General features: G+C 51.2%; 44 protein-coding genes (2 of these 44 cut by a window edge). 12 read left to right on the plus strand and 32 right to left on the minus strand.

Features of this window, described 5'->3' with window-relative positions:
* A protein-coding gene (locus tag ACFQ2T_RS13795) for a pseudouridine synthase (protein ID WP_379035407.1) crosses the window boundary here: on the minus strand, positions 1 to 563 show its 5' portion. Its footprint begins 151 nt before the window's first position; the window shows 563 of its 714 coding nt (coding positions 1–563); the start codon lies at positions 561 to 563; the stop codon falls past the left edge of the window.
* A 91-nt stretch (positions 564 to 654) separates the two neighbouring features.
* Between ACFQ2T_RS13795 and ACFQ2T_RS13800 the strand changes: the two genes are divergently transcribed.
* Positions 655 to 1,446, plus strand: a complete 792-nt coding sequence (locus ACFQ2T_RS13800) for a TrmH family RNA methyltransferase (protein WP_379035409.1) — start codon at positions 655 to 657, stop codon at positions 1,444 to 1,446.
* Positions 1,447 to 1,466: 20 nt separating this feature from the next.
* Here ACFQ2T_RS13800 and hslO read toward each other — a convergent pair whose 3' ends face one another.
* The 3 genes from hslO to ACFQ2T_RS13815 are packed head-to-tail and all read right to left on the minus strand — an operon-like array spanning position 1,467 to position 3,545.
* Positions 1,467 to 2,327: an Hsp33 family molecular chaperone HslO gene (gene hslO / locus ACFQ2T_RS13805; protein WP_379035411.1), complete on the minus strand. Its 861-nt coding sequence runs from the start codon at positions 2,325 to 2,327 to the stop codon at positions 1,467 to 1,469.
* A 9-nt stretch (positions 2,328 to 2,336) separates the two neighbouring features.
* Complete coding sequence (gluQRS, locus tag ACFQ2T_RS13810) at positions 2,337 to 3,236, minus strand: tRNA glutamyl-Q(34) synthetase GluQRS (RefSeq protein WP_379035412.1); 900 nt, start codon at positions 3,234 to 3,236, stop codon at positions 2,337 to 2,339.
* Complete coding sequence (locus ACFQ2T_RS13815; RefSeq protein WP_379035414.1) at positions 3,237 to 3,545, minus strand: DUF3301 domain-containing protein; 309 nt, start codon at positions 3,543 to 3,545, stop codon at positions 3,237 to 3,239.
* Between the two features lie 99 nt (positions 3,546 to 3,644).
* Here ACFQ2T_RS13815 and ACFQ2T_RS13820 point away from each other — a divergent pair, with 99 nt between their 5' ends.
* From ACFQ2T_RS13820 to pdxR, 3 genes are all read left to right on the plus strand, one after another.
* Positions 3,645 to 4,319 (plus strand): hypothetical protein, encoded by a 675-nt coding sequence (locus tag ACFQ2T_RS13820; protein ID WP_379035416.1) that lies wholly within the window; start codon positions 3,645 to 3,647, stop codon positions 4,317 to 4,319.
* Between the two features lie 220 nt (positions 4,320 to 4,539).
* Positions 4,540 to 5,730 carry an ammonium transporter gene (locus tag ACFQ2T_RS13825; RefSeq protein ID WP_379035418.1) on the plus strand — a complete coding sequence of 397 codons (1,191 nt, stop codon included), beginning with the start codon at positions 4,540 to 4,542 and terminating at the stop codon, positions 5,728 to 5,730.
* A gap of 139 nt (positions 5,731 to 5,869) precedes the next feature.
* Positions 5,870 to 7,309, plus strand: a complete 1,440-nt coding sequence (pdxR, locus tag ACFQ2T_RS13830; RefSeq protein ID WP_379035420.1) for a MocR-like pyridoxine biosynthesis transcription factor PdxR — start codon at positions 5,870 to 5,872, stop codon at positions 7,307 to 7,309.
* On the opposite strand, the gene ACFQ2T_RS13835 is transcribed toward pdxR, so the two are convergent.
* The 7 genes from ACFQ2T_RS13835 to ACFQ2T_RS13865 form a co-directional block, all read right to left on the minus strand.
* Positions 7,306 to 7,941 carry an FMN-dependent NADH-azoreductase gene (locus ACFQ2T_RS13835; protein WP_379035423.1) on the minus strand — a complete coding sequence of 212 codons (636 nt, stop codon included), beginning with the start codon at positions 7,939 to 7,941 and terminating at the stop codon, positions 7,306 to 7,308. The genes pdxR and ACFQ2T_RS13835 overlap by 4 nt on opposite strands.
* A 72-nt stretch (positions 7,942 to 8,013) precedes the next feature.
* A complete protein-coding gene (locus ACFQ2T_RS13840; RefSeq protein ID WP_379035425.1) occupies positions 8,014 to 8,421 on the minus strand; it encodes a cupin domain-containing protein in 408 nt (135 codons plus the stop codon).
* A gap of 39 nt (positions 8,422 to 8,460) precedes the next feature.
* The gene (locus tag ACFQ2T_RS13845; RefSeq protein ID WP_379035427.1) at positions 8,461 to 9,222 is read right to left on the minus strand and encodes an SDR family oxidoreductase; all 762 of its coding nucleotides are present in this window, start codon (positions 9,220 to 9,222) and stop codon (positions 8,461 to 8,463) included.
* Positions 9,223 to 9,415: 193 nt separating this feature from the next.
* Positions 9,416 to 10,288, minus strand: coding sequence for an alpha/beta fold hydrolase (locus ACFQ2T_RS13850; RefSeq protein ID WP_379035429.1), 873 nt, complete (start codon positions 10,286 to 10,288; stop codon positions 9,416 to 9,418).
* Between the two features lie 62 nt (positions 10,289 to 10,350).
* Positions 10,351 to 11,619, minus strand: a complete 1,269-nt coding sequence (fabF, locus tag ACFQ2T_RS13855) for a beta-ketoacyl-ACP synthase II (protein ID WP_379035431.1) — start codon at positions 11,617 to 11,619, stop codon at positions 10,351 to 10,353.
* 37 nt (positions 11,620 to 11,656) lie between these two features.
* Positions 11,657 to 13,081 (minus strand): DHA2 family efflux MFS transporter permease subunit, encoded by a 1,425-nt coding sequence (locus tag ACFQ2T_RS13860; protein WP_379035433.1) that lies wholly within the window; start codon positions 13,079 to 13,081, stop codon positions 11,657 to 11,659.
* A 56-nt stretch (positions 13,082 to 13,137) separates the two neighbouring features.
* The gene (locus ACFQ2T_RS13865) at positions 13,138 to 14,043 is read right to left on the minus strand and encodes an alpha/beta fold hydrolase (protein WP_379035435.1); all 906 of its coding nucleotides are present in this window, start codon (positions 14,041 to 14,043) and stop codon (positions 13,138 to 13,140) included.
* 140 nt (positions 14,044 to 14,183) lie between these two features.
* Between ACFQ2T_RS13865 and ACFQ2T_RS13870 the strand changes: the two genes are divergently transcribed.
* Positions 14,184 to 14,792, plus strand: coding sequence for a TetR/AcrR family transcriptional regulator (locus tag ACFQ2T_RS13870; RefSeq protein WP_379035438.1), 609 nt, complete (start codon positions 14,184 to 14,186; stop codon positions 14,790 to 14,792).
* 221 nt (positions 14,793 to 15,013) lie between these two features.
* Here the strand turns inward: ACFQ2T_RS13870 and ACFQ2T_RS13875 are convergent, their stop codons facing one another.
* Both ACFQ2T_RS13875 and ACFQ2T_RS13880 read right to left on the minus strand, forming a co-directional pair.
* Positions 15,014 to 17,170 (minus strand): ATP-binding protein, encoded by a 2,157-nt coding sequence (locus tag ACFQ2T_RS13875; RefSeq protein ID WP_379035440.1) that lies wholly within the window; start codon positions 17,168 to 17,170, stop codon positions 15,014 to 15,016.
* Positions 17,167 to 17,742 carry a biliverdin-producing heme oxygenase gene (locus tag ACFQ2T_RS13880; RefSeq protein WP_379035442.1) on the minus strand — a complete coding sequence of 192 codons (576 nt, stop codon included), beginning with the start codon at positions 17,740 to 17,742 and terminating at the stop codon, positions 17,167 to 17,169. The genes ACFQ2T_RS13875 and ACFQ2T_RS13880 overlap by 4 nt, the downstream gene beginning before the upstream one ends.
* Before the next feature lie 355 nt (positions 17,743 to 18,097).
* On the opposite strand from ACFQ2T_RS13880, the gene ACFQ2T_RS13885 reads away from it, so the two are divergent.
* The 4 genes from ACFQ2T_RS13885 to ACFQ2T_RS13900 all read left to right on the plus strand — a co-directional run bounded on the left by ACFQ2T_RS13885 (position 18,098) and on the right by ACFQ2T_RS13900 (position 24,113).
* A complete protein-coding gene (locus ACFQ2T_RS13885; RefSeq protein WP_379035444.1) occupies positions 18,098 to 19,465 on the plus strand; it encodes a PAS domain-containing sensor histidine kinase in 1,368 nt (455 codons plus the stop codon).
* Between the two features lie 97 nt (positions 19,466 to 19,562).
* Positions 19,563 to 21,212 carry a histidine kinase famiy protein gene (locus tag ACFQ2T_RS13890; RefSeq protein WP_379035446.1) on the plus strand — a complete coding sequence of 550 codons (1,650 nt, stop codon included), beginning with the start codon at positions 19,563 to 19,565 and terminating at the stop codon, positions 21,210 to 21,212.
* Between the two features lie 311 nt (positions 21,213 to 21,523).
* Positions 21,524 to 22,756 carry an MFS transporter gene (locus ACFQ2T_RS13895; protein ID WP_379035448.1) on the plus strand — a complete coding sequence of 411 codons (1,233 nt, stop codon included), beginning with the start codon at positions 21,524 to 21,526 and terminating at the stop codon, positions 22,754 to 22,756.
* Positions 22,757 to 23,012: 256 nt separating this feature from the next.
* The gene (locus tag ACFQ2T_RS13900; RefSeq protein ID WP_379035450.1) at positions 23,013 to 24,113 is read left to right on the plus strand and encodes a mechanosensitive ion channel family protein; all 1,101 of its coding nucleotides are present in this window, start codon (positions 23,013 to 23,015) and stop codon (positions 24,111 to 24,113) included.
* 58 nt (positions 24,114 to 24,171) lie between these two features.
* Here the strand turns inward: ACFQ2T_RS13900 and ACFQ2T_RS13905 are convergent, their stop codons facing one another.
* From ACFQ2T_RS13905 to ACFQ2T_RS13920, 4 genes are all read right to left on the minus strand, one after another.
* Positions 24,172 to 24,516, minus strand: a complete 345-nt coding sequence (locus ACFQ2T_RS13905; RefSeq protein WP_379035452.1) for a hypothetical protein — start codon at positions 24,514 to 24,516, stop codon at positions 24,172 to 24,174.
* A gap of 196 nt (positions 24,517 to 24,712) precedes the next feature.
* A complete protein-coding gene (locus ACFQ2T_RS13910; protein WP_379035455.1) occupies positions 24,713 to 25,933 on the minus strand; it encodes a diguanylate phosphodiesterase in 1,221 nt (406 codons plus the stop codon).
* A 342-nt stretch (positions 25,934 to 26,275) separates the two neighbouring features.
* Complete coding sequence (locus tag ACFQ2T_RS13915) at positions 26,276 to 27,382, minus strand: NADH:flavin oxidoreductase/NADH oxidase (protein WP_379035457.1); 1,107 nt, start codon at positions 27,380 to 27,382, stop codon at positions 26,276 to 26,278.
* 31 nt (positions 27,383 to 27,413) lie between these two features.
* Entirely contained in the window at positions 27,414 to 28,604 is a 1,191-nt protein-coding gene (locus ACFQ2T_RS13920; RefSeq protein ID WP_379035459.1) for an MFS transporter, read from the minus strand.
* Between the two features lie 92 nt (positions 28,605 to 28,696).
* Between ACFQ2T_RS13920 and ACFQ2T_RS13925 the strand changes: the two genes are divergently transcribed.
* The 3 genes from ACFQ2T_RS13925 to ACFQ2T_RS13935 all read left to right on the plus strand — a co-directional run bounded on the left by ACFQ2T_RS13925 (position 28,697) and on the right by ACFQ2T_RS13935 (position 32,394).
* Entirely contained in the window at positions 28,697 to 29,011 is a 315-nt protein-coding gene (locus ACFQ2T_RS13925) for an ArsR/SmtB family transcription factor (RefSeq protein WP_379035461.1), read from the plus strand.
* Positions 29,012 to 29,129: 118 nt separating this feature from the next.
* Positions 29,130 to 29,996, plus strand: coding sequence for a DMT family transporter (locus ACFQ2T_RS13930; RefSeq protein WP_379035463.1), 867 nt, complete (start codon positions 29,130 to 29,132; stop codon positions 29,994 to 29,996).
* Positions 29,997 to 30,153: 157 nt separating this feature from the next.
* Positions 30,154 to 32,394, plus strand: a complete 2,241-nt coding sequence (locus ACFQ2T_RS13935; RefSeq protein WP_379035465.1) for a hypothetical protein — start codon at positions 30,154 to 30,156, stop codon at positions 32,392 to 32,394.
* Positions 32,395 to 32,418: 24 nt separating this feature from the next.
* Here the strand turns inward: ACFQ2T_RS13935 and ACFQ2T_RS13940 are convergent, their stop codons facing one another.
* The 15 genes from ACFQ2T_RS13940 to ybaL form a co-directional block, all read right to left on the minus strand.
* Entirely contained in the window at positions 32,419 to 36,546 is a 4,128-nt protein-coding gene (locus ACFQ2T_RS13940) for a molybdopterin-dependent oxidoreductase (RefSeq protein WP_379035467.1), read from the minus strand.
* An 87-nt stretch (positions 36,547 to 36,633) separates the two neighbouring features.
* Positions 36,634 to 37,026 (minus strand): nitrite reductase small subunit NirD, encoded by a 393-nt coding sequence (gene nirD, locus ACFQ2T_RS13945; RefSeq protein WP_379035469.1) that lies wholly within the window; start codon positions 37,024 to 37,026, stop codon positions 36,634 to 36,636.
* Positions 37,027 to 37,042: 16 nt separating this feature from the next.
* Positions 37,043 to 39,607, minus strand: a complete 2,565-nt coding sequence (gene nirB, locus ACFQ2T_RS13950) for a nitrite reductase large subunit NirB (RefSeq protein ID WP_379035471.1) — start codon at positions 39,605 to 39,607, stop codon at positions 37,043 to 37,045.
* A gap of 476 nt (positions 39,608 to 40,083) precedes the next feature.
* Complete coding sequence (locus tag ACFQ2T_RS13955) at positions 40,084 to 41,772, minus strand: protein kinase domain-containing protein (protein ID WP_379035473.1); 1,689 nt, start codon at positions 41,770 to 41,772, stop codon at positions 40,084 to 40,086.
* 62 nt (positions 41,773 to 41,834) lie between these two features.
* Positions 41,835 to 43,046: a nitrate/nitrite transporter gene (locus tag ACFQ2T_RS13960; protein WP_379035475.1), complete on the minus strand. Its 1,212-nt coding sequence runs from the start codon at positions 43,044 to 43,046 to the stop codon at positions 41,835 to 41,837.
* A gap of 95 nt (positions 43,047 to 43,141) precedes the next feature.
* Positions 43,142 to 43,921: a uroporphyrinogen-III C-methyltransferase gene (gene cobA / locus ACFQ2T_RS13965; protein ID WP_379035477.1), complete on the minus strand. Its 780-nt coding sequence runs from the start codon at positions 43,919 to 43,921 to the stop codon at positions 43,142 to 43,144.
* 24 nt (positions 43,922 to 43,945) lie between these two features.
* Positions 43,946 to 45,382, minus strand: a complete 1,437-nt coding sequence (locus tag ACFQ2T_RS13970; RefSeq protein ID WP_379035479.1) for an alginate export family protein — start codon at positions 45,380 to 45,382, stop codon at positions 43,946 to 43,948.
* A gap of 87 nt (positions 45,383 to 45,469) precedes the next feature.
* Positions 45,470 to 46,276 (minus strand): ABC transporter ATP-binding protein, encoded by an 807-nt coding sequence (locus ACFQ2T_RS13975; protein WP_379035758.1) that lies wholly within the window; start codon positions 46,274 to 46,276, stop codon positions 45,470 to 45,472.
* A 32-nt stretch (positions 46,277 to 46,308) separates the two neighbouring features.
* Positions 46,309 to 47,235, minus strand: coding sequence for a nitrate ABC transporter permease (gene ntrB / locus ACFQ2T_RS13980; RefSeq protein ID WP_379035481.1), 927 nt, complete (start codon positions 47,233 to 47,235; stop codon positions 46,309 to 46,311).
* A gap of 18 nt (positions 47,236 to 47,253) precedes the next feature.
* Entirely contained in the window at positions 47,254 to 48,558 is a 1,305-nt protein-coding gene (locus ACFQ2T_RS13985; protein ID WP_379035483.1) for a CmpA/NrtA family ABC transporter substrate-binding protein, read from the minus strand.
* A 335-nt stretch (positions 48,559 to 48,893) separates the two neighbouring features.
* Positions 48,894 to 50,168: a nitrate- and nitrite sensing domain-containing protein gene (locus ACFQ2T_RS13990; protein WP_379035485.1), complete on the minus strand. Its 1,275-nt coding sequence runs from the start codon at positions 50,166 to 50,168 to the stop codon at positions 48,894 to 48,896.
* Between the two features lie 147 nt (positions 50,169 to 50,315).
* On the minus strand, positions 50,316 to 51,764 hold the full coding sequence (locus ACFQ2T_RS13995; protein ID WP_379035487.1) for an efflux transporter outer membrane subunit: 1,449 nt from the start codon (positions 51,762 to 51,764) through the stop codon (positions 50,316 to 50,318).
* Positions 51,757 to 54,921: an efflux RND transporter permease subunit gene (locus ACFQ2T_RS14000; protein WP_379035489.1), complete on the minus strand. Its 3,165-nt coding sequence runs from the start codon at positions 54,919 to 54,921 to the stop codon at positions 51,757 to 51,759. The genes ACFQ2T_RS13995 and ACFQ2T_RS14000 overlap by 8 nt, the downstream gene beginning before the upstream one ends.
* Before the next feature lie 56 nt (positions 54,922 to 54,977).
* Entirely contained in the window at positions 54,978 to 56,144 is a 1,167-nt protein-coding gene (locus ACFQ2T_RS14005) for an efflux RND transporter periplasmic adaptor subunit (protein WP_379035491.1), read from the minus strand.
* 238 nt (positions 56,145 to 56,382) lie between these two features.
* A protein-coding gene (ybaL, locus tag ACFQ2T_RS14010) for a YbaL family putative K(+) efflux transporter (RefSeq protein ID WP_379035493.1) crosses the window boundary here: on the minus strand, positions 56,383 to 57,671 show its 3' portion. The gene runs 409 nt beyond the window's last position; the window shows 1,289 of its 1,698 coding nt (coding positions 410–1,698); its start codon lies beyond the right edge, outside the window; the stop codon is at positions 56,383 to 56,385.

Below are 57,671 nucleotides of genomic sequence, written 5' to 3' on the forward strand. Positions count from 1 at the left end.
TACTTACCTTCTGCCAGAGTCATCTGAATAATCGATTCTGTCACGCGTGTGATTTCGAGTGCGGCAATCGTTTGATCTTCGTCTATCAACTTTACGCCTGCCAGCAAGCCTTGCAGATCAGCGTCGCTAATCGGATGTTTGCAAGTCACTTCATAGATTTTTGGTACATGATGCTTAGGTGAACTGATCTTGTGAATAAACTGGCCGTCATCCGACAGTAAAATCAAGCCGGTGGTATCTTCGTCCAGCCGGCCTATACATTGAATGCCACGTTCAACCAGTGGAGGTGGTAGCAAAGAATAGATGGTGGGGTGAAATTGCGTTTTGTGCGAGCACTCGTGATGTGCCGGTTTGTGCATCATCAGGTAGCTGTGCTCGCGGTATTCCCACCGTTCGCCCTCGATAGTGAATTGCAGGTTTTCAAGTGCGAAAGTGGCATCCGGGTCACTACACAGTTCCCCATTCACGGTCACTTCTTCATTAATAATCAGGATGCGACACATTTTACGTGTGCCAAAGCCTTGTCGTTGCAGAATACGTTCTAAATCAAGTTTCTTAGCCATAACCTGAATTATACGCGAATCCTGAGGCGACTTTGCCGGTAGTCAGTAGCTGCGTCTGTCACTCCATGCGTGACTGACGTACAATGCCGGCATGGCCTTTAAACACATCACCTCCCGCGATAATCCCGTCTATAAACACCTGCGCAAGCTGGCTGATAATGCACGCGAACGTAAAAGCAGTGGCTTAACATTACTGGAAGGTGTGCATTTGATCGAAGGCTACCTGCAAACACAAGGCGAGCCTCAGCTGATGATTATTCCTGAAGGGAAAAGCAGCCTGGAAGCATCCAACCTGATGCAGCACCTGGTAGATGTAGATACCATCATGCTGCCGACGCTGATGTTTGCCGATCTGACGCCGGTTTCCAGCAGCAGCGGCATTATGGCATTAGTCCCTGTGCCTGAGATCGCGTTGCCGGAAATAGTCAACTTTGCCCTGTTAATCGAAAATATTCAGGATCCAGGTAATCTCGGCAGCATACTGCGTACTGCCGCTGCGGCGGGCGTGCAGGCTGCTTATCTGACAAAAGGCTGCACGGATGCCTGGTCACCAAAAGCACTGCGTGGCGGCCAAGGTGCGCAATTGGTATTACCTTTAGTCGAAAACGTGGATGCCGTTGAAGTTGCTGAGCAGTTTGCCGGTAAAACCCTGGCGCTGACTATGCATGGACAAAGCCTCTATGATCAAGCGTTAAGCGGGCCAGTCTTGTTTGCAGTAGGCAATGAAGGCGCCGGTATTTCGGAGGCATTGCAGCATGCGGTGAATCACTGTGTCAGTATCCCGATGGCGCATCAAGGCGTTCTGGCGTTGGAATCACTGAATGCCGCCGCAGCGACGGCAGTTGCGTTGTTCGAGTGCCAGCGTCAGCGATTGCAAGGCTGAACCAATCCCCCTGCGCTGATTTAATGCGTCACTGCATGGTCATCGTTGTCATCAAATAAAGCCAGCGCTTCCTGCTCATCAACCACATAATGCTTATTGCAGAAATCGCATTGAATCTGAATGCTGCCTTGCTCTTCCAGGACGCTACGTACTTCCGCCAGGCCCAGTAACTGCAACATATTGGCCACGTTGGCTTGTGAGCAACTACAAAAAGCACGGATATCACGCGCTTCAAACAAGCGGATATCCTCTTCAACAAAAAGGCGTTGCAACAACGTTTCGGTATCTAAATCCAGCAACTCCTGATTGGTGACCGTATTAGCCAGATGCTGCACCCGGTTCCAGTGATCGAGGTCATGCTCTTGTTGTTGCGGCAGTTTTTGCACCAGTAAACCAGCGGCTCTGTCACCTTCGGACGTCAGCCATAATTTGGTGTCGATTTGCTGGGAGCGCAGCATGTAGTTTTCAAGCATACTGGCAATGCTGTCCCCTTCAATTGGCACAATACCCTGATAAGGTTCGCCTTCCTCCGGCATCAGCGTAATCACTAAATGCCCTTGTTCAAGCCAGTCGCTCAGTGTGTCGCCGTGTAACTCTTCGCGCACTTTAGCCGTGGCACGTATATCAAGTTCAGAAGTACATTCAACTACCAGTAATTGCAATGTACCCTGGCTTTGCAGTTGCAAAATTAACTTGCCTTGCATTTTCAATGTGGACGTTAACAGCACACTGGCCGCCATGAATTCGCCGATCACTTTTTTCAAGGCGGGTGGTAATGGTTGGTGTTCTAGTGCGTTAAACAGGCTTTGATCAAGGTGCACACAGTTGCCGCGCACTGCGGAGTGATCAAAAATAAAGGGATGCAATAGGTCTTGTTTCATGTGTCTATTTTACCATCTCTGGTCACCTTGGCTGTAATTTGCAGGCGGGATAAGTGGTAGTTGCCAGTGTGTGTGCGCCCATTGCCAAATATCTTTTAGCGGATAAGTATGAAGATGCTCGGGTATTGGTTGCCTTAAAAAACCCAAGGCCGCGATTAAAGTGTCTTTAATATTATCGTCCGGTAAGGGTTCAGCCAGTGTCTGCTTACTCAATTTTTGCCCTTGGATATTAATCACTAATGGAATATGTGCATATACCGGAGTTGTATAGCCTAGTATGTGTTGCAGAAAAATCTGACGGGTAGTGGAGTTCAGTAAATCCGCGCCGCGCACAATATGTGTGACGCCTTGTAACGCGTCATCTACCACCACGGCTAACTGGTAGCTGAATAATCCGTCGGCACGTTTAATGACAAAATCGCCAATATCCGTGGCGATGTTGTGCTGTTGCCGGCCTTGAATCAAATCTTCAAAGCTTATCGCTATATCGTGTGTTTTTAATCGCCAGGCGGCAGCCGTATCTTTTTTCGCCGGATGCAATCTACAGGTACCTGGATAAATAGCACCTTCAATGCCTTGCAGGATGCTTGAGTCAGAGATTTCCTTGCGAGAGCAAGTACAAGGATAAGCCAGAGCCTGCTTCAACAATTGTTCTAATACCTGTTGGTAGATATCACTACGCTGGCTTTGGTAAACAATCTCGCCATCCCACACGAAACCATAACGCTGCAAGGTATGAATAATGTGTTCACTGGCACCTTTTATCGAGCGTGTTGTATCTACATCTTCAATCCTTAGTAGCCATTGCCCGCTACGCTGCCTTGCATCGCAATAACTGGCAACCGCTGCGACCAGCGAGCCGAAATGCAAAGGCCCGGTGGGCGAGGGGGCAAAGCGGCCTACACTCATTTATTGCGTAGCGTAAGGCGGAATATGCCAGGACAACAGCTGCCCGCCACGCAATTGCAAATGACAGGCCATCCGTTCCAGGCCTTGGCTGGATACATCAAAAGTGTAGGTGCGCAGTAACTGCATGCGGCCATTGCCATCCCTGGCAAAACCTACGCGCGAGCAGGCGACTGACTCATCCAGGAATTGCAATTGCCAGCGCTCGGCCAGCTGCCGCCCCAGTTTGAGCGCGATTTCACGCTTGGCAACAGAGTCTATCCAGAACCATGCGCCAGCCACCATCAGTGCCAGCAATGTCCATTCAGCCATTCGATTTCTCCTGTAAACCGGAGCCGCATTTCGGTGTATGATGCAAGTGAGTCAGTGCCAAAATCTACATTCCTTATTATCAATCCAGTACAGTGTGCCATGAGTTCATCACGCGAAACAGACGCAATCCAGGCTTATTATAATTTATTGCATGGCAAGGGTGCGGATGCCGCCATCATGGCGCAACGCGATGCCCTACTAAATGAATTGTGCCCAATGCTGAAAAATCAAGACTCTACCAGTGCGGTATATCGCAAAGCAGTGGATGATTGTCTCGAAGATAAACCTGCACAGCGCTGGCCGGAACTCCTCACCATTATCCGCGAGTTTTACCCTTTCTGGCGCGGCGATGTCAAAGCGGTCATGCAATATGCAGATACGGTGGGCTTTGAGTTGCACCTGATAGGCTGGCAACCGGCAGTGATCGATTTGCAGTCAGTCTGGCCCGCCTTGCAAGCCGAGAAATTCGCCACTTCTGAATTGTGGGCGCTGAATGGCTATGTCAAAGCGCTAAAGTCCATGGATCAGAAAGTGGAAATGGATATAGAAGTGCGTACGCGCATGGCCAAGCTGATGCTGTTACGTTTGCGCGATGCGCCCTTGTCCGAAAAAAACGCCTACCGTATTACTGCCGATGCGACACTGCCTCTGTTCAATTTAAAACATACCCGGCATATCTTCCTGAATGCAGTGCGTGAATTCTATTATTTCTGGGCGGCACACCCGGATGCCGAAGAAATGTTCAAACAATTGCAGCCTTCTGAAATCATGTAATCACTAGTAGAAAAATCTGGCACCTTATTTGCACCAAAAAAGTGCAATGCACTTTCTATGGTTCAATATTGGTGCATTTTCAGGGCATATTAAAAACTAATTCCTTTAAAATCAACCATGTAATAATGGTCTGATAATTGCTTATCCACTGCGAATTTTATAAAAAGGCGTGCTTAAATAAAAACGCCATATCATTTAAAAATATTATTCGGAGAGCGAAATGGAAGCATTAGTGTCAGCTAATGATGTCTTGTTTGTATTGCTTGGGGCCATTATGGTGCTGGCAATGCATGCCGGTTTTGCATTTTTGGAAGTCGGTACCGTACGTCAAAAAAACCAGGTCAACGCCCTGGTCAAGATCATGGTGGATTTTTGTGTGTCTACCATTGCCTATTTTTTCATTGGTTACAGCATTGCCTACGGCATCAACTTTTTCAGTGGTGCGGATGTGCTGGCGGCAAAAAGTGGCTACGACCTGGTCAAGTTCTTTTTCCTGCTGACCTTTGCTGCTGCCATTCCGGCCATCGTGTCCGGCGGCATAGCCGAACGCGCCAAGTTCAATCCGCAAATGGCCGCTACCTTCCTTATTGTCGGCTTCGTCTATCCCTTTTTTGAGGGCATTGCCTGGAACAACCACTTCGGTTTCCAGGATTGGTTAAAAGCCAGCTTTGGCGCCGGTTTCCATGACTTTGCCGGTTCCATAGTCGTGCACGCCATGGGCGGCTGGATCGCCCTCGCCGCAGTGATGCTGTTAGGTGCGCGTAATGGCCGCTATACCAAAGAAGGTAAATTGCATGCATACCCGCCTTCCAATATCCCGTTCCTGGCGCTAGGTGCATGGATACTCACCGTAGGCTGGTTCGGCTTCAACGTCATGTCTGCCCAGTCCATACAGAATATCTCGGGCCTGGTAGCGGTCAACTCATTGATGGCATTGGCTGGAGGCACCCTGGCCGCCTTGGTTCTTGGTAAGAATGACCCTGGCTTTGTACACAACGGCCCTTTGGCGGGCCTGGTCGCCGTCTGTGCCGGTTCAGATGTGATGCATCCACTAGGCGCACTGGTTACGGGTGGCGTGGCAGGTGTCATTTTTGTCTGGGCATTCACTGTGACGCAAAATCGCCTGAAAATCGATGACGTATTAGGGGTATGGCCACTGCACGGTTTATGCGGCGCCTGGGGCGGAATCGCGGCCGGTATCTTTGGTAGCGCCAGTTTGGGCGGTATGGGTGGCGTCAGCTTCGTCAGTCAATTAATAGGCACATTGGCCGGTATCGTCATTGCATTAGCAGGCGGCGGTATTGTGTATGGATTGCTGAAAGCTTTGGTTGGTATCCGCCTGGATAAAGAGTCAGAGTTTGATGGTGCGGATCTGAGCATACATAAAATCCCTTCTGTGTCCGTAGATTAGTTGTATTGCATCGCTACAGAAGACCTGCCTGATGGCAGGTCTTTTTTTATGAAATATCCTGTAGCCGAAAAAGTATCTCCTGCAGGATTCACCGCTCAGGTATCATCAGGTCATCGTAAATGGCGCATACGGCTGATTGATGGCACCCTCCACTAAAGAACTCATACAACTGGATACATCGGCGACGCAGCCTATTCATCTGCAAATTTACAACCGCTTTAAAGCCGCCATTGAGAGCAACCTGCTTAAAGATGGGGACCGCATTCCTTCAACCCGTACGTTGGCGAGTGAGCTGGCTGTGGCCAGGGGGACAGTGGAAAGTGCTTATGCCATGTTGCTGGGTGACGGCATCTTTGAATCCAGGGGCCAGTCCGGAACTTATGTTTCCAGTCTGCTGCGCAAGACATCTACAAAGAAACTGAGGACGGTGTCTCCACCGACCTCGTCCCGCGCCACACAGACTGCTAATCTTGAGCTGGCGCCTTCGATTTCGCATGTCTACCTGCCAGGCTGCCCGGCGTTTGATGCCTTCCCCAGGAAAGTATGGGCCCGATTAAGCGGCCACCGCATGCGCAGTTTGTCAGCCGAAGAAATGCGCCTGAAAGAACCGCAAGGTTATGCGCCGCTCAGGCAGTCGATTGCTGCTTATTTGCGGCTTGCACGCGGAGTGGTGTGTGAGCCGGATCAGATATTCATCACTAACGGCTATCAGGGCGCGCTGGATTTTTTAAGCAAAGTACTTAAATTCCAGGGTGAAAGTATCTGGATGGAGGATCCCGGTTTCCTGCTGGCGGCCATGTTACTCAAAGACCTGGGCGCGAATATTGTGCATGTGCCGATTGATGACGAGGGCCTGATCGTCAGTGCAGGTATTGCGCAGTGCCCGGATGCCAGGCTGGCGATTGTGACACCTTCACATCACAGTCCGCTGGGCCTGACGTTATCGGCAGAGCGACGCATGAAATTACTGGAATGGGCGAGCCAGAAAAACGCCTGGATTATTGAAGACGACTACGATGGTGAGTTCCGTTATTCCGGTTACCCGCTGCCTTCCCTGAAAAGCCTGGATCAATACGACAGGGTGATTTATGCGGGCAGTTTCAGCAAAACTATTTTCCCTTCCCTGAAGATCGGTTATATCGTGGTGCCACCCGGCCTGGTCGATGCCTGCCAGGAGAAAGCCTTCATCTACCAGCGCGGGTTTTCGATCACCTCGCAAATGGTGGTGAATGATTTCATCACTGAGGGGCATTTCTCCCGCCACCTGAAAAAGATGCGTGATTTATACGCCCACCGGCGGGAGCTCACCAGCAAGGCGCTGGTGGATGTAATGGAAGACCATATCCAGGTCAGCTCGCACAAGAATGGCATGCACTTCGTGGCCGCGCTGGATAAACAATATGCCGATACGGCAGTCTGTACTAACTTCAACCAGCTTGGTTATGGCATACACCCCATTTCAACATGGACAGTAGGTGCGACGCACAATGGTCTGATCATAGGCTTCACCAATGTGCCTAACAAGAGAGTGGCTGAAGAAACCGCAATCAAGCTCAGGAACAGTTTTATCGCCGGCTAAATCCCTGTCACCCAGCGCTGGGCGATGGCATTTAACGTTTGGTAGGCCTGGTCTAGCACTTCTTTTTCGGAAACCACGTCGTGATTATCCAGTGGTTGCACATCTACAAAAACAGGGTCATCAGCGCCCATAAACGAAAAGGCGGATGACAGCGCCGGACGCAGTGCATCCATCTTTTCCCAGGGGCTGCCCGGACCCAAATCTGCTCCTCTTGTCGTGATGAATAATACTTTCTGTCGCGATAAATTGCCGGTGCTTGTGCCGTCGGCGTTCACGGTATAGGTAAGGCTGGATCGCACCAGGTGGTCAATCAAAGCCTTGAAACCCGAAGGCATGGAAAAGTTGTGCATCGGCATGGCACATACCAGCATATCTGCCATCAGGGCGCGTGCGCATAAATTGTCAGAGTACGATAATGCCTGTTTCATGACGAGGCTGCGATCTGCAGCCGGGGTATACAGGGCTTCTATAAAGGCATGGTCAATGTGTGGCGGCGGATTGAGGGAAGTATCAATGTAATCAATTTCTATATCTGTAATGCGTTGCCTGAGTTGCTGAATAAAGTGAGCAGATAGCATTTTTGAACTGGAATGCGTACGTTTCGGGCTGGCATCTACCTGCATCACTCGCATTCCGTCATCCTTTTATAAAGTGTAGGCAAGTTGCCGGATGACTTTTCAATATCATCCGGCATCAATAGGCGATCAGTCGACAGGCATCACAGCTGGCTTGTTTTTATCTTTCAGCAGTAACACCACGAATTTTGCCGGTTTGGTCTTGCTTGCGTTGCGGCCTACGGTATGTATATCTTGCGGGCCTTCATAAAAGCTTTGGCCGGGGCTCAAGGCGATTTCTTTGCCGCCTTTGACCGCCATCACGATATTGCCTTCCAGCACATACACAAAACAGTGTGCCTCGTGTTTATGCGGCGTTTCCACTTCGCCGGGTTTGTAGTTCACGGTGAGCATGATCACTTCCTTGCCCGGCAGATCACTGAGGTCTTTGTTCATGACCATAGTGAGGTCGGGCTGGTCATGACTGCCCTCATGGGCAATCACAGCAGTGGTGGGGAGTAAAGCCAGTGAAACCAATAGTGCTTTAAGCATTTTCATGATGAGTATCCTTTTCAAATGGGTAATAGATCAGCGCGATTACTTGAATGTTCTGGCTGGATCGGCCAGCCAGGTATCCAGGCGGGTAGTACCAGTCAATGTGTGATATTCAGGCGTGAGTGTGGTGTCATCAATCTTGAAGGTTTGCACATACAATGCGCTTTCATCGGTCACCACTTCACGGCTATCCTTCTGCGCGACCAGTGCTCTGCGGGCAAATTCACTGAGTGCGATTTTTTCAGGTCCGGCAATATCGACTATCCCGTTGTAAGGCTTGCCGCCGGCGATCCCGGCGATGGCGGTTGCCACATCAATCGCAGCAATCGGTTGCAGTTTTGCCGAAGGCAGGCGCACGATATTGTCAGCAGTGGCGGCTTGAGCAATCAACAACACAAATTCATAAAACTGCGTCGCACGCGCAATCGTGTAAGGAATACCAGATGCTTTAATCAGGCCTTCCTGTTTCAGTTTGCCCTGGAAATAACCCGAGTTCTGCAGCTTGTGGGTGCCGACCACCGACAGCGCGATGTAATGCTTGATGTCTTTGTCTTTTGCCGCGGCAATGATATTGCCGGTTGCTGTTTCAAAGAAGGTACGCGCGACATCATCTTCGAAGCTTGGTGCATCCGTGGTATCGATCACAATATCGGCATTGTGCAGGATAGCGTCCAAGCCCTCACCTGTGACAACGTCTATACCCAGATTGCGCGAAGCTGTGATGGCCTCGTGCCCTTGTGCTTTCAGCACTTCGACGACCTTGCTGCCGATTAACCCTGACCCGCCAAATACAACTGCTTTCATGTCTCTCTCCTAAATATTATTTAAATGAATAAAACTGCACGACAAGAGGCATGGTAAAGAAGAGCAGGGCGTGGCTACAGAGCCATCATTTGCAGAAATGCATAGGCCATGATGCGGTGTGAAAGTCTAAGCGTTAATCGCAGGCAAAAAAAAACCTGCCGTCAGGCAGGTAAATTAGTCGGGGATATGCACATCAGGAAGGGACAGTTTTTTTAAAAACCAGCTTGAGTGCCTCTGGATTATCCAGGCTGAGAAAATGGCCGGCACCGGCAATGGTTTGCAATGTGGCTGTAGGTAATTGATTCAATGTGCGCGATCTTTCCTGTTGGGTTGACCAGTCGAACTCGCCATATACCAAGATCACAGGGCATTTCACCTGCCGATAAAACTCATGGGATTTAGACCAGCTCCGCCAGTTTTTCAGGATATTCCTGCCAAGATATGTGTAGCCGGGGCGGTGACCCGTCTGGTCAAACAGCTTCATAAGCCAGCCTGGTATTTTCCTGATATTCGTTACGCCGCCATTCATCACCAGGCTGAGGAAGAAGCGGTTTTCCAGGGCGGCAAAAATCGCCCCATGGACAGGAATGGAATAATTCCACAACATGAAGTTGGCAATAAGGTTGCCGCGACGGATGCCATCGGCATAGCGGGTTTCATAGTCGTAAGTGTTTACGGCAAACACCTGCTTGATTTTCTCCGGCAGGGTGGCTGCGATGGTGAGTGCGAGCGTCGCACCGATGGACTCACCGACCAGCGTCAGGTTGTCAAGCCCTAACTGGTTGATGACTTCAATCAATGCATTCCTCAGATATGGTTCGTCATAATTCATCGCTTTGTGGATGGATGACAGGCCATGCCCAGGCAAGTCAACTGCGTAAACCGTGTAGTTTTCTGCATAGAATGGAATCACTTCGCTAAAAAACTCGATCTGCGTCCTGATAGTATGCATCAGTAAAAGCGGCGCGCCTTGGCCGGTTTTTATGACACGTATGGTTTCTCCATTGGTCAGTTTGATGAAGTGTTCTTCGCCATTGAATTTCAAGTCTTTTGGTGCATCATTCATTTAGTTTCCCCTCTTGAATACTGGTTGGTTTAATTGCCACGTTGTTGGTAAAGCTGCCGCCATCAAAAATAGTAGCGTTTGAAAATAACTGATGCATTGACGCCGCCGAAGCCAAAGCCATTGGATAAGGCATACTCAATCTTCTTAACCAGCGGCTGTTTGCCGACGATGGTGAGACCGCTGGCGCGTTCGTCAGCGTGTTCAAGATTAATGGTTGGCGGGCAGTATTGGGTTTGAATCGCTTTAATAGTGAATATAGCCTCCAGCCCGCCCGCTGCGCCTAGCAAATGGCCGGTGGAAGATTTGGTGGCACTGATAGCGGGGGTAAGCTGCATTCCAAATACACGCTTGATCGCCGCCAGTTCACCGGCATCACCGACAGGGGTGGAAGTGGCATGCGCATTGATATGATCTATCGCAGCTGGCTCTAGTCCTGCCTGATTTAATGCTATCGACATTGCCCGTGCTGCGCCGGCACCATCTTCCGGGCTGGAGGTGATGTGGTAGGCATCGGAGGTGGTGCCGTAGCCGACCAGCTCAGCGATGGGCATTGCGCCCCTTGCAATAGCATGTTCATAAGATTCAATCACCAGAATGCCGGCACCTTCACCCATGACAAATCCGTCACGCTGCTGATCAAATGGCCTGGATGCCCGTTCCGGGGCATCTGCAAACCCGGTGCTTAACGCTTTTGCGGCAGCAAACCCGCCCAGGCTGACTTTATCAATGCAGGCTTCGGCACCGCCGCAAATGACGATGTCTGCCTCATTGGTGTGGATTAACCGGGCCGCATCGCCAATCGCCTGCACGCCTGCTGCACACGCAGTGACCGGTGCGCCCAGCGGCCCCTTGAGTTGATATTTTAGTGCCACCTTGCCAGCGGCAAGGTTGACGAGGAATGACGGAATGGTAAAAGGCGATAACCGGTCAACGCCTTCCTGCTCGCCTTTACGCACGGCCTGTGCAATCGCCGGAAAACCGCCAATACCGGAGGCAATAATGGTGGCGGTGCGCTCGCTTTCAGCATCGTTGTTTGGATGCCATCCCGCCTGTTTAATCGCTTCTTCTGCCGCGATCAGGGCAAACTGGATAAACCTGTCTATCCTGCGCAACTCCTTGGCGCTGATATGCTGTGATAAATCCAGGCCGCAAACCGGATCAGCCTCTAATGGTTTTACCCAGCCGGCAATATTGACCGGGCTGCCGTCTGCCAAGGCATCAGGCAAGGTTGAGATGCCGGACTTTCCTTCCAGTAAATGCTTCCAGGCTAATTCAACACCTGTGCCTAGCGGGCTGACCACGCCCATTCCGGTAACAACAATTCTTTTCATAGTAATGACCTTAATAACTTTTCCACATTAACGGGTGTCAAATAGTGCCGGTTGTTTTCGCCAATAACTGTCTGGGATGCGTATTGATCGGAAAACACAGTAAGCCGGTGATCAGCGCCAGCGTGATATGGATGGCGTAGATGCGATGAAAGTCGGCGATCTGTAATTCTGTTTTGGCTAGCAACAACACGGTCAGCGAAACGCCTATGACAGTGCCTATCTGGCGCACGGCATGATTGATGGCGCTACCCACCGCATAATCTTTGGCGGGTAAACCAAATACGGAGGCAGCGGATAATGAAGGGATCACTAGGCCTACCGATAAGCCGCTCAATATTAAACCTGGCAGCCACTCAGTCAGGTAGTCGGGGCTGGCATCCGGTACCAACATGAACCACAGGCTACTTAAGGCGTAGGTGATGGTGCCGGTAATCAATAAGGGTCTATGGCCTATTTTTGAGGCAAGCTTGCCTGAAAGAATCGCAGTCGGTACCACGGTTAACGGGCCCGGCATAATAGCTGTGCCTGCCATGGACTGGCTGAAATGCCAGATATTTTTCATCCAGAAAAAGAATGAGAAAAACATGATGGCAAATGCGATGGCAAATACAAACCCTGCAATATTGGCAAACAGGAAGGTGTCGCTCTTGAACAGGCTTAACTCAAATAAGGGCTCAGGGTTAGACTTTGCCCAAGGGATGTAACTGAGTAACAGGGCCAGGCCGAGTACTACGATACTGAGCAGTTCTACAGCAGACCAGTGAGCAGAGTTAAGTTCGACCAGACCGAATGCGATCGCACCGACGCCTGTCATCAGTTGCAATATGCCTACCCAATCCAGGCGTAATTTATCCCTGGGCTGGATCGATTCCTGCAAAGACAAGGCACTTTGCCAGATACAAAATAAGCCAATCGGGATATTGATAAAAAATGCCCACTGCCAGCCGCCTATGTCAATAATCAATGAGCCTATCCCTGGACCCAGGGCCGCTGCCAGGGCGCCTACCGCACCCCAGGCGCCCATGACGATCATGCGTTTTTCCCGTGGGAAAGCGTCAAGCACGATGGCCAGCGCAGCAGGGGATAGCAGGCATGCGCCTATCGATTGCACTATCCGCGCAATAATTAGAAAGCCGACATTGGGGGAAGCGCCGCAGGAAAATGACGCGCTGACAAACAGCAACACACCTAGCATAAAGACTTTTTTCCTGCCGAATTTATCTGCGATCCCCCCGGCCGGAATAAGCATGGCCGCATATACAATTGAGTAAGCATTCATCGCCCAGGACAAATCAGCGGCGGTCGCACCCGGGAAGCTGCGCAGGATATTACTGAAGCCTGCATACAGAATGGTGGTATCCAGCGATACCATGAAAATAGCGATACAGGCAATCGCGAACACGCGCCATCCGTTTGGCGTGGCTTTGTCCGGCGGGCTGTATGTGGCTTCAGTAGCTGTCATATATTTCTCGTATGATCGTGAATGAAACAAGCCACCACTGCGGGTGGCTTTTGCAGTTAATGATTCAGGAAATAGTTGGCGGTGTTAACGAAGCTGTCGTGATACTGAAAAATGGAACCGTGGTTTGAGTCCGGGTACAGCACTAACTGCGCATTTTTAATGTGTTTGTAGAGTGTGATCGACCCTGCGGTGTCCAGCATGGTGTCATTGTTTCCGGTCACCACCAGTACCGGTTGCTGGATGGCGGTAAGCGTTTTGTATTCCGGATCCGGCGTGCTGGTCCATATGATCAGCGCTTTGCCATGCGCATCGGCAATCTCTTTACCACTCTCAGGGTCACGGTCTTTGGTTCTGGCGTAGACGCGGGATAAAAATTCAGCGCCCGCTTTTTTGCCGGCATCGCTTTGCGAGAAGAACAGGTAGTCACGCGGGTCAGGTGCGTTGGCTCTTGAAAATGCCTCATTAAGTACTTTCATGAGATTGTTGCCACCACCCTGGTGAGTGGTCCCCGCCAGAATCACTTTATGGATGAGTTCCGGATGTTGCGCAGCCAGTTCTTGCGCAACGAACCCGCCCAGTGAAAATCCCAGCAGGTCGACTTTTTTGTAACCGAGCGCCTGGATAAACGCATAAGCATCAGTGGTCATTTGTGCGACATTGTCAGCAACAACACCATCAGTAGCACCCACGCCCCGGTTATTAAAGACCACCACCGGCCTTGTTTTTGCAAAGGCATTGACGACTGCCGGATCCCATGCGTCCATGGTGCCGGTGAAGTGCTGCAAGAATACTAAAGGCGTACCTGTGTTAGGGCCTAATGCGCGATAGGAGAATTTAACGCCATTGGCTTCTATAAATTGTGTGGGCGCGGTTTCCAACTTGTCAGCCGCTGATGCGAGGCCGGGTTCTACCACTGAAAATGTTGTCGCGATGAATAGTAGTGATTTGATAAATTTGTGCATGAACAGCTCCTTTTTGAATACGATATTGACAAGATTTTTATATTAAATACCAATCGGTATATAAATAATATTCAGCAACACTTGCCTTGTCAATCTTTTTTTGTAACAATTGGTATATTATTTATTTGAAAGAATCCAGCATGACTATCGAGACCAAGAAATTACGAGGGCGTCCACGCGTGTTTGACATGGACGAAGCTCTTGATAAGGCCCTGCAGATTTTCTGGCAAAGAGGCTATGAAGGTGCGTCACTTGCTGAACTGACCGAAGCCTTAGGCGTCAATAAGCCCAGTTTGTATGCAGCTTTCGGTAACAAAGAAGAGCTGTTTATGAAAGCGTTATCAAAATACACCACTGGCCCGGTGGCGTTTGTGCGGGACGTGATCCATGAACCTACCTCATATGCCGTGGCTAAGCGTTTTTTATATGAAGCAGCCGATTTTTTAAGCCAGCCCTCACACCCTAAAGGCTGCATGATTGTGCAGGGCGCGTTATCAGGTGGCGAAAGTGCCGAAATGGTTAAAAAAGTGCTAATACAATATAGAACCGCATATGAAAACTTGCTGACCAAACGTTTTGAGCAGGCGAAACAGGATGGTGACTTAGCAAACGATGCCGATCCGCATGCGTTGGCGAAGTATCTTGCCACCTTGCATCAGGGCATGTCGGTGCAGGCGACCAGTGGGGCTTCTAGTGAAGAGCTGAAGGCAATTGCTGACCTGGCACTCAGTGCATGGCCCAATAGTTAAGGCATTTAAGAAATGCACCACCGGCTGTGCATTAAATAGTCATTAGGTGGACTGAGCAGCTATTCAAATGCTGCTTCTGAGTGTTGATGCAATGCTCAGGCGCAACGGATGTTCAATGGGAAAAAGCTGAGAAATAAAAACATGTTCAGCAGCTTAAGTTTGATTGGTGGTATCAGGATTTGAAATATGTCTGGTAAAGCGGTTGAAGGACACTGAAATCTCTAACTGGATGGTGTAGCAAATTTTACCGTGAATACGACTTCGCCAAGCTCGCTATCGTAATGATAGATAATCTCGCCATTGTGGGCTTTGATGATTTCATTTGAAATATACAGTCCCAGACCCATGCCGGTTTTGTTTCTGTCATTCTGTTTTGATAAACGCTTGAACGGATCAAACAATATTCTGGTCAGTTCCGGTTCAATTTCTTTGCCTTTGTTTTTCACGGCCAGTGTGATCACACGCTCATGTTGTTGCAGGGTGATCTTCACTGGCGTACCGACCTCACCATGGTGACGGGCATTGCTGATCAAATTGGCGATCACCTGGCTGATCCGGTCAGGGTCGACATGAGTCGTGATCTCGGAAATATCCGGGATGATTTCTGAGTTTGGGTAACCGACGCGGTTTTCTTCGATGATTTCGCTGAGCAATGAGGTGAGGTTGGTTTCGATCAGGCTGACCCTGAGACCAATGCCGCCATCAAGCTTAGCCATATCCATGACATCGGTGATCAGGCGGTTCATTCTGCCTGTAGAACTTTTGATGCGCGCCCGCATTTTGGAAGCACCTTCCTGATGCTCCATGAATTGATTGGCCATGCTGATGGAGTTTAAGGGATCTCTCAAGTCGTGCCCCAGGATCGCCATTAGCTGCGTGCGTATGCGGTTATTCTCTGCACTCTTGGTGTTGGATACTCTCATCAGATCCAGTTGCAGGTCTTTGGCAACTTCAATATCAGATGGTGTCCAGGCTTCGCATTGCCCTTTGACTGTTTGTTTCCACTCATCAAATGATCCCCTCGGGGTCAGCCTGGCCCCCAGCGGGCCTACCTTGTATTCCTTTTCAGGGAAGCCGGACCAGTTGATGGTATGCACCTTTTCCATGCGCAGGTAAATGATCCAGCTGCGATGGCTCCTGTCGATACAAAATCCCAACGCACCTGTCAGGCCATTGCCTGCGGTTAAGAAAAAGTCAGGGGCGTCCTGGATGGCACTGAACTGGAAATAGTCCTCTGGCAGCGTCTCTATCCAGTTCACCAGCTCGGTGGTCAGCTCATGGCTCACACCTGCCGCGTTCACCTTGCCATTAAAGCTGATCAACAAGCCATCCGCCTGAATGATGTTTTTTAGCGAATCGGCACTTGCCAGTAAATCCTGAACGTAATCTTCAGAGTTGATCAGCTTTAACGATAACTGCGCGCGCTCTGCCGAGGTCAGCACTTTCTGTTCGGCAGCCACCTTGGTTTCCAGCTGGTTGACTGTGCTGCCCAGTATCTGGCACAGCACATCGCAAGCCATGCGTATAGAGTAAGGCACTTGCTTCGCAGACATATGGTGGCAGGCAATCAGCCCCCACAGGCGGCCATTGACCACGATCGAAATACTCATGGAGGCACCCACGCCCATATTCTGCAAATATTCAATATGAATGGGTGACACACTGCGTAATATGCAGTGGCTCATGTCTAGCAGCGGCCTGTTGCCAACACTCAAAAGGGGGATAGGTGTACTCGCCACATCCGAGATCAGGCGTAGCGTATTTTCAATATACAGCCGCCTGGCCTGCGGCGGAATATCACTGGCCGGATAGTGGCGGTTGACCAGCGCATCCAGGTCTTCGCGTTTTGCTTCAGCCACGATGTGCCCGCTGTCGTCCTGGTGAAACACGTAGGACATGACCCTGTCAAAGCCGGTCAGCAGCTTGACTTCTTTAGCTGCCGCTTGCAGCACCGCCTGTATGGTTTTTTGCTGCCGGATAACGTTGAGTGCCTTCTGCACTTTGACAGAAAAAGAGATGGTGTCATCGTCTGCCTGGCGCCTGCCTTCAAATTCGGCAATCACGATCTCTGCATACATATGAATCACCAGGTCATAGACCTTGTGGTCAGCCGCATGCAACTCGTGACTGATCAGTATCGCCTGGCCATTTCTGGCCTCTTCAAGATATTGCAGGATCAAGGTAGCTGCGCCTGGAATGGCATCCAGATGAATATCCTGCAAGCTGGTAGGCAAAGTCCCCAGAATACAGGCTGCATTCTCGGTGAAGTAGAGCAGGTCACCACTCAGTGCAAAGCCCAGCAACGCTCCATTAGGCTGGATAGCGCCAGGCGTATGGATAGGCTCTTGATCGCAGTTATCTAGAGTGACTTGAGTCATTGGGGTTGAAGAGACATCTCATGCAGTGTGATATATCGCTGGAAAGCCCATATTGCGCCTTCCTGGGCACTTGCCAGCTCGCTTTCGGTCCAGTGATGCGAATCCAGTTTCAGCAGGAACTGTTTCCATCTATCTTTACCGTGCATCATAGCATCCTGCATGAATGACATCGGCGCAACAGGGAACATCCTTGAGGCCTTATTGTAAAGCATCGCGCTTCCCAGTGCGGAACCCTTCACTACATATTCAATCCCCAGGCAGCAGGCGGCATCAAGCTTGATCGGATTCGCAGTGAGAGATGCAGGGGCACGGACTTCCAAACCCATACCCTGCAAATCATCTTCCAGCAGTTTCATTGCGTTGGCGTTTATTGCCCTGAACTCTTCAGCGGGCAGGCTGCTTCCGGCAATGAATCTATCAATGTCTGAAAGCCAGTGTTTGAACCCCAGCAAATGCTGTGAGTAATCTTCAATGGAAGGGTTAGCTGCAGCTAATGGCAGGCTCGCATCTAATTGCTTGTGCAACTGTGCCGTTGCATTGCGTAACAGAGGCAAAACCTTGAGTGAGGTCATTGTGATCATGCAGCAAGATGTAGCATAGGGTGGATTATTATTGCAATAATAATTATGGGAAATAAAATTAATGCACAAGCATTATTTTAATGAGTAATAATAACCAAAAAACCAGAAAAAAACACCAAGGCAAAATATGCTGATTAATCAATATCAAATAACACTGTTAATCGTCTCTATTCTCGTTGCTGTTTTTGCTTCCTTCTTTGCTGCTAGTCTAGCAGAAACTTTCTCAAAATTAACCGCCTATGTGGCGATAAGGTCGCTGGTATTTCGATTACAACATCGCTTATTTTACATGTGGCTGCTCCGGTTAACTCAAGTGCTGGTTCTGGGTGGGGTTCATTCCACAGGGATGGCGGCTACGCAAAGTGCAAATCAGGACAGCCTGGCTGCACTGGTCATCCTGGCTACTTTCGGAATTTTCACGATTGCCATCATGGCATCGCTTTTTAAAACCAGGTTCACCTCCAGGTCACAGGTTGAAACGCTGGTCAATGAACGTCAGGAACTATTGCAAAGAATACGTGCGGCAACTGACTTGGCTGAGAGTTTGAGACTGCAGAATGAAGAGTTACTCAAAAGCTCGGAGGACCGCAAGCGTCTTTACGAAACAATATTAAGTACTATCCCTGATTTTGTATATGTATTCGATTTTGGCGAGGTTCATCATTACTTTGCCTATGCCAACCAGGAATTATTGAAAATGTTTGGCCGCACGTATGAAGAAACGGTAGGCAAGACTTTCCTGGAGCTAGGATATGAGCCCTGGCATGCAGAAATGCACGACAGGGAGATCGATACCGTACGTAAAACCAAAAAGCCACACCGTGGCGAAGTGTTTTTCACCGGTACGTTTGGCCGACGCATGTATGACTACATTTTTGTGCCGGTATTTGACGAGCGCGGCGAGGTGAAATATGTGGCAGGCACTACCCGCGATGTGACTGATCGTTACAATGCGCAAGAGCAGCTGAAACAAAACGAAATTGTGTTAAAGCAGAATGAAACCACCCTGCGTGAAGCCGACAGGCGCAAGGACGAGTTTCTAGCCATGCTGGCACATGAGTTGAGAAACCCGTTAGCCCCCATCAGTAGTGCCGCCCACATTATGTTTTTGAGCCAGTTCGATCAGGCAAGAGTGCAAACATCCACTGAGATTATTCAGCGGCAGGTCAAGCATATGGTAGGACTGGTCGATGACTTGCTGGACGTATCCAGGGTAAATCGCGGCCTGGTGGTGATTGAAAAAACACCACAAGATATGATTGCGGTGATTTCCGATTCGGCAGAGCAGGTCCGGCCTCTAATCGATTTCAAGCACCAGCGTCTCTCCATTCAACTGGCGCCGGGCCCAGTCATGGTCTTAGGGGATTTCAAACGGCTGGTACAGGTGGTTTCCAATCTTTTGAACAATGCAGCCAAATATACGCAAGAGCGGGGCAACATCACTTTGAGCCTGAAAACCGCCGGTCAACATGTACATATCACGGTGTCGGATGATGGTATCGGCATTACGCCTGAAGACCAGGAATTGATATTTGATTTGTTTGCGCAGGCAAAACGCAGTTCTGATAGATCACAGGGTGGACTGGGGCTGGGCCTGGCGCTGGTCAAAACACTGGTTCAGCTGCATGACGGCACGGTCAGTTGCAGCAGCCGGGGTTTGGGGCTGGGAAGCGACTTCACCATGGTTTTTCCTCTGCACACCAGCAAACTGTGACAGGTGCATGCAAAGATTTTGTCTGTTTTGCCTTTGTGAACTTATAATACATGTTGATATCCATTAATCATTAATACAATAAATACTGTTATTTCGTATGAGCAAACATCCTGAAAAGCCTTCCCATTCACCTGGATCAACCATAGAAGTCACTGAGTATCATCACGACGCAATTGCCGATCACAAGGATGATATCTTTTTTGCCGCGATTGAAAGCACGCGCATGCCTATGCTGGTGACCGATCCCAGGCAGCCGGATAATCCGATTGTGTTTGCCAACCGGGCATTTATTTCCATGAGTGGTTATAAGGCAGAAGAAATCATTGGCCATAACTGTCGCTTCTTGCAGGGCCCGGATACCGATGTGCATACCGTGGCATCGATCAAGGAAGCCATTGCTTCGCGGACCGAAATTACCACTGAAATCCTGAATTACCGTAAGGATGGATCTTCATTCTGGAATGCCTTGTATATCTCTCCGGTGTATAACAAGCAAAAAGAACTGGTGTATTACTTTGCTTCGCAGCTTGACGTCAGCAGGCGCCGGGATGCGGAGGATGCGTTGACGCAAGCGCAGAAAATGGAAGCGCTTGGCCAGCTGACCGGTGGTATTTCGCACGATTTCAACAATTTCCTGCAAGTGATGTCTGGCCATGTCGATATCCTCAAATTGAAAATAGACAGGCAGCAGGCCGATGACGCATCCATCCTGCGCGGATTGGAGAGCATACGCAGTGCGGTGACAAAAGCTTCTTCACTGACGCAGCAATTGCTGGCTTTCGCGCGCAAGCAACGCCTGGATGGCCGTATCGTCAACCTGAATAATGTGGCGCAAGGCATCAGTGACCTGGTCCTGAAAACACTGGGGCAAGAAATATCATTACAGCGCGAACTTGCCACTGACCTTTACAACTGCCAGCTTGACCCTACCCAGCTTGAAGCTTGCCTGATCAATATACTGGTGAATGCACGCGATGCCATGCCCAGCGGCGGCAAGGTCACTTTGGTGACGGAAAACGTGACAGTTTCTCCAGAAGATATCAGTGCCTACGCAGGCCTGCCACCAGGACGCTACGTATCCATTGCCATCACCGACACCGGCTCAGGTATTCCGCCAGAACTTCTGAATCGCGTCATGGACCCGTTTTTCACCACCAAGGAAGAAGGTAAGGGTACAGGGTTAGGCCTCTCCATGGTATATGGCTTTGCCAAGCAATCCGGGGGCACGGCAACCATTTATTCTGAGTTGAACGTAGGCACCACTGTGCGCATGTATTTCAAGGCCACCGACCAGATACGTCATGCTGATCTAAACGCGGGCAAGAACCCATTAAATCGTGGTGGCAAGGAAACCGTGCTGGTGGTGGATGACAGGCCGGAAGTGTCGGAGTTAGCCATGGAAATGCTGCTGACACTGGGTTACGAAGTCATTGTGTCCAATAGTGCGCTAGAAGCGATCAGTACCACCAAAAAACTCATCGAAAAACAGCAGCCGCCACAATTGCTGTTCTCCGACATCATCATGCCAGGCGGCATCAATGGCATCATGCTGGCAAGGGAGCTACGCAAATTGATTCCCAACCTGCCAGTATTGCTGACTACCGGCTATGCCGGCTCACAGGATAAAGACCAGGATCAAGGGGTTGAGTTTGAAGTGCTGACCAAACCATACAAGATGGCAGACCTGGCCAAAAAAGTGCGGGCAGTGCTGGAAGGGCCTACCGTATTGCAACAGCGGGGTACTTAACGCATAAAAACTGCAACGCCTGACTAAACCCTTTCCATTAAACATAACTCTCGCTCACTTCCAGACGGTTTAATCGTTAGGGAGTGGCAATACATTTTGTACATGAATCTGTAAAAGTTGGCTTAAATTCGCTGATTGATTCAGACTAATCCCTTTCCAGAGCGGCCATTACACTTTCGTCAAATTAAAGTAATCTTTAATTGATATAACGGATCGCACGCGCTTTACAGACTATTATCGCGAACATGAATGCCTTGATATTTTGTCGCTTGAAACCTAATATGCATTCACCTCCATAACAGAGATGGCGCATGAGTACCCGACCGATAGATCATCGCAATACATTTTCGCTGGACGCCCTTAATTTTTTCCTGGCAGATGTACGCGATGGATTAGGTCCTTACCTTGCCATCTATCTGCTGGCTGTGCACCACTGGCAGCCAGCCAGCATCGGTTTTGTAATGACGCTGGCAGGTGTCACGGCACTTGTGACGCAGATACCCGCCGGAGCGCTGATTGATCACACACATCGCAAGCGTGCTGTCATTGCGATTGCCGCGCTGGTGGTGACATTCAGTTGCCTGGTTCTTCCCTTCGTCAGTTCGTTCAGTTTGGTAGCCATCACGCAAACCATGAGCGCGCTGTCTGCCTCAGTGTTTGCGCCGGCCATTGCTGCAATCACACTTGGCATCACCGGTCCGCGCGCGTTCACGCAAAGAACCGGACGCAATGAAACATTTAATCATGCAGGCAATGCCGTTGCAGCGCTCTTGGCTGGCGGCTTTGCCTATTTGTTTGGCCCGATCGCCGTTTTTTATTTAATGGCCGCCATGGCGATAGGCAGCCTGATCTCTGTCAGCTTTATCTCTGCGAACGCGATTGACCACAACCTGGCGAGAGGCGCTGTTGCCAGCACATCTGGTGAAGAACATCTTTCAGGGTTCAGCGTCCTGCTTGCTAACAAGGCGCTGTTGATTTTTGCTATTTGCTGTGCGCTGTTTCACCTGGCAAATGCTGCGATGTTACCTTTAGTCAGCCAGAAGCTTGCCCAGATTAACCTGGCAATGGCGACGCCGCTGACCTCGGCCTGTATAGTCGCTGCCCAGTTGGTGATGGTCCCTATGGCGATGCTGGTGGGGTCCAAAGCAGATACGTGGGGCCGCAAACCGCTATTGCTGGCTGGGTTTATTATTCTTCCACTAAGGGGCGTGCTGTATATAGTGTCTGATGACCCTTACTGGCTGGTCGCCGTGCAGTTACTTGACGGCATAGGTGCCGGTATTTTTGGCGCCTTGTTTCCAATCATTGTGAGGGATCTGACACAGGGAACAGGGCGGTTCAATATAAGCCTGGGCGCGATTTCCACGGTTTTCGGCTTAGGCGCTGCGCTCAGCCCCGGTTTAACGGGCCTGGTGCTGCAAGAGGCAGGCTACAATGCGGCTTTCCTGACCCTGGCTGCCATCGCAGCGGTGGCCTTTATCTTATTATTGCTGGCAATGCCGGAGACCAAAGATAGTTCTCAAGCCAGCACTATCAATGATTGAGTGAAGGCCAATTGAATAGCTGGCCAGGTAAGCTCATACACAGTAATGAGTCGCCAGTCATCAAGCACAGGCGGGCAATTTTATTGAACTTACAAATCGCATGTTCATCATACGGGCTCTTTGTTAGGAAATGGCTTGTGTTTCATTCGTGCAATTCTTTAAATCCCGGTGAAATTCTCTAAACCTCGTTTGCTTCTTTTCTGTAAGTTCAAATAAATATCCTGACTAATCATCTAACCCTTCACAAAGGATAAAAATGAGTAGCTGGCTGCAATACAAATTTCTTAGTTTCACTATCAATGAGTGGCTGTACACACTGTTGATCTTCATGTGCACTTACCTCGCATTGCTGATAGTCTGGAAATTTTCCATCAAAAGAATCTCGCGTTTTAACTTAAAAAACCCGACCAAACTGGGTGATTTAATCACCGAAGTCATGCGCAGTACCAATCAATTCACTTTCGCATTATTTTCATTGTTGTTTGCCATGCACTTCCTGGAGTTGAATACGAAATGGGTCACCCGCCTCGATTACCTTTCCTTTTTAATCATAGGTATCCAGATAGCCGTGTGGCTGAGCAAGGGCATCAGTCTATGGGCTAAAGCTAAAGTGGTCGCTACTGATGGGTCAGCCGAAAATGCTGTTCTGACCACCATGTTATCCTGGATTTTTAAGACGATCGTTTGGTCCATTGCCATGCTCAGCATCCTGGCAAATATGGGCGTCAATATCACTGCTTTCGTCGCCAGTTTAGGGGTGGGCGGGGTGGCGGTCGCCCTTGCAGTTCAAAATATACTGAGCGATTTGTTTGCCTCACTGGCAATAGGCCTAGATAAGCCTTTTGTGATTGGTGATTTCATTATTTTCGGCAGTGTGCTCGGTACGGTTGAGCGCGTTGGCTTAAAAACGACCCATATCCGCAGCCTGAGCGGGGAGCAGATCGTATGCGGCAACACCGAGTTATTGAAAAATACCATTCATAACTACAAGCGCATGGCAGAAAGAAGAGTGGTTTTTGAATTCCGGGTGACTTATGACACAAAAGCAGACATCGTTGAAAAGATACCTGTCATCGTTAAAAACGCCATCACTGCAGAATCCAAAGCCCGGTTTGACCGTGCCCATTTCAAAGGCTTCGGCCTGAGTTCGCTTGATTTTGAAGTCGTATATTACGTGCTGGATAGCAGTTACAACGTCTATATGGATACACAGCAATCCATCAATTTGTATTTGATGCGTGAACTGGAGTCTATGAAAGTCAATTTTGCTTTCCCGACAATGACGCTGGATCTGTCAAAGAATCCTCACCTGAACATGCTATTTCCAGAAAGCGCGATCAGCAATTCGCTGCAATAATCTTTCGGTGAAATACTGGATGCTTTACGCCAGTATTTCTGCTTCGAATGTCTTTATTTTAATATTTTTCAATATCGAAATATCGATAAGCACGCTGGGATTTCCACAACGAAAGTTGTGTTTGGGAACGATAATGTAATGGTAATTCAGGCGTGACCATCTGTGATTTTCTGATCTCATCTTCAATAGATTTTGAAGATGAGATAATGATCATTCCTGATTTTTTGTTTGGGTTTGATTTCGCTTCAAACCTTGGATTTCCGCCAGAAATAATCCCGGTAAGGACAATCACACTGAATGAGATAAATAGCATACCGAATATGGTCACGGCTACCGCGCCTAAAGGTAGTAGTAAGTCAGTTACTGAATTGTTTGTATCTTGTTTTTGATTTTGTACAGGCATGAGAATATGTTTCCGCGATTGATGATACGACGTTGCGTGCATCATGCAGTGCGGGAAACTTTCTTCAAATAAGCGTGTTGCTGAAATGCTTGTCAGAATCCTCGGACGCAAGGCTTCAGCGTTTTCTGGCAGTTATACCCTATTGCTTACGATCAAGGTTTGTTTAACGAGAAGGAGTCACTGGATTTTTCTAACATCAAACCGCTTTAAGCGTTGGCCAGTTGATATCCGGCGTGCCGTTTAATTTGGGCTTTGCGAACAGAAAGCCCTGGAATAAATCTACCCCGACCGATTCTAGCCAACACCATTCCTCCACTGTTTCAACACCTTCAGCAACAATGGTAATGCCCAGGGAATGCGCACATTCTATGATGGCTTTGACTATGGCTTGCTTAGGCCCGTCATGATGTATACCTTCGATGATTTGGCGGTCGATTTTTAGTTTCTCCGGTTGAAATCTCGACAGCAGTGTCAATCCCGCAAAACCTGCCCCAAAATCATCTATTGCGACACTGATGCCAGCAGAACGTAACTCCGTTAGCGCCATCTGGAAATCTTCAAAGTTTGTGATGGATTCTTCTTCTGTGATCTCCACAATGACCTGCTGCGGCGCAAAACCAAAGTTAGTAATGTAGGTCAGCAGGCTTTCGACCGCATTCGGTACTCTTACCAATGACATGGGTAAGAGATTGATAGAAATCTTGCATTTACCCAGGTTCATTTGAGAAGCCAGCTCAAACGCATATTGTTTGGATTCCAGATCAAACAGATACAGTTGTTCTGGGGACAAGCCTTTAAAGCATTCGGATGGCGGCCCGCCTGTCGCGCTGCGGATCAAGGCTTCAAAAGAAGCTACGGTGCCTGATACAGGGTCCAGGATAGGCTGGAACGCAAACTGGCAGGGTGCGGACTTTTTGATATTGACCACTGCATCAAATTGAGAAGGCTTCAAGTGGAATTGCCATTGATCGGGTTCAAAACTGGCGTCATTTTCTGCCCAGCTTGCTGATGCAAACGCCGTAATCATCTTTAAAACCCGGTCGTGAGACGGGAGGCCGGCATTGGCTGGCGGGAAAGAAGATCCCCTGGCGAGAATGTCATTCAAATCATCCCCTTGCAGCGTATTCACATCTATGGCATGCATAGACCATACCCCGAATCTTCGGGTCGGCGAGTGATCTTCCATGAGTTTAACGACATGCCGATGGCGTTTGTCCCTGACAATGATCTCGTACAGCGACTTGATGGCATCACTGGGACCTTCAAGATACTGGAAGAAATAATCGCCATCAAATAAAAGCACGCCTGAAATATCCCTGGCAGCATTTTTGAGCGACGCAGCTTTGACCAGTTGGTACAAGTCAGAGGGAGATATATCGGTGTGCACGCGACTTTTGTAGACTAAGATCGTGAACATGTTGGTTTTAAATGCACATTTAATAATGGTTGAATAATCTGAAACTGTTGTAGCCAAACAAGCATACTTTGCTGAATTAATAACGGCTGAAACGTAATGCTCTTTAGTTATCTGTGGGATTCATTCGCATAGGCTTAAGTTTCATTCAAGCCAGCAGTCCAAGGGAAAAGAAGTTAAGCGCCCAGATTAGAAGCGCTATGAATGTCTTTAGAACTGAAATGCTGTGTGAAGATGAAAAAAACGGCTCACATTTTTGCAAGCCGTTTTTGTATAAGCTGGGTATCCTGAAAAGAGTTTAAGGGTAGTTACGGAAGTCTCACATGACAGTTCCATGCTGCCTGATTACTCCTGCGTCGGGCTTCTATACCTGGCGAGCCAGTGGGCGTAAGGCGCAGGTAATACCCAGGCCGGATTTTCCTTGTTCAACGCCTTTGCGGCAAAGTAGGGCCAATGCGGGCTTTCCAGGTGGGCGCGGCCTATCATGGCTAGATCCAGCTCTTCGTTACGGATGGCATTGTCTGCCAGCGTAGGTGCGCCAAAGCCCCATGCGGATGAAACCGGGATGCCTGCCTCGTTACGCACGCGTTGTGCAACCGGCGCCAGGAATGCAGGTCCCCACGGGATATTGGTTTCTGGAATGGTGAAGCCTACACTGACACTGAGCATATCCAGCCCACGCTGTTTCCATGCTTTGACCAGTTGAATGGATTCGCTCAGGGTTTCTTCGTCTTTACCATCATATTCAATGACGCCGAATCGCGCGGTCAGTGGCAGGTTTTCCGGCCAGACTTCTCGGATCGCTTCCAGTGTTTCTATCGTAAAGCGCGAGCGGTTTTCAAAGCTGCCACCGTAAATATCGGTGCGATGATTGGAGTGTGCCGAGGTGAAGCTTTGACCGAGGTAACCATGGGCAAAGTGGATTTCCAGCCACTCAAACCCTGCATCCAGCGCACGTTTGGCAGCGGCAACAAAATCACTCTTCACGCGGGCGATGTCATCAATCGTCATTTCTTTAGGTATGCGTGGCAGATCGCCACCAAAAGCAACCGGGGAAGCGCCTATGGTTTGCCAGGCGCGCGGGTCGTTTTCAGGGATATGGTCATCGCCTTCCCAAGGTTTGTTGGCGCTGGCTTTCCGACCTGCATGCGCAATCTGGATGCCGGGCACTGCGCCAGCCGCTTTAATAGCTGCGGCTATCCCGCGCAATTTTTCGGCTTGCGTATCGTTCCATATGCCTGTACATCCCGGTGTGATGCGGCCTTCAGGCGCGACGCCAGTAGCTTCAACAATCACCAGGCCACTGCCGCCACGCGCCAGGCTGGTGTAATGGGCGAGGTGCCAGTCATTCACGACACCTTCTTCTGCCATGTACTGGCACATGGGCGGAATCGCAATGCGGTTTCTGAGTGTGACATCTTTTAACTGGTAGCTGGAAAACAGGTCAGCCATATGGGTCCTTTCAATTAAGTTTTAATGAGGGTTATGCCGGTGGTGAATAGGGTTTACTGGACACTAATTGCATCTCGATGACTGCAAGTATCAGACCGACGAATACGATACTCGCCGCTATCCAGCCGAGAGAAGTCAGGCCTAAACCATGTGAGATGACCATGCCGCCAACCCAGGCACCGGCAGCATTGCCGATGTTAAAGGCGCCTATATTCATAGCGGAGGCGAGGGTGGGTGCGCCGCTGGCTTTTTCCAGGATCTTGATCTGCAATGAAGGGACAGCGGCAAAACCGGCAATCCCTAGCAGGCCGACCAGGCTGACGACCGCAATCTGGTTATGTGCGAACAGGGAAAAAGAGGCCAATATGGCAATGATGAACATCAATGCGCCTATTAGTGTTTTATCAAGATTGATATCGGCTAATTTGGCACCGAGAATATTGCCGATCACCATACCAACGCCGAATAGCAGAAACACGGGTGAGATAGCTGTGGGTGAGAAAAGTGCTACGTCGGTCAGTATAGGTGCCAGGTAAGTGAGCACTGTAAACAGGCCGGTATCCGCAATGATGGTCAGCAATAAACCGGCAATCACCTGCGGTTGCAGCAAAGTGGTGATTTCAGATTTCACGTTGACCTTTTCTGCGTGATGGTCTTTAGGTAGCAGGTAATACAACGCAGCCAGTGCCACCGGGCCTATCATGGTCACTACCCAGAAGGTAGACCGCCAGCCCAGCATCTGGCCCAGCCAGGTGCCTGCAGGTACACCTATTACATTGGCCACCGTTAGTCCGGTAAACATCAATGCCAGCGCAAACGCGCGTTTTTCTTTAGGCACCAGCTCGGTGGCGACAATGGCGCCTATGCCGAAAAAGGTACCATGCGCAAATGAAGTGACCACCCTGGCGATCATCAGCGTGGTGTAGTCAGGCGCAATGGCGCAAATCAGGTTGCCCAAAGTAAAAATGCCCATTAACCAGAGCAGGGAGTTCTTGCGCGAGAATTTCGCCATTAATATGGACATGATGGGCGCGCCTACGGCCACACCCAGTGCGTAACCGGTGATCAGTAAACCTGCCATTGGAATGCTGACCTGCAAGTCACGGCTGACTTCCGGCAATAGACCCATAATCACGAATTCTGTAGTACCTATACCAAATGCGCCTGCCATCAATGCGTAAAGCGCGAGCGGGATGCCTTGCGACGAAATTTCTTTTTTCATAATGCCTGCTTAAAAAATGCTTAGATTAAATTCTATAGTTCGAATATAATCGAACTATAGAATAATATCAAGCACTGTGATAAATTTTAAACATGCGGAAAATCAAACATCCCAGTCTGGAACAAGTAGAGCTGACAGACATCATGTATGCGCTATCGGACCCGACACGCCTTGAAATTGTCGGGCGGCTGGCGAATGCAGGCCGCAAGATGACCTGTGGCGAATTCGACCTCAATCGCCCGAAATCCAGCATGTCGCATCACTTCAAAATCCTCCGCGCAGCCGGTCTGGTGGAAACCTTGATTGAAGGCACCGAGCATCTGAATGCACTGAGGGTGGAAGAGATAGAGCAGAAATTCCCGGGCGTGTTGCAATCAGTACTGCGCGCGCTCAATCCGGCTAAATAAGTCTTCAGTAACTATCCGTACACATCATTCTTACTTTAACGGCTTAAGGGTGGTATGAATAAAAGCCGCTTTGATGGCAAACCTGCTATCTGGATAAAACACTGTACTGAGAAAAGTAATGGGCAATCTTAAAACCTATCTGATGGCAATCATGGCGGCAGTATTCTGGGGCGCCAATTTCAACCTGGCCAGGCCGGTACTTGCTGAAATGAGTCCCTATATCGCCGGGGCCAGCCGCTATCTGCTGGCAGCTGCCGTCATGGTATTGATCGCGCAGTTCAGAAAAGAACCTTTTTCATTGCGGCACTGGCAGGCTTACCTGACCCTGGGTGTGGTTGGCGTGTTCGGCTTCAACCTGTTTTTCTTTCTTGGCATGGAAACATCTTCTGCCATCAACGGTGCATTGATCATGGCATTGAATCCGTTGCTCACGGCAGTGCTTGGCTATGTGATTCTTGGTGACAGGCCGACCAACCGGCAACTGATTGCTTTCCCGGTGGGGATTGCCGGTGTTGTCATCGTGGTATTGGGAGCAGGCGCACAGCTGACTGTTTCCACTGCTGATATATACATTTTGATCGCGACACTCAATTGGGCACTTTACAATGTGCTAGTCAAAAAGATGATGCCGAAAAACGTAAGTGGTATCACCAATACGGCCGGGATTATGACCGTGGGCGCCGTGGCCTTGACCCTTGCTGCTTTGTGGCATGGTGATCATTTTGTGCAACCGAGTATTCATGGTGGTGCTGCCTTGTTGACCATGTCGCTGGGCGGTGGTGTGCTGGCCTATCTGTTCTGGAATGCAAGCATCTCGCACCTGGGGCCATCCAAAGCCGCAATCTTTATGAATCTGGTACCGGTCACCACCATGGTGATCGCGGCATTCGAGCATATGCCACCTACGCATGCGCAATTGTTTGGCGCATTGCTGGTGATTAGTGCGGTGACGTTCAGTTCAGTCTCATTATCAAAACCAAGTTAGCGGATTGAAAGGCATGCCTGACTTGAAATCCGGCATATCAGGCCTTTTCGCCATTTTGTTACTTTGTCCTGATGGTTGTTTCAGGGGGCTATATTGACCGCTGCTTGGTAATAAAACAAATACAGATGGCATTCACAATGAACTGCTTTGATTAATCTTGTTGATAAGGCTGGCGGCGATAGTTCACGAAAACGCATCTCAATTTAAATTAGCGGATCAAGAAACCGCGTTAATTAAAGAAATCAATTTTAATCAGATTGGCTATTATCATAACTTAACTCATAAAAGAAAAAATAATATGAAAAAATGGATAGTTGCCAGTCTCTTCCTGATACTAATGGCCATCGGATGGCAGCTTGACGTTCAGTTAAGTGTCGTCGAAAAAATTAACGCAGCTTTTCCTCCAAGACCAGAAGTGAGAATCCAGCTTGAAACATTGGAGTCATTGATTGCTTCTGATGATGTATTTCTAGAATCGTTTAAAACTACTTATGATTCCAGACTAACGCTGAGAGCACTTACTTGCACGCAAGGGCATTCTATAAGCCGGTTTGACGCTATAGACAATATCAAACAATTAGCCGTAGATCGTGACTGCTTGAACACGCAGGATGATGAATTGCTTGCGCTCATTGGTGTGAAATTAGTTGGTTTCAGGCTTGCCCAGGCGTCATTAAAACCATTGCTTAAATTGGGTCCACCCACAGTCGTTCATGGCGCTGAGAATATTGAAGTTTACACGGGCAAAGCGGCTTCTAAAGCCGGGGTTGCAGTGCTCCGAGGTAATCGGAATGAGTTTGTTTCTGTAGAGATTCCAAGCGGTAAGAAAATTGCAAGCTTGCCTACAATGCCGGAAGCTTCCCAAACTGATTATTCGGTTTCACCTAATGGAAGGGTTTTGGCAGTGGTGGTAAATAGCAGAGATCTTCGTTTTATCGATAGTGAAACGGGCCAGGATCTTTGGTTAGCTAAAGGCATTAATCAAATGTATGCCTGGCTTCCTGAATTGCAAGCGGCATTAGTCAGAGGCAATAAAAGTGGAAATGAGCATAGTGCTGTATTACTGCTAGATTTCAAAAAAGGGACTATTAACCCTTATTCAACTGCTTTAAGAAATCAGTCTTGGGCGTTAAATGTAAGTGAATCACCCTCACGATTACTCATCGGGTCTTACAAAGATTTTTCCATGATTGAGAATACACGCACATCAGAGGGCATTACTTCAAACGTTGTTAAAGAGTTCAGAATAAAGTCACCATCAGGAAGCGTGAGCTCACTTACCCCTACTTTAATGTTTAACGGCAAAGCAATTGTATTTGTCACCGGCCGTAATGTCATGTTATTCGATCTGGAAACCACTAATGAAAAAATTTGGGAATCAGGTGAAATCGTAGGAAACAACTATGCCAAGTTTAGTGAGGACTCTATTTTGGTAGATGGGCATAGCTTTCTTAATTTCGGCACCAATAAGCCATTCATTTTAAATGTTAAAGACTCTACATTGTCACCAGTTGAAACTGAAGAAGGTAGCCAGGGGATTATTTATGAGTTAAACGGAAGAACTGGTTTCATGCGCAGGGGATATCAAAAACTCTGGGTTGGAGATGCGCTGCAAACTGGAAGGAGTGTATCTCTGGATGAGATGATTGCCGGGCGAAAACTTGAAAAACAATTAAAGGTTTTAGAGCAAGAAGAAAGGCTATCTAAAGCCAGATTAGAGATACTTAAATCTGGCAAGGAAATTGGCTATATGCCTGGAAAAGACTACCCTCAGCGCTCAATTACGATGAGTCAAGCTGATTTAAGGGAATTTTTACGAAGAGAGGCTCAGCAAGGTAGGTATCCTAAAATAGACATGAATCGCGTACCTTTCGCAATGTCACCCGCAGCAGAAGCACCCGCTATGGAGGCGCCAGCAATGGCACCACCTGCGATGCCGCCAATTACAGAAATGTATTCTGCATCGGCGAATGCGGTGAGAAGGCAAGAGATCTCAAATACTACCACCCGTATGCTAGGCAATATACCTGGTAATGCTAGGGTAGAGGCGATCGGGATCTATGAAACAAAAGACCGCTCACTAGCAGGTGTTAATGTTATTGTAAAAAAGTCGGATCAGCCGATTGTGCTGATGTTGAGTGCTTATGAACCGGTGAAATGGAATTTAGTGAAAGAGCCGGGGGCTAATTTAATTGCGGTTATTGCAACGGGATATCACTTAGCTGAGGTGACTGGCGCTGGAACAAGTAAAACAATCATTAAACGTGGGGTTTATGCTTATCAACCAGGTGGGCCTCAATATCAGGCGCTTAATAACGAAGCAAACTTTTGGACTGGAAAGTCAATTAGCAAATTTCAAGGCGCTTACGGTGGTACAGACTTTGTCATCGGGTACTGACATGGTTTTTATGTTAACAGGCGGTTAGTAAACATCACGTACATAGCGTTTTTCCTGCGCCATGCTTGATACATAGTCAGCAGCGGCTTCCGGGCTCATATTGCCATGTATTTGCACTATCGTTTTCAACGCCGCGTCCACATCCTTGGCCATGCGGCTGGCATCGCCGCAGACACAGAAATGCGCGCCCTGTTGCAGCCACTGCCACAGTTCTGCACCGTGCTCCAGCATGCGGTGCTGTACATATATCTTTTCGGCCTGGTCGCGTGAGAAGGCAGTATCGAGTTTGTTTAAGACGCCATCTTTTTGCAGTATTTCCAGTTGTTCACGGTAATAAAAATCTGTTGCGGCATGCTGTTCGCCAAAGAAAAGCCAGTTGTGACCTTTAGCACCTGTCGCTTGCCGCTCCTGCAAAAAGGCAATGAAGGGGGCGATGCCAGTGCCAGGGCCGACCATGATCAGTGGGGCATCCGGGTTTTTCGGCGGGCGGAAATGGGCTGAACGTTGCAGGAAGATCGACACATCCGTCTCTTGCGCGCGATCAGCCAGGAAGGTCGAGCAGACGCCACCACGGTTAAGATGATCTCCATACCTTACAGTCGATACTGTTAAATGCACCTGTTCAGGATGGACTTTAGGACTGGATGAAATGGAGTACAAACGTGGTTGCAGGCGCTTTAACACGGTCAGCCAATCGTTCGCTTCCACCTTGAAAGGGAAGGCCTGTAACAGGTCGATCAGCTGTTTGCCCCATAACCAGTCTTTCAGCCGTGTTTCATCTTCCATCAATACGGCAAGTGCCGGGCTGGCGCTGCGCTTCTGCACAAATTTCAATATATCCGGCGTGATGCGTGCGATTTCATAGTGATGCAGCAGGGCATCACCGAGCGCCAGCTGGTCGTGATCTTTTACGTCGACCATGGTGGAAGCGGAAAGCTTTAGCACACGCAGCAGGTCACCTACCAGCTCCGGGCAGTTGCTTGGCCAAACGCCCAGGGCATCGCCCGCTTCATACTGGAAACCACTGCCGCTTAAATCAAAACCAAACTGGCGTATCTCTTTGTCTGAACCTGCTGCGTTCAGTCGCTGGTTGATGATCAGCCTGGTGCGCAGCGGCTTCTGGCGGGTGTAAGCAGGGACCGTGGTCGGATTTTCCACGTCCATGACGGATTCATCTACCTCATTAGCCATTGCCAGTACGGGTTGGCTGATGGTGGCAGAAATAGTTGCCAATGCGGCAATCGTTTTATCCAGCCAGGCATTGGCCGGTTCTTCAAAATCCGGTTCGCAGTCTACGCGGTCAAGCAGGCGTTGTGCGCCCAGCGCTTCCAGCCGTGCATCCAGTTTGCGGCCAAAACCGCAGAACTGGTCATAGCTGGAGTCACCAAAAGCCAGCACGGCAAAACGGATATTTGCCAGTGAGGGGGCATCATCTGCCTGCAGGCCACTCCAGAACTTGCTGGCGTTGTCTGGTGGGTCGCCGTCACCAAAAGTACTGGTTAGCAGCAACACTTGGGTGTGTTTAGCCAGGTCGGCGATATTGATGTGATCCATTGCCAACACTGACGCGGGCAGGCCGCTTGCTTTAATGCGCGCGGCACATTTTTCGGCAAAACCCTCGGCATTGCCGGTTTGTGATGCCCATAGAATCGCCACGGTAGCGGCAGCCGTTGCGGGGATCGCCGAAAAATCAGGCAAGCCGCTGGGAAACTGGTCGCCATGTGGTAACCAGCTGCGCGCAAATAATCCGGCCAGCATGCCATTGACCAGCAAATGCTTGGCGGGGGCCAGCGGTGCGCTTTCCGGCAGCATGGGCACGCCACCCATTTTGCGTGATTCTTCGCTGCGTAAACCACTGATAAAACCTTGCAGATAAAGTTGTTCCTGCGCTTCGAGGACGATCTCAGGTGCGCTATCCAGGCCAAGTAACCTGGCCAAAGCATCGATATCTTTCATGTCGAGTTCCTTGTTGTTCTTGCCCGCCCCACCGGTTGTTATCAGGGCTAGCTCTTCTTGGTCCTTGCGAATCGGGGCAGGCGCGCTGGCAACGCGTGTCATGGTCACGGCGCAAAACTTTAATTCCGGTTGCTGCGAGATGGGGTCAATCGCATCGCTGGTGACTGCATTAATGGCCAGGTTCTCGCCGAACACATCATTCCAGTGAAAGGGAGCGAAACAGTTCCCGGCGCGTACACGGTCAGTCACGATCGCCGGTAACACCGCGCGCCCACGTCTAGAGCTGATTTCAACCAGGTCTTTGTCCTGTACGCCTAAGGCAATCGCATCCTCAGGGTGCAGTTCGATAAATGGTCCCGGATTCAGTTTATTCAGCGTGGGGATCTTGCCGGTTTTAGTCATGGTGTGCCATTGGTGTTGCAGCCGACCGGTATTAAGCACGAAAGGGTAGTCATGGTCGGGCAGTTCGACCGGGTCCATATGCGGGCGGGCAAAAAATACCGCTTTGCCGCTGGCAGTCGCAAACGCGATGCGTGGCTGGCTGCCGTCTTCACGCACTTTTAGTACCTGGTTGATGCCATCGTTAAGATAGCGAACAGGATTTCTGTCATTCTCGCTATCTGGTGCATACGGCCATTGCAGCGATGTTTCGCGCAACTTCTCATGGCTGACGCCGCGGATGTCATAGCCGGTTTTCAGGTTGGAGGCGCGGGTGATTTCAGCAAACACTTCGGCGGCCGATGTGTAACTGAAGCCGTCACTAAAGCCCATCTCGCAAGCGACTCTGGCAATAATTTCCCAATCGGCCATGCCTTCGCCGGGTGGGTTCACCGCCTGTTGCATCAGCGTCATATTGCGTTCGGAGTTGATCATCACACCTTCTGCTTCTGCCCACAAAGCGCCTGGCAGCAGGATATCGGCATAGCGGTTTGTTTCAGTATCCAGGAAGGCATCCTGGGCGATGACCAATTCGGCTTTTTCCAGTCCTGCAATCACATTCTTGCGGTTGGCCATACTGGCAACCGGGTTGGTACAAATAATCCAGCAAGCCTTGATTTTGCCAGCGATCATCTGCTCGAACATGGAGACTGTGCCGCCACCCAGGCGGGTGTGTAAGGTGCCTTCCGGCACTTGCCACAGCTGTTCGATAAACTGGCGATCCTGCTCTACCAGCACCGAGCGCTGGCCGGGTAATCCTGGGCCCATATAACCCATTTCGCGACCGCCCATGGCATTCGGCTGCCCGGTCAATGAAAATGGGCCGCTGCCAGGGCGGCAGATCGCGCCTGTCGCCAGGTGCAGGTTGCAAATGGCGTTAGTGCTCCAGGTGCCGTGCGTGCTCTGGTTGAGGCCCATGGTCCAGCAGCTGATCCAGTTTTTGCTGGTGCCTATCCACTCTGCGGCCTGGCGTATATCGCTTTCATTGAGTCCGGTGATTGCGGCGACTTTTTCCGGCGAGTAATCTTGCAGAAAATCCGGCATCACTTCCCAGCCTTCGGTGAATTCGGCGATGAATTCAGCATCGGTATGGCCGTTCTTGACCAGCAGGTGCAGCAGGCCATTCAGTAAAGCCAGGTCAGTGCCGGGCTTGATCTGCATAAACAGGTTGGCTTTGTTGGCCGTGGTATTGCGGCGTGGATCAACGACGATTAATTTGGCACCGGCCTTGATCCTGTCCATCATGCGCAGGAACAGGATAGGGTGGCAATCGGCCATATTGGCGCCGATCACAAAGAACAGGTCAGTCTGGTCAAAGTCCTGGTAAGAGCCAGGCGGGCCATCTGCACCCAGGGATAATTTATAACCACTACCTGCACTGGCCATGCACAGGCGGGAATTGGATTCGATGTTGTTGCTGCCCAGGTAGCCTTTGACCAGCTTATTCGTCAGGTACTGGGACTCAATCGACATCTGGCCTGAGACGTAAAGCGCAATCGCGTCCGGGCCATGCTCGTCAAGAATGGCGCGTAAACGGCGCGCCGTTTCCTTGATGGCAGCATCTATGCCGGTGCGTACCGATTCCAGTCCCCGCTGCTGGCGGACATAGGCATATTCAAGCCGACCTGAATCGGCAATGGCTTGTATGCAGGTGCTGCCTTTGGTGCACAGGCGGCCGTAGTTGGTCGGATGCTGTTTGTCACCGTAGACCTTGATCACGCGCCTGGTCCTGGTGGCCGCGTCATCCTCCACGTCCATGACAATGCCGCAACCGACGCCACAGTAGGGGCAAACTGATTTAACCTGCTTCACCATTGTTGCTGGTCCCGATTCTATCCAGTCAGCCTATACCTGCACCCAGACTGCGGCATCGCGCAATTCCACCGGGTAGGTTTGCAGGCGGGTATCCGCATCTTCCACGCAGATGCCGGTACTCAACCGGTAATGGTGCTTGTAAATGGGGGATGCGACAACGCGTTCGCCACCCAGGTCACCGACGATGCCACGCGAAATGACGTTGGCATCACTGTGCGGATCGTAGTTGTCTATGGCGTACAGCTGGTCGTCTTGCAAGCGGAAGATCGCCACCTGGCGACCCTCTACCAGGGCGCATACGCCGGTGTTGGGCCAGATATCGTCCAGTGCGCACACTGCATGCCAGGTGCCTGAAGCGGCAGTGGAAATCGCCGCCTGATTGGCTGTATTGTCTGATACGGCCGCTTGTTGTAATTGACTCATCGTTCTACTCCACTCTTTACTCTGTCGTTGCCAGGATAGGGATGACCTTTGCCTGCTTCTTTTCTTCTACTGTTGCCGGGCGCATCTGGTCGCGTTCCTTGACGAAAACGATGTTGTTGTCGCCAGCCACACTGTTGACGAAGCTGCGGAAACGTTTGCGCACTTCAGGATCATTGACGGCGGTTTTCCACTCATCCTGGTAGTTATCCACCACATGCTGCATCTGCGCTTCCAGTTCAGCGCCCAGGCCCAGGCTATCGTGGATGACCACGTCTTTCAGGTAATCAAGGCCACCTTCCAGGTTGTCACGCCAGGTACTGGTGCGTTGCAAGCGGTCAGCGGTGCGGATGTAGAACATCAGGAAACGGTCTATCATGCGGATCGCGTCTTCTTTGCTGAGGTCGCTGGCGATCAGTTCGGCATGACGCGGTTTCATACCGCCGTTACCGCAGACGTACAGGTTCCAGCCGCTTTCGGTCGCGATCAGACCTACATCCTTGCCTTGTGCTTCGGCGCATTCACGCGTGCAACCGGAAACCCCAAACTTGATCTTGTGCGGTGCGCGCAGGCCTTTGTAGCGGTTCTCCAGCTGCACGGCCAGGCCGACACTGTCGTCCACGCCATAACGGCACCAGGTGGAACCGACGCAGCTTTTCACGGTACGCAATGATTTGCCGTAGGCATGACCGGATTCAAAACCGGCAGCGATCAGTTCTTCCCAGATATTAGGTAATTGCTCGACGCGGGCACCGAACATATCCACGCGTGCACCGCCGGTGACCTTGGTATATAGCTTGTACTTCTTGGCAATCTGGCCGATGGCGATCAGGCCATCCGGCGTGACTTCGCCACCCGGCATACGTGGCACGACGGAGTAGCTGCCATCTTTCTGGATATTGCCGAGGAAGTAGTCGTTGGAGTCCTGCAGCGAAGCCAGGTCTTTCTTCAGGATAAAGTCGTTCCAGACTGAAGCCAGTACACTGGCAGCAGTCGGCTTGCAGATATCGCAGCCCAGGCCTTTGCCATGCTTGTGCAACAGTTCGTCAAAGGTCCTGATCTGCTCTACGCGCACCAGGTGGTAAAGCTCCTGGCGCGAGTAGGGGAAGTGTTCGCACAAGTGGTTGTTGACGGTCATACCCAGCTTGACCATCTGCGCTTTCATGACTTGCGTCACTAAAGGCACGCAGCCACCGCAGGCAGTACCTGCCTTGGTGCAGGATTTGATGGCGCCTATGCTGCAATTACCGGCAGCCACTGCTTCGCCAATCTCGCCTTTGTTGACGTTGTTGCAAGAGCAGAGCACAGCAGTATCAGGTAATGCATCCACGCCCAGACCAGGTTTCTCCTTGCCATCGCTGGCAGGCAGGATCAGGAATTCAGGGTTTTCCGGCAATGCCATGTCGTTGACGGTCATCTGCTGCAAGGTGCCGTATTCATCGGCATTACCGATCAGTACCGCGCCCAGCAGTTTCTTGCCATCTTCGCTGACGACGATTTTTTTGTAGATATTGCGCACTTCGTCTGTGTACTGATAGCTACGGCAGCCATGCGTCTTGCCGTGCGCGTCACCGACGCTGGCGACATCCACGCCCATCAGCTTGAGCTTGGTGCTCATATCCGCACCTTTGAAAGTAGAAGCAGTTTCGCCTGCCAGGTGCGCGCAGGCTGTGCGCGCCATGTCATAGCCAGGGGCTACCAGGCCGAACATTTCGTCGTTCCAGCTGGCACATTCGCCAATCGCATAAATGTCGTGGTCGCTGGAGCGGGAGAAATCATCAATCGCGATACCGCCTCGTGCGCCTATCGCCAGGCCGGATTCACGTGCCAGTTCATCACGTGGACGGATACCGGCAGAGAATACGATCATGTCGGTTTCCAGCCAGGTTTCATCAAAGAACACCATGCGGTGGCGAGCAGTCGCGCCATCCACAATCGCGGTGGTATTGCGACTGGTATGTACATGCACACCCAGCTCCTCGATCTTGCTGCGCAACACGCGGCCACCGGCTTCGTCCACTTGCACTGCCATCAGGCGCGGTGCGAATTCGACCACGTGGGTATCCAGGCCCATATCGCGCAATGCCTTGGCGCATTCCAGGCCCAGCAGGCCACCGCCGACCACCACGCCGCTCTTGGAGGTTTTACCTGCCGCGGTCATCGCTTCCAGATCTTCAATGGTGCGGTACACAAAGCAGTTTTCGCGGTCACGACCGGCCACCGATGGCACGAAAGGCACAGAGCCGGTGGCCAGTACCAGTTTGTCGTATGCCAGCGTTGTGTTATCTGTCAGGGTCACGAGATGCTGATGTCTATCAATATGGCTCACACGTGCATTCAGGCGTAATTCCAGTCCGGGGCGGTCATAGAAACCAGGCTCGACCAGGGACAGGTCTTCAGCCGTGCTGCCGGAGAAAAAGCTGGAAAGATGCACACGGTCATAAGCAGGGCGTGGTTCTTCGCCCAATACCGTGACTTGCAGGTTGGCGGCGGCCAGGTCAGGATGGCGCTTGACCAGTTCCTGCATAAAATAATGTCCCACCATGCCGTTGCCGACGACTACTATGCGGGTGTGTTGATTCATCGTGTATTCCCCATCAGATGCATGCATGGCGCTCGTTCTTACATGCCATGCCTTGCGGTTTAACTAAACTATTTACCAAGCCTGAAAACGAAAAAAGGCGTCCATAGCTTATTCCGCAACTGCCTGATGCACTGCGTAAAAAAGCTATGGACGCCGTTGTCCATAAAGAGATTTCCCAGAATCAGGAATTCTCTTATTACTAAAAATACTCATCGAAATGAACGAGATTTAGTACCGGATAAGCAATTGATATGCCAAGGTGGAATGTGTCGTTTAGACGGATTTTTTAAATGCTATAAGTGATTGATTCTTATATATTTAAATAAAAGTGATTAGAGGTGTTTGCTGATTTAAAATCGTGTGAGCAAGGGCTGGCCCTATCAGTCTGGCGCACGGTTATGATGCAAAATAAAGCGATTGCACCAGAATAGGTCTTGGATAATGAAGTGAGATTTTGGTCTGAGTTATAGCTGTTTTCAGGAAACAAACAGCAGATAGATCAGGATGATATTGGCAAACAAGGAGCAGATTGCCAGCCATTGCCATTTCACCAGCCTGGCACGGCCAATCAACGGCGTGCGTGGAATCACTAACGGTTTCAGTTCACCATGTTCCAGCGCCAGCAGCATTTCTTCGGCGGTTTCAAACCGGTCCTCAGGTTTTCTGGCAATCGCCTTGAGAATCACGTTTTCCAGCCAGGCCGGGATCTCGGGCCGGTAACGGCTGGGTTTGATAGGCTCGCCAAATCGCGGTGACTGGAAAGGCTCGATCTCGCCGTAGGGATATTTGCGCGTCAGCAAATGGTATAGCGTGACGCCAGCGGCATAAATATCTGCCTGCCGGTCAGCTACTTTGCCGTCAAACAGTTCCGGCGCCATAAAACTTGGCGTGCCCGGGTTTTCCATCTGCTCTGGCATGGGCAGGGTAGGGTTCAGCGCTACACCTAAATCTAGAATCCGCAAGCGGGTATCACTGCCGATATGCACATTAGCCGGTTTGATGTCGCGGTGCACAATATTCAGGCGGTGCAACATGCTCAAGCCGCGCAACAGATCCTGCCCGATATTGGCGACACCATTCATGGTGAAATGATGCCCGGCATCCAGCCGTTGCTGCAAGGTCGAGCCTTCGTGCCAGGTCATCACATAATAAAGCGCGCTGCGCTGTTCCAGCGTCAGCGGCAATATCTGCGGCACGCATTGCGAGACCACGCGTTTACCCAGCCATTCTTCGTTTAACAGTGCTTCGCAGCTTTCCTTGTCATCGGCGCGGGAGGGTTGCAGCGTTTTTAAAACAAACAGCTGTCCGGCGGAATTCTTGACCTGGTAGAGGATACTCAGGCGCGAGTCATGAATGACCCTGGTGACGGTAAATCCATCGATCTGGCTACCGACAGCAAGTTTAGGCGGTAATGGCAGGCTGAGCGCATCGGCCAGCATATCGGTCAGGTGATCCTGGCCCACACTTTCAATATTGACGATGACGGCTGAGGCATTATCCTGGCCGCCTTTTTCCACCGCCAGCGCGGTCAGGTATTCCGCCACCATTTGCGGTGAGTGGTACAGCATCAGGGCTCTGTGGATTTCGGCATCGCCAACCGCATCCCACACGCCATCGCTGACAATGGCATAGACATCGTCGGGTTGCAGCAGGCCTTCGGCGTAATCCACGGTCAGCTGGTCATCCAGACCGACCGCACGTTTGAGCACATGCCGCATATCCGGCCTGTCCCATACATGGTCCGTGGTCAGGCATTGCAATGACTGTTCACGCAGACGGTAGATACGCGTATCGCCCACATGGGCGAGCACATAGCGTTGACCGCGCAACACCAGCATGGACAAGGTGGTTGCCATGCCCGCCATCTTGCTGTCCTTGCGTGCCTGCGACAGTACCCACAGGTTGGCCGCCTGCACCACCTTGTCCAGCGCATGCTGTACGGTCCAGGTTTCCGGCGTGGCATAGTAATCCGCCGAGATGCTCCTGGCGGTCATCTCCGACGCTTCGGCACCACCCGCACCGCCACTGACACCATCGGCGACCAGCATCAGTGCGCCCTTGATCGCCTGTTGTGACTCGGATGGGGTGACCACAGTGACATAGTCCTCGTTACGCGGCCGCGGGCCGATCACGCTATGTTCACCCACTTTAAAAACAAGACTCATATGCCGGTTATTTTAATAGATATTTGGATGTGAGTTTGCTGATGCTAATGGCTTGGTCATTTTTATACCTTGGCTGCCGTTACGCTGGAAGCACCCCAGGTGGTCCGCCAGCGGTTTTTCACGCCAGTCAGGCCTACCAGCGCCAGGATGGCTAATCCGGCAAAAATGATCAGGCCTACCTGATAGCTGCCGGTGATCTGCTTGGAGTAACCCAGGCTGGAAGCCAGGTAGAAACCGCCTATGCCACCGGCCATGCCTACTAGGCCGGTCATCACACCAATCTCCTTGCGGAAACGCTGTGGTACCAGCTGGAACACCGCGCCGTTACCCATGCCCAGGGATGCCATGGCCAGCACAACGACGCCCAGCCCGGCCATTTGCGTAGCGATACCAAAACTCAGTATAAACAGGAAGATAGCTGCCAGTACATACATAGTACTCAGGGTACGGATACCGCCGATACGGTCAGCCAGGTATCCACCAAACGGACGCACCAGGGAACCGGCAAATACGCAGGCAGCAGTAAAATAACCGGCATGCACAGGGTCCAGGCCGTACTGGTCATGGAAATAAATGGTCAGCGAAGAAGCCATGCCGACAAAGCCACCGAAGGTCACGCAATAGAACAGCATAAACCACCATGCGTCCTTGTCTTTCAGCACAGACAGATACTGGGACAATGATTTAGGTGCCGGTGTATCCGGCGCATCTTTGGCAAACACGGTATACACAATCAGTGCCAGCAATAGTGGAATCAGCGCCAGGCCAAACACATTGTTCCAGCCGAACGCCACCGCCAGGCCAGGCGCAAACAAGGCTGCCAGTGCCGTACCGGAGTTACCCGCGCCAGCAATGCCCAATGCAGTGCCCTGGTGCTCAGGCGGATACCAGCGCGAAGCAAGCGGCAGCGCCACTGCAAATGCAGCACCGGCAAAGCCCAGGAACACGCCCAGCAACAATGCTTGCTGATAAGTATGTATGCCATGCAACCAGGCAGTTAACAATGCAGCCAGCACAATCACCTGGCCAATCAGGCCGGCCTTTTTAGGCTTGAGCTGGTCTACCAGCACGCCCATGACGATGCGTAACAATGCGCCGGTAAGGACCGGCGTTGCCACCATCAGGCCTTTTTGTGCCGGATTTAATTGCAGGTCGGCAGCTATCTGCACGGCCAGCGGCCCCAGCATGACCCACACCATAAAGCTCAGGTCAAAATAAAAGAACGCTGAAAACAGCGTAGGCTTGTGGCCTACCTCCCAAAAACTCTTTTTCATGTTTATCTCCGGTTAATTCAAAATAGCATATCTGTGGCTGGTACCTGCGCTTAATTACCTAAGTGTCATTTGCGCAAATACCAATCAATTCTTTTTTAATTGGCATTCACTGCCTGTAAATAGTCAAACTGCTCTAGCGCCTGCAATGTCTTTGCGCTATTGGCCATTTTCACCACTTCACCGACCACTATCATGGCCGGGCTTTTCATCTGGTGCTGGTGACTATACAGAGGCATGGCTTCAATGGTGCTGACCAGTGCTCGCTCATCTTCACGAGTGGCGCTTTCAACCACCATGCATGGCATGGCGGGTGACATGCCGGCGGCAATCAGTTCACGGCTGATGTCAGCCAGGTGCTGCATACCCATATAGATGACCAGCGTGGTATTGCTTTCTACCAGTGCGCGCCAGGGTAATGGGCCGCCATCCTGGGTATGGCCGGTCACCAGCGTGACACCATGATTCAAGCCTCTATGCGTGGCCGGTACGTCCATGCTGGCGCAGGCACTCAGGCCGCTGGTCATGCCGGGAATCACCTCATAGGCAACGCCTGCTGCGCGCAAAGCCAGCATTTCTTCACCGCCACGGCCAAACACAAACGGGTCGCCTCCCTTAAGGCGTACCACTATTTGTCCTTGTTCAGCCAGCGCGATCAGCATGCGGTTGATAAAGGGTTGCGGGGTGGACTTGCAGCCGCCACGCTTGCCCACGTGCACGATACGTGCCTGCGGGCAATGCGTGAGCAGGTCCGGGTTGACCAGGTCATCGACCAGCACCACTTCAGCTTGCTGCAAGGCTTTGATGGCCTTGAGTGTGATCAGGTCTGGGTCACCGGGTCCGGCACCTACTAAAAAAACTTTTCCGGCTGTAGTCATCGCTTATTCCTTACATTAAAACAATCAAAAGGTGTACATGGCGGTCAGCCATAATTTCTCGGTATCGTGATAACGGCCACGGATACCGGCGGCATTGCTGGTCGTGTTTGCAGTCGCGGCAAACTCGTCGCTTTCACTGTATTTGCCGTATTCAAACTTGGTCATCCAGTGCTTATCCACGTTCCAGGTTACGGCGGCGTTCCACTCAGTACCGTAACGGCTGCCGGTACGGCTGGTGCCGCCATTGACTGTGAAAAAGTCTTCATCGGCGTCCAGCACGTGATAATCAGCAAAAAACAAAAAGTCCCCGTAGCGGTAAGTGGCTGTCACAAAGCTATCCTTGATCCCGGCACGTGGCGTCACCAGGAATTTGTCTACCCAGCCCTGGAACAGGTGGTTAGTACCAAATGGCGTCTGGAAAGCATAGGTATTGTTGTTGCTGGACAATAACTCCTGGTCCAGGCGAAGGTTGAAATTGTCTATGCCAAAGCCGCCACCCAGTTTGTAATAATGGGCATCGATGCGGTTATCACCGTCCTTGTAGTCTGACTGTTTGGCATATTCGGCGGTGTAATGCGCGCGGTAGTTCGGGGTGAAAATATGCGTGCCATCCAGGCGAATGCCTATGGTTTTGTTTGACTGGTCTGCCAGCAGGTTAGCGCCACCGGCACCGAACCAGGCATTGCCCAGGCCGAGGTTTTCAAAATTGCTGAAATAGCCATAACCGACCAGGAACTCGGTAGGGGAAATACGGTAACGCGCATTGACCACTTCCAGGTTGCCGCTGCGCTCGGAAGTGAAAATCTGGTTCACTTTGTCAAAGTGCGCAACAAACAGCTCGGTATCCGGGATGGTTTTATTGAATACGGAAACACCGTCAAATACCTGCATGACCTGGCGGAAAGCAATATCACCGATAAACCGCACGTTATCCAGGTTGACTTGCTGGCGGCCGGCACGCACTCGGGTGTTCTTGATCCCGGTCCAGTCCACGTATAACTGGTTGATATCGGTATGGTCAGGGTCTACCACTTTGGCATATTCAATCTTGCCATTGTTATTCGAGGCGCCATTGAGACGATAACTGTTGCTGCCGTCGTTAAAGTCATCCGTCAGCTGGCTGACATTGATCAGTTGCGCTGCAAAGCTCCAGTTATGGTATGGCGCTGTCTGCCAGCCGATCAGGCTGCGCAGGGTCAATGCGTTGGCATCCTTGAGCTCGCGTGTCCGTGTCGGGTTAGGCGTGTTGGCAGCATTGGTAAAAGTACCTGGCTGCAAGCCCTCCTGGTCCACAAACTCGTAACGTAATCTGAAACTGGTCATATTCTTGCCGGTTTTAATCGCATCCATAAATGTATATTCAGGTAAAACTTCTTCTTCAGCCACCACTTGCATGCTCATTGCTGCCATCAATACTGCCAATGAGACTTGACGCAATCGTTGGTAAGAGTTAGCTTTCATGTTGTTGCTCCTTTGCTTAAGTGGGTAACCATACTTCGATGAGGTATGCGGTGCTGCCGGGTTGCCGCCCGTCAGCACCACTTTTATTTATGCCGCCTTTTTGGCGTGTCTTTCATATAAAAACTTCAATACTTCACTACGCAGATGCGTATAGGCCGGGTCTTCGACCAGCTCCAGCCGGTGGCGCGGACGCGGTAGATCCACTTCCAGGATTTCGCCTATGGTGGCTGCCGGGCCGTTGGTCATCATGACGATGTGGTCAGACAGCAACACTGCTTCATCCACATCGTGCGTGACCATGACCGCAGTACAACCCGAACGGGCCATGATATTCATCAGCTCATCCTGCAATCCGGCGCGGGTCAGTGCATCCAGCGCGCCAAACGGTTCATCCAGCAAAAGCACCTTAGGTTCCATGGACAGGGCGCGGGCGATACCCACACGCTGCTTCATGCCGCCCGAGATTTCATTCGGGCGTTTATCGATGGCGTGGCTTAAGCCCACCAGTTCCAGTGCGGCAGTAGTGCGTTCAGCCAGTTGTGATTTACTTTCATGCTCACCAAACACACGTTCCACTGCCAGGTACACGTTTTCAAAACAGGTCAGCCATGGCAGCAGGGAATGGTTCTGGAACACGACCGCACGCTCCGGGCCAGGTTTGGCGATTTCACGCCCAGCACAGAACAGGTAGCCTTCAGTCGGTTGCAGCAGCCCGGCAATCAGGTTGAGCACGGTGGATTTGCCACACCCTGAGTGGCCGATGATGGAGATAAACTCGCCTTCGCGGATATCCAGGTTGATATCTTTCAAGGCCTGGAAGCTGCCTTTTTTTGTTTGAAACGTCATATTGACGTTTTCGATCAGGACATAACGTTCTTGCAATGCGGTTGTCATCATGAATTCCTTTATGGGTTTATTGTGATGGCTTATTCGTAGCTGTAGCGTTTAGCTGCCAGTACCAGCAACTGTTCCAGCAACAAGCCGACAATGCCGACGATAAAAATGGCGATGATGATGTGCTCTACATTCAGGTTATTCCACTCATCCCATACCCAGAAACCAATGCCAACACCGCCGGTCAGCATTTCTGCTGCCACAATCACCAGCCAGGCGGCACCGATAGACAGGCGTACACCGGTCATCATGTAGGGCATGACATAAGGCAGCAGGATTTTGGTGACCACTTTCCATTCCGACAGGTTGAGCACCTTGGCTACGTTCATGTAGTCCTGTGGCACTTTGCTGACGCCGACGGCGGTGTTGATGATCATTGGCCACACCGCAGTGATGAAAATCACCCAGATCGCCGCCGGGTCAGCCGCTTTGAATACCAGCAGACCTATAGGCAACCAGGCCAGGGGAGATACCGGTTTCAACAGGCTGATGATGGGGGCTGCCATGCGCGACATGAATGCGTAACGGCCAATCACAAAGCCCATGGGGATGCCGACAATCGCCGCCAGGGCAAAACCGGTCGCCACGCGTTTGAGCGAGCTGAGGATGTTCCAGCCTATGCCCATGTCGTTCGGGTTATTGATATAAAACGGGTCGCTAAACAGCTCGACTGCCGACTGCCAGGTTTTCACCGGGCCAGGCAAGCCTTGCGTCAGGGCTGCCACCGTCGCCCAAATGGCACCGAATACCAGTAAGCCAATCACAGGCGGCAACAACCATTCAAATACACGTTTGGTGGTTGCCGCCCATGCGCTCCGCCGCTGCAACGACGGAGTGGCTACTGCAGCTGTGGTCGAGAGAGGGATAACCACAGCAACAACGGGTTGTGCAGGCGCTGATTGCACAGCGTCCTCGCTTGTCTGTATCATTTTTTCCTTGTTAAAGCTGACGACACTCATGGTGACTCTCCTTAAGAATTAAGCTTTAACCTTGAAGCTGTTGGCATAGGCTTTCGGGTCTTTACCATCCCATACCACGCCATCAATCAGCTTGCTGCTGCGCATAGGGTCTGTCGGCACGTTAATGCCCAGCGCCTTGGCGGCTTCGGTGTAGATATCAATCCGGTTCACTTTTTTCGCCACGCCCAGGTAATCCGGGTCAGATTTCAGCAGGCCCCAGCGTTTATGCTGAGTCAGGAACCACATACCGTCAGACAGGTAAGGAAAGTTGACCTTGCCGTCGTTGAAGAACTTCATGTAGTTCGGGTCTTCCCATTTCTTGCCGATGCCATTGTCGTAATGGCCTAGGAAGCGGCCTTCAATCACCTCTTCCGGTGCGTTGACATACGCTTTACCTGCAATCAGTTTGGCGACTTCAGGGCGGTTTTTGGTTGCATCGATATAGCGGCAGGCTTCCAGGATGGCCTTGGTCAATGCCAGTGCTGTATTCGGGTGCTTGGCGACGAAGTCGGCGGTAGTGCCCAGGGCTTTTTCCGGATGATCGACCCAGATATCCTGCGAGGTCGCTGCGGTAAAGCCTATCTTGTCGTAAATGGCACGCGCGTTCCATGGTTCACCCACGCAGTAGCCATCCATATTGCCTATGCGCATATTGGCAACCATTTGCGGTGGCGGCACAACGATGGTTTTCACATCCTGCATCGGGTTGATGCCGTAAGTCGCCAGCCAGTAGTAAAGCCACATGGCGTGGGTGCCGGTAGGGAAAGTCTGGGCAAAGGTAAAGTCGCGGTTTTCGTTATCCAGCAGGCGTTTCAGGGTCGCGCCGGTGGTGGCGCCTTTTTCCTTGAGCTGGTTGGCGAGGGTGATGCCCTGGCCGTTATTGTTCAGCGTCATCAGCAGGTTCATGTCTTTTTGCTGGCCGCCTATGCCTAGTTGTACGCCATAGAGCAGGCCATACAGCACATGTGCCGCATGCAGTTCACCGTTGACCAGCTTGTCACGCACGCCAGCCCAGGAAGCTTCTTTCGACGGCACAATCTTGATGCCGTATTTTTTATCAAAGCCCATTTGTGCCGCCACAATGATAGGTGCACAGTCAGTGAGCGGAATAAAGCCGACTTTCACTTCGGTGATTTCAGGTGCATCTGAACCAGCTGCCCAGGCCTGGCTGCGGATGGCAGACGGCACCATATTCATCATGGCGGCAGCACCAAATGCGCCGGCCAGTGTATGCATAAAGAAATGACGGCGCTGGCTATCCACTGACTCGGGCTGAGGCGGTGTTGCGGGTTGTACCAGGTCTTTTTTATCGGAACTGCTCATTTCTGCTCCCTTGAAAATAAATGAATATGAAAAATGAAAAACAAAAAAGGCGTCCTGATGGCATTGCTTTCGCGATACCATCAGGACGCCTTTGTCCTGGAAATACACTAATTAAACATCACACCTGGTCATCCATCAGAGCCATTATCGCCGTTGACAATGGCACCCGTTTCCGTGGTGCTTAAGTGTCATCTAGCAAGCGGTATGCCAACTGCGAAAAATGCGGGAAAAGTGGCGATTTCAGAAAGAAAAACCCGCTGCAAGGGCGGGAGAGAGCGGTTTTAAGCGATATGCATCGCACTTATTCAGTGCGCATGCACCATCAAATGTAGCAGTCAGGAGGGGAGTTTTTGCTGGGTCAGGACGTTTTCAGCGACATCAATGATCTTGCGTTTTTGCTCCATGGCGAGGTTGCGCAAGGTCTTGTACGCTTCCATCTCATCAATACCCAGCCTGCTCATCAACAGGCCTTTGGCACGTTCAATTTGCTTGCGTTCTGACAGCGCTTTGCGGGTGTCGGACAACTCGCCTTCCATGTCGGCAATCTGCCGTGATTGCTGCTGTAACAGGCTGATCATGGACGCCATGGGATAAGCTTGCGCGCTGTCGTGCGCATGGAAACTCAATGCACTTTCGACCGGGATGGACAGATTAAAAAACGTGCCATCCAGCGTGGTATTGGGTGAGGCTTTGGCGGTGATGGCTTGCAAATATTCCTGGGTATATTCCAGGTCATGTTTGGCCTTGTGGGCGAGCACTTCCAGCATGTCGTGCATTTTCTGGATCAGCTCGCATTGCAGTTGCCAGATGCTGGCCTGCTTTTGCGAGCATAAATCGAACCAGATATCCGCATCACTGGGCTTGAGAGGTTGCTGGTCTTTGGCGGTGGTGAGTTTGGTGCGCAACTGCTGATGCTGCCGGAAAAGGCCGGAAACCTGCAGGGTATTCCACGAGGCACGTAACTCGTTATTGCCAAACTGGCAGAATAATTCTGTGTGTCTGTCCTGCTGTGCAATCAGTTCCAGCAAGCGTTGCTGGTGCGCCAGTTGCACGCTGCCAGAACCAAAGATGTAAGAGCCCACTGCGCGTTCCTGCCCGGCAAACTCCTTGGTTTGTACCAGGTTATACAGGGTGAGCAGGCAGGTGGAAATCTTGCTGTTGACCGAGCTGTCCGATATCTCGAAAATCAGCGCGATCAGGCTACTGATCAGGCGGCTGTAGGATTCTATGCAATCCGCGAACGAGATTTTCTGCAAGGTCACCTGGTGGCGCAAAGAGACCAGCTGGTCAAAGCCCAGCAATATCCACGAAATCAGTGTCAGCTGCCTGGCATCGGTTAACAGGTCCAGGTGTAAATGCTGTTGCAAGGCTTGCCTGAAGCCAGCTTCTGTTGCCTGGTTTTGAGTAATGATATCGGCGCGCTCGGGCGCAAACCGTTTTCCGGCCGAGGCCAGGTAAAGGCAGCTGGCACCGCGTTCTGCCTGCACCTGATGAATGATCTGGCCTATGCTCTCGACAAATTGAATGCAGGTATCGAGGCGCTCAAGCTCTTCGATATGCCTGATTTTTGCCAGGACGATGGTTTGTTCGGGGGAAATATCTGTACTCATTACTAAAAACCTAAGCAAAAAATGTGCACGTTTGCCATGCACATTCATTTTCTATTTAAAACGGGGCTAAGCAGGCTGTATAAAAGGGGAACCTGATACGAGTGACGCGGTAGCGGACAAGCAGTCTATGGCGTAAGCCATCAGGTATTAATGCCAGCCACCACCGAACACTTTGTATAAGGTCAGTTGGCTGGCGGCATCGCTTAACTGCAAGGTCACCAGTGATTGCTCGGCAGTATAAAGCGTTCTTTGCGCATCGAGAACCACCAGGTAACTATCCACGCCATTTTTAAAGCGGGCATCGGCCAGTTTAAACGCTTCGGCGGCGGCACCGTTTAATGACTGATGTGCTTCCAGCTGCGCCTGCAAACCCTCGCGTTGCGCCAGTACATCTGCCACTTCCCGGAAAGCGGTTTGCACGGTTTTCTCATATTGTGCGAGCAGGATCTGCTGGTTTTTTTCGCCGATAGTCAGGTTGGAGCGGTTACGTCCGGCATTGAAAATAGGCAGGCTGATCTGCGGCACAAAAGTCCAGATGCGGGAGCCTGGACCAAACAAACCATCCAGCTCCGTGCTGGCAGTGCCTATGGTGGTGGTCATGCTGATGGTGGGGAAAAAGGCAGCACGCAGTGCACCGATATTGGCATTGGCGCCTTCAAGCAAATGCTCGGCGGCACGCACGTCCGGCCGCTGCTGCAAGGTTTTAGAGCTGATCCCGCGTGGTAACGGTGTGGCAAGTGCCACGCTGGACAGTGTGCTATCAGGTAACCAGGCTGCAGGCACTACACTGCCAGCCAGCAGGTTAAGGGCATTGATATCCTGCTTGATCTGGATGTTGTAAGTCGCGACCGCGACGCGGGCATTATCAACGCTGGTTTGCAACTGCTTCAGGGTCAGGGCATTGGCGACCCCCAGGTCAAACATTTTCTGGTTGATGTCGTAAGTGTCCTGCTGGCTTTTCAATGTTTGCTGGGCAATGTCCAGCCGCTTTTTGTCTGCGGCCACCGTCAGCCAGGCGGTGGCGACTTCAGCCACCAGGCTGATCTGCGTGCTTTTGCGGTTTTCTTCCTGTGAATAAAACGTCTGCAAGGCCTGTGCGTTTAAATTTCGGATACGTCCAAACAGGTCCAGTTCATAGGCACTGAAGCCAACCGTGGCACGGTAAACATGCGATACGTTGCCGCTGTTATTATTACTTGCGGCGACAGTGCCTGCAGACACATTGCCATTATTGCCAACGTTAGAAAGGCCTTTAGAGGCAGTTTCTGACAAGGTGGCTGCCACGGTAGGAAACAAGTCCGCACGCTGCACCTGGTATTGCGCCCTGGCTTTTTCAATATTGAGCGTTGCCACCTGCAAGTCCCGGTTGTTTTTCAGCGACAGATCGACCACTTGCTGCAAGCGTTTGTCGGTGATAAAAGACTGCCAGCCGAGTTCGGTCAGTGCTTTCTGATCATTGTCGACGGTGCCTAACGTGGCAGGCACCGGTGCTTCTGGCGGGCGGAAATAAGGCGCCAGGTTGATGCAGGCGGTCAGTGATAATGAGCTTAGGATCAACGCAGACAGTTTTAAAGGATGACGCATACGATTACTCATGTTCTGCCTTACTGTGCTGTGGCTTTTCAACTGAAGCACCTTCGGCCTGGTACGGGAACAGCGAGCGGATCAGCACATAAAATAAGGGCACAAAAAATACACCGAGGAAAGTAGCGGTCAGCATGCCACCTAGTACGCCAGTGCCTATCGCCTGGCGGCTGACCGCGCCAGCGCCATGGCTAAATGCTAGCGGCAATACGCCAAAGATAAACGCCAGTGAAGTCATCAGGATAGGGCGTAGCCTTAGTTGCACTGCTTGCAGTGTCGCTTCCAGTAAGGGTTTGCCTTGTTCTTGCAGATGCTTGGCAAATTCCACGATCAGGATGGCATTCTTGGCGGCGAGGCCTATGGTAGTGAGTAAGCCCACCTGGAAATAAACGTCTGCAGTCATGCCACGCAAAGTAGTCGCCAGTACGGCACCCAAAATGCCAAGTGGCACTACCAGGATCACCGAGAACGGCACCGCCCAGCTTTCATATAAGGCGGCCAGGCACAAAAACACAAATACCACTGAAATGGCATACAGTAATGGCGCTTGTGAGCCGGATAATCTTTCCTGGTAGGATTGCGCGCTCCACTCATACCCTATACCCGGCGGTAATTGTTGCATGATATTTTCAGCAATACGCATGGCTTCACCGGTACTGATACCCTTGGCAGCTTCACCGACAATTTCCATTGAAGAAATACCGTTAAATCGCTCCAGCAGCGGTGAACCAGACACCCACTTGGTGCTGGAGAAGGATGAGAACGGCACCATGTCGTTCGTGGTGTTTCGCACATACCAGCGATCAATATCTTCGGGTTGCATGCGATAAGGTGCATCGCCTTGCAGGTAAACTTTTTTCACACGCCCCTTGTTGATAAAGTCATTCACATAGGTGCCGCCCATGGCGATAGACAAGGTCGAGTTGATGTTGGCCGTGGTCAGGTTATAAATCCCGGTTTTCTGGTCATCGATGTTCAGGCGGAACATAGGCGTATCATCCAGCCCGCTGGGACGCACACGGTTGAGTTTGGGATTATCTGACGCCAGTTGCACAAAGCGGTTTCTGGCGTCCATGAGTGCCTGATGCCCTAAACCACCGACGTCTTTTAATTCCAGCGTAAAACCTGAGCCTTGACCCAGCCCGCGTACAGGCGAAGGCTGGTTGACAAACAATTTGGCATCACGGATGTTAGAGAATGCTTTTGTCATCTGGTCAGCCAGCGAGGCTGCATCCTGGCCTTCGCCACGCAATGACCAATCTTTCAGGCGGATAAATGCCCGCCCGGTATTCTGGCTGCCACCGCCGCCCTGGCCAAGGCCGGCGATGGTTAAATACTCAGCTATCACTTCAGACTGGCTGTCCAGGTGATGTTCGATCTGCCGCAGTACACGCTGCATCCGGGTATCGGTGGCGCCCACCGGTAATTGGATCTGTGCCATCAGTACACCCTGGTCCTCGGTAGGCAGGAAAGAACTGGGCAAGCGCATAAACAGCACCGTGAGCAATGCCAGTATTCCGGCATAGATCACCATGGTGAATATCTTCCTGTTGAGGATTTTCTCGACAATGCCCTGGTAGCCGTCAGCAAACTTCTGGAATGCAGGATTAAACCAGCGGAAAAACCACCCGAAAAGACCGCCGGTAGCAGCATGGCCTTGATGCGACGGTTTCAGGATGGTGGCGCACAGCGCGGGGGTGAGGGTCAGCGCAACAACCACAGACAACAACATGGCAGAGACGATAGTGATGGAGAACTGGCGGTAAATCACACCGGTGGCCCCGCCAAAGAACGCCATGGGGATAAATACCGCAGACAGGACCAGCGAGATACCGACCAGGGCACTGGTGATTTCACGCATGGATTTCTGCGTGGCTTCCTTAGGTCCCAGCCCTTCTTCACGCATCACGCGTTCGACGTTTTCTACCACCACAATCGCATCATCGACCAGCAAGCCGATCGCCAGCACCAGGCCGAACATGGTCAGGGTGTTGATAGAGAAACCAAAGGCAGCCAGCACGCCAAAGGTCCCCAACAATACGACGGGGACCGCAATCGCCGGGATCAGCGTGGCCCGCAGATTTTGCAGGAACACATACATGATGATCACCACCAACAGAATCGCCTCGATCAGCGACTTGACTACTTCCTTGATCGAAAGGCGTACAAAGGGGGTGGTGTCATACGGGATGTGTACACTGAGTTTTAACTCGGGCGGAAAGAAGGGTTCCAGCGCAGCCAGTTTGTCCTTCACCGCCTGTGCAGTCGCCAAGGCATTGGCACCGGAAGCCAGCTTGACCCCAAAAGCTGCCGAAGTTTTGCCATTCAAGTTTGCTACCGGCGTGTAGCTTTCAGCTCCCAGCTCCACTCTGGCGACATCAGATAAATGTACCAGAAAGCCGTCTGCGCCGGACTTTACGATGATCTGTTTGAATTGGTCTACCGTCTGCAATTTGCTGCGTGCAGTGATAGGCGCATTCAGCTCCTGACCTTTGACTGCAGGTAACGCGCCCAACTGGCCAGAGGACACTTCGGTATTTTGCGCCTGTAAGGCAGCTGAAACATCAGCAGGGATCAGGTTGAATTTTTGCAGCTTGGCCGGATCCAGCCAGATCCGCATGGCGTAGCCTGAACTCAGGGCCTGTACATCACCCACGCCATCCAGGCGGCTGATCTGGTCTATCAGGTTGCTGGAGATATAGTCGCCGATATCAATCGCCCGCACCGTCGGGCTGTCAGACATCAATGAAATCATCATCAGGAAGTCTATGCCGGTCTTGGCGACTGTCACGCCCTGGCTTTGTACAATCTGCGGCAAGCGTGGCATGGCCTGCTGCAGTTTGTTCTGTACCTGCATCTGCGCTACGTCGGGGTTAGTCCCTGCATCAAAGGTCAGGCTGATGCTGGCGGTGCCGGAAGAAGTGCTGCTGGCCGACATATAGGTCAGGTTATCAATCCCCTTCATGTATTGCTCGATCACCTGGGTGACCGAGTTTTCTATGGTATCGGCAGCGGCGCCGGTGTAAGTCGCGTTAATCGATACCCGTGGCGGCGCAATATCCGGGTACTGCTCCAGTGGCAGCCATTCGATCGCGCCTATGCCTGCCAGCATGATGACAATCGCAATCACCCAGGCAAAGATCGGACGTTGAATAAAAAAAGCAGCCATGTGTAAAGTCTTTTAGTGTGAAGTAAGCGCGCAGTAAATGGGTGTTGTGAAATCTCTTAACGCGGCTGGGTAGTTGCTGCTGGAGGTGTGGCTGCGGCAGGTGCTGCTGGCGAGGTGAAAGGTACCGCCTTGACTACACTACCCATGGATATATTTTGAACGCCATCCATGATCACGCGCTCACCGGCTTGCACGCCTTTGGTCACACGCCATTCCTCGCCCTGGGTGCCACTGGTTTCTATGGTTTTTTGCTGTACTTTTTGCTCGCTATCGACCACCAGTACCGTAGGCTCACCGCGTGTGTTGCGTGTCACAGCCCGTTGCGGTACCAGGATGGCTGCCGTGTCCTGCGCCACGTCGATCAGCGCGTGTACATACATGCCAGGCAGTAAAATACCTTCGGGGTTAGGCACCACCGCCCGCAACGTCACCGCGCCCGACGTGGTATTCACACTCACCCCGCTGAATTTGAGTTTACCGGCATGCGCGTAGGTCGAGCCGTCTTCCAGCACTACCCGCACGGCCACTTCTTTTTGCGCATTGCCAGTCAGCTTTCCGGCTGCGATATCGCGCTTGAGTTTCAGTAAATCACTGCTGGACTGGATCACATCGACATAAATCGGGTCCAGTTGCTGGACGTTGGTTAAGGCTGTTTCCTGATTTGCTGTGACCAGCGCGCCCGGTGTAACGGCAGAGGTGGACACAAAGCCGGTAATCGGTGACACCAACCTGGTGAAATCAAGATTGATTTTTGCTGTACTCAAAGCTGCCCTGGCCGCTGCTACATCCGCTACGCCTTGTTGCAGCGAGGCTTGGGTATCATCGTTATCCTGCCGGCTGATGGCGTTGATTTTGACCAGTTCTTTATAACGGTCTGCTTTGAGTTTCAGGGTGACCAGGGTCGCTTCAGTTTTTTGTAGTGCAGCCAATGCGCTTTGATAGCTGGCCTGGTAGGGTGCCGGTTCAATCTGGTATAGCAGGTCGCCCGCTTTGACCCTTTCACCTTCGGTAAAAGCACGCTGGCGGATAATGCCACTGACCTGCGGACGAATCTCCGCAATCATAAACGGATTGGTACGCCCGGGCAGTTCTGCCACGATAGGTTGGGTCACTTCCTGCAGGGTGACGACACCCACTTCAGGGGTTTTCTGGCTGCGGTTTTTAGAAGTGTCATTGCCGGAACAGGCGATCAGGCTAAGGCTGATCAGCCATAGGCTGCACATGCGCCTTGAAAAGCCTGGTAATAGAAATGACGCTAGGAGAGGGTTCATAGAAACTGTTTTCAAATCGTTATATTGCTCTGACAAGATTCTACGGTTTTTTATTACATCGAAATGTAACGATACGTATCCGTGCCTTTGCTGGAGACACTTTAGCAGAATTTTCTGTGACAGCAGCGTCAATAAAAAATCCGGGCCTGGATTCGGCCCGGATGTTGTGTTTTTTGCGGAAGCGGCAGTGTTAAAGAATATGTCGTTCAAACCGCTGCAAAACGTGTGCAGACATTCCCTTTGCCAGCTCTTCTTCCCCAAAGAATACCGAATCGCCAACTTCTTTTTGCAGGCGCTGGTACTCGTCTTCGTGATGGGTACGGATCACCACTTCTATATCCGGTTTCAACTGCTTGGCAATATCGACAATTTTGCGGATATCCATGGAGTCAGGCGTTGCAATAATAAGCATGGCGGCGTTGGCAATGTGCGCCTGTATCAACACCATGGGGTCAGCCGCATTACCTGATACGGCAGGCTGGCCTTTTTTACGCAGTTTCTCCACCAGTTCACGATTCTGTTCGGCGACTACAAAAGGGATGCTGGAAGCTTCAAGTGACATGGCGATACGTTTACCGACGCGGCCATAACCAACCAATACTACCTGGCCTTCCAGGAATTTTCTTTCAGTGGTCATCGGTAATTCACCGTATGGATCCATGCGTTGTGACAACCGCCGAGCGACATCCGATTTGTTGACCACCCAGTTTGCAAACGGCTTGATCGAAGCAAACACCAGCGGGTTGAGTGCAATAGAGATCAGTGCCCCGGCCAGTACCAGGCTCATGGCGTCTTGCGACAACAGTTCCAGCGATACGCCAAGTCCTGCCAGGATAAACGAGAATTCGCCGATCTGCGCCAGGCTGGCGGCAACGGTTAGCGCGGTATTCAACGGGTAGCGCAAGGCCAGGACAATCGCCACTGCAGCCAGCGATTTACCTACAATAATAATAGCCACCACGGCCAGCACCTGGTAGGGTTGCTTGATCAGGATGCTAGGGTCAAACAGCATGCCTACCGCAACAAAAAACAACACCGCAAACGCATCGCGGAAGGGCAGGGAGTCTTCAGCTGCTCTATGACTGTATTCGGATTCACGCATGATCATGCCAGCAAAGAAGGCACCCAGCGCGAATGACACATTGAACAGCGACGACGCAAAAAACGCCACACCAATCGCCACTGCAATCACAGTGAGCGTAAACAGCTCACGTGAACCGGTACCAGCGACATACCACAGCAGCCATGGCAACACACGGCGGCCTACCACCAGCATCACGGCCACAAAACCAGCCACTTCCAGCATGGTCATGCCTACGGTTTCCCAGATGGAACTGGCGCTTGCAGCCTCACCCTGGCCACCGAGCACGCCTGCCAGGGCTGGCATCAGCACCAGTACCAGTACGGTGACCATGTCTTCTACCACCAGCCAGCCGACGGCAATCTTGCCGTTCATGCTTTCGAGGATACGCCTGGATT

It is taken from the genome of Methylophilus flavus (assembly GCF_042678905.1).
Taxonomy (GTDB): domain Bacteria; phylum Pseudomonadota; class Gammaproteobacteria; order Burkholderiales; family Methylophilaceae; genus Methylophilus; species Methylophilus flavus.

Excerpts from the sequence above, each read along its gene's own strand:
- gluQRS (WP_379035412.1), bottom strand. The coding sequence starts at position 3,236 with ATGAGTGTAGGCCGCTTTGCCCCCTCGCCCACCGGGCCTTTGCATTTC.
- fabF (WP_379035431.1), bottom strand. The coding sequence starts at position 11,619 with ATGAAAAGAATTGTTGTTACCGGAATGGGCGTGGTCAGCCCGCTAGGC.
- ACFQ2T_RS13880 (WP_379035442.1), bottom strand. The coding sequence starts at position 17,742 with ATGACCTCACTCAAGGTTTTGCCTCTGTTACGCAATGCAACGGCACAG.
- ACFQ2T_RS13955 (WP_379035473.1), bottom strand. The coding sequence starts at position 41,772 with ATGAGTCTTGTTTTTAAAGTGGGTGAACATAGCGTGATCGGCCCGCGG.
- ACFQ2T_RS13995 (WP_379035487.1), bottom strand. The coding sequence starts at position 51,764 with ATGAGTAATCGTATGCGTCATCCTTTAAAACTGTCTGCGTTGATCCTA.
- ACFQ2T_RS13960 (WP_379035475.1), bottom strand. The coding sequence starts at position 43,046 with ATGAAAAAGAGTTTTTGGGAGGTAGGCCACAAGCCTACGCTGTTTTCA.
- ACFQ2T_RS13870 (WP_379035438.1), top strand. The coding sequence starts at position 14,184 with ATGACTATCGAGACCAAGAAATTACGAGGGCGTCCACGCGTGTTTGAC.
- ACFQ2T_RS13985 (WP_379035483.1), bottom strand. The coding sequence starts at position 48,558 with ATGAGCAGTTCCGATAAAAAAGACCTGGTACAACCCGCAACACCGCCT.
- ACFQ2T_RS13940 (WP_379035467.1), bottom strand. The coding sequence starts at position 36,546 with ATGGACGTGGAGGATGACGCGGCCACCAGGACCAGGCGCGTGATCAAG.
- ACFQ2T_RS13990 (WP_379035485.1), bottom strand. The coding sequence starts at position 50,168 with ATGAGTACAGATATTTCCCCCGAACAAACCATCGTCCTGGCAAAAATC.
- ACFQ2T_RS13850 (WP_379035429.1), bottom strand. The coding sequence starts at position 10,288 with ATGAATGATGCACCAAAAGACTTGAAATTCAATGGCGAAGAACACTTC.
- nirB (WP_379035471.1), bottom strand. The coding sequence starts at position 39,607 with ATGAATCAACACACCCGCATAGTAGTCGTCGGCAACGGCATGGTGGGA.
- ACFQ2T_RS13815 (WP_379035414.1), bottom strand. The coding sequence starts at position 3,545 with ATGGCTGAATGGACATTGCTGGCACTGATGGTGGCTGGCGCATGGTTC.
- ACFQ2T_RS13970 (WP_379035479.1), bottom strand. The coding sequence starts at position 45,382 with ATGAAAGCTAACTCTTACCAACGATTGCGTCAAGTCTCATTGGCAGTA.
- nirD (WP_379035469.1), bottom strand. The coding sequence starts at position 37,026 with ATGAGTCAATTACAACAAGCGGCCGTATCAGACAATACAGCCAATCAG.
- ACFQ2T_RS13835 (WP_379035423.1), bottom strand. The coding sequence starts at position 7,941 with ATGCGAGTGATGCAGGTAGATGCCAGCCCGAAACGTACGCATTCCAGT.
- ACFQ2T_RS13845 (WP_379035427.1), bottom strand. The coding sequence starts at position 9,222 with ATGAAAGCAGTTGTATTTGGCGGGTCAGGGTTAATCGGCAGCAAGGTC.
- ACFQ2T_RS13820 (WP_379035416.1), top strand. The coding sequence starts at position 3,645 with ATGAGTTCATCACGCGAAACAGACGCAATCCAGGCTTATTATAATTTA.
- ACFQ2T_RS13975 (WP_379035758.1), bottom strand. The coding sequence starts at position 46,276 with ATGACAACCGCATTGCAAGAACGTTATGTCCTGATCGAAAACGTCAAT.
- ACFQ2T_RS14005 (WP_379035491.1), bottom strand. The coding sequence starts at position 56,144 with ATGTGCAGCCTATGGCTGATCAGCCTTAGCCTGATCGCCTGTTCCGGC.
- ACFQ2T_RS13900 (WP_379035450.1), top strand. The coding sequence starts at position 23,013 with ATGAGTAGCTGGCTGCAATACAAATTTCTTAGTTTCACTATCAATGAG.
- ACFQ2T_RS13875 (WP_379035440.1), bottom strand. The coding sequence starts at position 17,170 with ATGACTCAAGTCACTCTAGATAACTGCGATCAAGAGCCTATCCATACG.
- ACFQ2T_RS13840 (WP_379035425.1), bottom strand. The coding sequence starts at position 8,421 with ATGAAAATGCTTAAAGCACTATTGGTTTCACTGGCTTTACTCCCCACC.
- ACFQ2T_RS13885 (WP_379035444.1), top strand. The coding sequence starts at position 18,098 with ATGGCGGCTACGCAAAGTGCAAATCAGGACAGCCTGGCTGCACTGGTC.
- cobA (WP_379035477.1), bottom strand. The coding sequence starts at position 43,921 with ATGACTACAGCCGGAAAAGTTTTTTTAGTAGGTGCCGGACCCGGTGAC.
- ACFQ2T_RS13930 (WP_379035463.1), top strand. The coding sequence starts at position 29,130 with ATGGGCAATCTTAAAACCTATCTGATGGCAATCATGGCGGCAGTATTC.
- ACFQ2T_RS13920 (WP_379035459.1), bottom strand. The coding sequence starts at position 28,604 with ATGAAAAAAGAAATTTCGTCGCAAGGCATCCCGCTCGCGCTTTACGCA.
- ACFQ2T_RS13800 (WP_379035409.1), top strand. The coding sequence starts at position 655 with ATGGCCTTTAAACACATCACCTCCCGCGATAATCCCGTCTATAAACAC.
- ACFQ2T_RS13865 (WP_379035435.1), bottom strand. The coding sequence starts at position 14,043 with ATGCACAAATTTATCAAATCACTACTATTCATCGCGACAACATTTTCA.
- pdxR (WP_379035420.1), top strand. The coding sequence starts at position 5,870 with ATGGCACCCTCCACTAAAGAACTCATACAACTGGATACATCGGCGACG.
- ACFQ2T_RS13860 (WP_379035433.1), bottom strand. The coding sequence starts at position 13,081 with ATGACAGCTACTGAAGCCACATACAGCCCGCCGGACAAAGCCACGCCA.
- ACFQ2T_RS13825 (WP_379035418.1), top strand. The coding sequence starts at position 4,540 with ATGGAAGCATTAGTGTCAGCTAATGATGTCTTGTTTGTATTGCTTGGG.
- hslO (WP_379035411.1), bottom strand. The coding sequence starts at position 2,327 with ATGAAACAAGACCTATTGCATCCCTTTATTTTTGATCACTCCGCAGTG.
- ACFQ2T_RS14000 (WP_379035489.1), bottom strand. The coding sequence starts at position 54,921 with ATGGCTGCTTTTTTTATTCAACGTCCGATCTTTGCCTGGGTGATTGCG.
- ACFQ2T_RS13910 (WP_379035455.1), bottom strand. The coding sequence starts at position 25,933 with ATGTTCACGATCTTAGTCTACAAAAGTCGCGTGCACACCGATATATCT.
- ACFQ2T_RS13915 (WP_379035457.1), bottom strand. The coding sequence starts at position 27,382 with ATGGCTGACCTGTTTTCCAGCTACCAGTTAAAAGATGTCACACTCAGA.
- ntrB (WP_379035481.1), bottom strand. The coding sequence starts at position 47,235 with ATGAGTGTCGTCAGCTTTAACAAGGAAAAAATGATACAGACAAGCGAG.
- ACFQ2T_RS13905 (WP_379035452.1), bottom strand. The coding sequence starts at position 24,516 with ATGCCTGTACAAAATCAAAAACAAGATACAAACAATTCAGTAACTGAC.
- ACFQ2T_RS13925 (WP_379035461.1), top strand. The coding sequence starts at position 28,697 with ATGCGGAAAATCAAACATCCCAGTCTGGAACAAGTAGAGCTGACAGAC.
- ACFQ2T_RS13890 (WP_379035446.1), top strand. The coding sequence starts at position 19,563 with ATGAGCAAACATCCTGAAAAGCCTTCCCATTCACCTGGATCAACCATA.
- ACFQ2T_RS13895 (WP_379035448.1), top strand. The coding sequence starts at position 21,524 with ATGAGTACCCGACCGATAGATCATCGCAATACATTTTCGCTGGACGCC.